The following is a 57,201-nucleotide window of genomic DNA, read 5'->3' on the forward strand; positions in this document are numbered from 1 at the left end:
CGCGGTCGGACTGTAGGGGTCGTCGGTGGCGTTCGACTCCCAGGTGCCCGGAATGGACAGCAGCAGCACATCCGGGCAGGCGGCCGGCTGCGAACTCGGACGGGTGGGTCCCGGCGGCTTGGGGCCGGGCAGCCGCAGCCGGCCAGCCAGCAGGTACCACAGCAGCAGCGCCACCACGACCACGATCACGATCGCGGCGATGGCGAGGAGCAGGCAACCTACGGGCCGGGTCCGGCGTCGTCCGTTTCGGCGTCGTGTCGTCACTTGTTGCAGTAGCTCTTCGTGGCGACGTCGTAGTAGGTCTTACCCGCCTGCTCGACCGACATCTTGGCCGGATCGAAGGCCGGGTCGGAGCCGGCGATGGCGGTCACGTACGTGATGATCTGGTCCTGTGGCGCGTTCTCCGCCTTGCCCTGGCAGACCAGATTCGCCGCGGTGATGGCGATGTCCGAGGAACCCGGGGTGATGCCGGCCTTCTTCAGCTCCTCGAGGAAGCCCTTCTCCTTGTCCGTCAGCGCCGGGGAACCGGGCGGTGTGGTCAGGAACTGGCTCGGGATCGGCTCCGGGCGCTGGGTCGTCCCGCCGTCGGGCGCGGCCGAGGGGGCCTGCTGATCGGCCGACGGCGTGGCGGCACCGGAGGCGGCGGCCGTGGTCTTGGTGGCGCTCAGCGTGGGAGTGCTCTTGGCGGTCGAGTCATTGCTACCGCACGCGGCGAGCAGGCCGGCGGCGGCGAGGGCGGCCACCACGCCGAATACCTTTCCACGGGTTCCGTGCATCTATTCGCTTCCTATTTCTGTCCAAGGGCAAAGGTCGCCCCCAGGCTAGCCGCAACCCGGACGTGGAGCCCGAACCACAACGGACCCTCATCCGTTTCTTAGGGCCGATTAGGGCCTGTTCGTCGGAAAAGTCTCAGTTGGGACGGACTTCAGGGCCCAGCGCGGGGATGGGTGCCGGGGACGGCGGTTCGGCCGGAGTGGGTTCCGGGGCCGGGACCGGAGCCGCCGCCGGAGCCGGGACCGCGGCCGGAGCCGGAGCGGCCGCCGGGGCCGGTACCGAGGCGGGAGCGGCCGCCGCCGGAGCGGGAGCGGGTGCCGCGGGGGCGGGAGCGGCTGCCGCCGGCACGGGAACCTCGGCCGGGGCCGGAGCCGGGGCGTTCGCGGGAGCCGGCGCCGGAGTGGCGGCCGGAGCCGCCGCCGGAGCCGGGTCGGGCTTGGGCGCCTCGCTGCCGGGGATGGCGATGGGCCGCCCGTCGAAGGTGGCCGCGACGGCGCGGCCGTCGTGGATGGTGATGGTGCCGCCCTGGAAGGTCTGCTGCAGGCCACCCGGGGTCTGGCCCTCGTCGGAGATCGGGAAGCCGAGCGGTCCGTTCTCGAATCCGGTCGCGCCCCAGGCGTCCATGATCTGACCGGTGCGCACACCCCAGGCGCCCGAGAGCGGGCTCCAGTAGATATTGCCGCCCTCGAAGGCGCTGTAGCGGCCGAAGTCGCGCAGCCCCTGCTCACCGCTGGTCGGGAAACCGTAAGGGCCGCTCTCGAATCCGAGCTGGGAGTACTTGCCCAGGATCAGGCCCTGCACCAGATGCGCGCCGGTCTTGGCGGTGAAGTACACCGGACCGTTCTCGAAACTCTGGATCACGCCGTCCTTCTGGGGCGTGCGCGCCTCCTGCCCGTTCGGGTAGCCCGCCGGGCCGTACTCGAAGCCCTGCCGGGCCCATTCGTCGAGGATCGCGCCGCGCACCGCCTGGGCTCCGGTCTGCGGGGTCCAGTAGATGGATCCGTTCTGGAAGTGCTGCACCCGGCCGCGGCCGTCGGGCAGTCCGCCCTCGCCGCCGGTCGGGAAGCCGAGAGCGCCGGTGGCGCCGCCCAGTCCGGCGTAACTGCCGCCGATCGCGCCCGCGACCGGCTGCGCGCCGGTGCCCTGCGAGAACATCACCCGGCCGCCGCGGAAGTCCTGGCCGACGCCGCCGGTCGTCGGGTATTCGCCGGTGAGGCAGTCGCCGAGCCAGTTGTTTCCCTGCACCACCGGGGCGATCGCGCCACCGGTCCTGCAGTTGGGCGGGGTGGAGTCCACGCCGAGCGCGGCCGCGGTCTGCGGCCAGGCCTGACGCATCTCGAAATCCCAGTACGGCCAGGTGTGGGTGCCGGAGGCGCGGTAGTTCACCGAGACCGGGATGTTCAGCTTGCTGAGTTTGGCCACGAAGTTCTGGGTGCTCAGCCGCGACAGCACTTCGAGCCCGAGGCCCGCGTAGTTGGTGCTGATACCGGGAATGTCGGACAGCGGGTCGGTGGCGCCCGCGACGCCGTTGCCACTGGAGACGTACAGCGCGGTGCCCTTGAGCTTCTCGGCCTGCTCGTAGGGGTCGTGTTCCTTCCAGGCGGCGCTGGTGGGCGGACCGAACATCTTCGACGAGTCGAAGCCGCCCGCGTCGTGCATGGCGAAGTTGACCGCCTGCGGCATGCCCAGCGAGGTCAGGGTGAGGAACCCGGAGTAGGAGGAGGCCGAGCGGACCCAGCCCGGATTGCGCGCGGCCAGCATCATGGCGGCGGTGCCGCCCATCGAGAGGCCCTCCACCGCACGCACATCGGTGGCCCGGAACTGGCTCTCCAGCAGCGGCGGGAGTTCCTTCACCAGGAAGGTCTCCCACTGGTAGTTGTGGCCGTTGTCGGGGGCCAGCCAGTCGGCGTAGAAGCTGGACTGGCCACCGACGGGCAGCACCACCAGGGCGTTCTTGTCGGCGTAGAAGCCGGCCGCGCCCGCGTCCTTGGTCCAGCCGTTCTCGTCGTCGGTCGCGCGCAGGCCGTCGAGCATGTAGACGACCGGGAATTTGGCGTCCGGCTTGGTGTTCCAGTCACGCGGCAGCAAAAGCTGAATCTGGAGGGGGGAACCGGTCGCGGGGGAGTTCACCCACACATCGACCCGGTGGTCGTTCACCCAGTTCATCTTCTGGACCGAGGCCGCCGGAGCCGGGGCCTCGGGGGCGGCGCTTGCCACCCCCGGCACCAAGAAAGTGCCCGCTATCAGCGGAAATACCGCCGCCATGGCGCATGCCATCCTGCGCATGCGCCCTGTTCTGATCCCACGGACAACTCCAGCCACATTAGTGTTGTACCTCCGGAACCTTGTGAGTTCCGGTAGGACACACGCAAATCTGCCGTTCCGCAGCAAACGCCCAGTTGCCGGTCCGTGCCGGGCGTCAAGCCCCCAGCGCGGCCAGGATGTCGGGCCGGGCTTCCGCCAACTGGTCCTGCCAGTAGCCCCAGGAGTGGGTGCCCTGGACCGGCAGGTTGTAGTGCGCGTCGATGCCCAGTTGCTCCATGCGGCCTATGAACGACATGGTGTTCACCATCGACAAGGACTCCAGCGCAACGGCATTCACGGTATTGAACGTTCCGGTCGCCGAGTCCGGATTGTCGTGCGGGCCGAGCACGCCCCAGGAGGCGGAGATGAACAGCGGCAGATTGCGCAGCTGCGGCGCGAATACGAACGGGTCCATGCGCAGCCACTGCGGACTCCACGGCCAGGCCATCGAATCCACATTGAAGCGGCCCGCGTCGAGCATGGCGATCCGGATCGCCTCCCGCATCCCGGGCGCGGAGATGTTCAGATAGCCCGAGAACGAGGACGCGTGTTTGAACTGGTCGCGGTGGTAGGCGGCCAGCGCCAGCGCCGCCGAGCCGCCCATGGACAGTCCTGCCACCGCGTTGTTGGTGCGGGAGACGCCGTAGCCCTCGAGGAACGCCGGCAGCTCCTCGGTCAGGAAGGTCTCCCACTTGTAGGTGAGCTTCTGACCGTTGGTCGAGGAGGGCGCGCGCCAGTCGGTGTAGAAGCTGGACTGGCCGCCGACCGGCATCACCAGGGTGACGTTGTCCTCGGCGAACTGTTTCAAGGCATCCGTCTCGAAAGTCCAGGCATTGAAGTCATTTCGGGCACGCAGCCCGTCGAGCAGGTACAGCGCGGCGTTGCCGCCGTGCCGCGCCCACTGCACCTGAACCTTGATCGGACCCATGCTCGAGGGGACGTACAGCTCCTCGAATCCGCCCTCGGGGGTGCGATGCACCGGGTGCGTGGGCATGGCGGCCGCGGGCCCGGCCAACGCCGGGACCGCGGCCACCGACAGGGCCGTGACCAGGGCGCGCCGCCAGAACCTTCGGACGCGAGCGCGCGTGGTGAGCCGAACCGAACCGTGCTGTGGGCATGACGAAGCGCCCTGTACTGCCATAGAGATCGATCTCCTGAACCGCAGGGGGGAACCACACCGACGTGACGGGAGTCACGGACAACGGTGCACTCTACAGACGGCTCGGAGGTAACCGGCGGGTATCCCGTTCAGCAGGCGCGTGTTTCGATCACCGCTCCACACCGAGCGCGGCCGCGGCCTGCGGCCAGGACTGTCGCATCTCGAAATCCCAGTACGGCCAGGCGTGCGTGCCGGCCGCCCGGTAGTTCACCGAGACCGGAATGCTCAATTTGTCGAGTTTCGCGGCGAATTGCCGGGATGACATGCGCGCCAGGATTTCCAGCGCCGTACCGGACCAGTCGGTACTCACTCCGGGGATCGTCGCACCACCCCGGACACCCCCGGACCCACTGCCGCTGGAGATGTAGAGGCTGACGCCCTTGAGCCGTTCGGCCAATTCGTAGGGATCATGCGCGGACCACTCCGCGGCGCCCGGCGGCCCCCACATGAAGTCGGCGTTGTTCTCCCCCGCCGCCCGCTGCGCGAGCTGGATCGCCTGCGGCATACCGATAGTCGTGGCCGTGAGCAGACCGGAGAACGAGGCCGCGAAACGCGCGAAGCCCTTGTTCCGCGCGGCCAGCGTCATGGCGGCCGCACCACCCATCGACAGTCCCGCGATGCCGCGCACATCGGTGGTGCGCCAGTCGCGTTCGAGCAGCGGCGGTAATTCCTTGGTGAGGAACGTTTCCCACCGATTTGTCTTACCCTCCGAAGCCTGTCTCCAGTCGGTGTAGTAGCTCGCCGCGCCACCGACGGGCAGGGCGACCACCACGTTCTTGTCAGCGTAGAACGACTGCGCCCCAGCCTCTTTCGTCCAGCCGCTCTCCTGATCGCTGGCCCGCGTCCCGTCCAGCAGGAACAGCACCGGGAACTTGGCGGCGGGCCGGGCGTCCCAATCGCGCGGCAGCAGCAGCTGCACCTGCACGCGGTCGCGCATGGCGGGCGAATCCACCCACAGCGCAACACGTCTCGCCCCCAGCGGGGTGACCTGACTGATGACGGGCGCCGCGGCGGGCGCGGGATCCGCCGCGGCCGGAGCGCCGGTGAGCACTATCGCGACGGCCGCCGCGATAGCGACCGTCCCCCTGATCCGGCACGAGCGCCGTCGTCGCGATACCACCTGTGCCACATTAGCTTTCGAACCCGTCCGGGAAACGGCGAATGCCGGCCACCCCAGGGGGTGACCGGCATTCGGGCTATCGGAAGATCAGATCGCGTGCAGCGCCTGCAGGATGCCGATGCGGGACTTCCACAGCTCGGCCTCCCAGTACTTCCAGGAGTGGGTGCCGGTGGCCGGGAAGTCGAAGTCCGCCGGGATGCCCAGCTGCGCCAGGCGGGCCTGGAACGAGCGGGTGTTGAGCAGGCAGACCGCCTCGATGCCCATACCGACGCCGGTGTCGAACACCGCGCCGACATTGGCCGGCCGGTCGAACTCACCGGGCAGCGCGCCACCGGCCGAGATACGCATCGGCAGGCCACGCAGCTGCGGGGCGAACACGAACGGGTCCATGCGCAGCCACTGCGGGCTCCACGGCGGCGCCATCGAGTCGATGTTGTAGGCGCCCCAGCGCAGGACGGCCACGCGCAGGGCCTCCCGCATACCGGGGGCGGAGACGTTCAGCGCGCCGGAGTACGAGCCGGCCCACTTGAACTGGTCGCGGTGGAAGGCGGCCAGCGCGAGCGCGGCGCCACCGCTCATCGACAGACCGACGACCGCGTTGTTGGTGCGGGAGACGCCGTAGCCCTCGAGGAAGGCGGGCAGCTCCTTGGTCAGGAAGGTCTCCCACTTGTAGGTGAACTTCTGGCCGTTGGTGTTACTCGGGGCCAGCCAGTCGGTGTAGAAGCTCGACTGACCACCGACCGGCATCACCAGGGTGATGTCGTCGTTCGAGAACTGCTGGTTGGCGTTGGTCTCGAAGCTCCACGCGTTGCGGTCGTCACGCGCGGCCATGCCGTCGAGCATGTAGAGCGCGCCGTTGCCGCCGTTGCGGGCCCACTGGACCTGGACCTTGATCGGGCCCATGCTCGAGGGAACCATCAGGTCCTCGGTGGCGCCCGGGTTCATCCGGTGGGTGATGCCATGAGCGGGCAGGGCCTGCGCCGGAGCGCCGCCCACCACCACCGGCAGTGCGAGAGCGGCGACCGATGCGACCAGCGTCCGCCTCATCCATGTACCCGCACCGCGTGTCGGACGCGCCGCAGTACTCCCCCCGTTCCTGCCGAACCTCATGAATCCTGCTTTCTTTTACTCCGGCTACTTCGCTGCTGACGGCCAACCCGCCCCATGAGTGCAGCCGACATCGGCCGCGACATCACCGGACAGCGAGATCCCCGACAACCTCATCAGATTGGTTCCGCGTGACAATATGTCACGGAGCCCACTCTCGGCAACAGGACCGAATGATCTTTCGGCACAATGAGAAACACGCCGACTCGCGAGTGTCGCGGCACTGACGGGAACCGCATCCGACGCGTACACGAACTCGCATTTCGCCTATGCACAAACAGCGATTCAACACCAGTGACTTGTGTCACTCACCCGTCTATTCGCCATTCCTATGACAACAGCTCAGCCGGTAATCGGCAGCCTCCAATCCAGCTGGCCGGCAATGTCTCCGATGCACGGGCAATGCCTCGCACACGCTCCGACCAGGCACAACAAAACAGCGGCATGAGACTCGGTCTCATGCCGCTGATCGAACATCGGGCGAACTCGTGTCGAACCGTGTTGCGGTGGCGCGGATTTCGGACGTCAGCCGATATTCGCCGACATGTCCGGAATCATCCGGTACGCGTCTTCCTGCCAGTTGGTCCAGGCGTGCAGCCCGGCGGGCGGGAAGTCGTAGACCACGTTGCCCGCGCCCAGGGTCATCATGCGGACCTGGAACGCGCGGGTATTGGCCAGCGCCAACGCCTCCAGCGGGGTGCCTCGAACGATGCGGTCTGCGGCCGCGCCGAACGGAATGTTCAGGTCCTGCTGCATCGGCAGGCCGCTGCCGGCCGAGACCCAGACGCGAGTGTTGTTCGCGATCAGGGTGGGCGCGAAGACGAACGGATCCATGCGCAACCACTGCGGGCCCCACGGCGGTGCCATGCAGTCGACGTTGTAACCGCCGGCGTCGATCATGGCCGCGCGAATGCCCTCGCGCATACCCGGCGCGGAAATGTTCAGATAACCGGAGAATGATCCGGCGAAACTGAATTGGTCGGGGTGGTACGCCGACAGCGTGAGCGCGGCACTGCCGCCCATCGACAATCCGAACACGCCATTGCGATTCGGATTGAAGCCCAGGCGATCCCGCAATCCCCAGCGCAGCTGATTGGTGAGCAGCGATTCCCAGGTGTAGCGGTAGCTCTTGCCCTCACCGCTGCCCAGCGCCTCGGTCATGCCGGATCCGGAATTCCGCGCGGACGAGCCGCTGCCGGGTGCGAGGCCGAAGAAGGAACTGGGCGAATCCCAGTCCGCGTAGAAGCTGGACTGGCCGCCGACCGGCATCACCACATTGATGTTCCAGCTCTGCAGGACCTCGGCGACATTGGTGTTGATCTCCCAGCCGTTCAGGTCGCCCTGGGCGCGTTCGCCGTCGAGCACGTAGACGACGCGGTTGGTATTCCCGTCGGCGGCTGGGAAGATCCGCGACTTGATCGGGCCCATCTCGGGAGAATCGACCCAGAAGTCGAATCCCGAGGGATTGAAACCGGCTGATGCGGGCGGGGAGACGACCACCCCGGCGCCTAGTGGCAGCAACATCGCCGTTGCGATACCCAGCACAGTTCGTTTGAAGCCACGCACCCGCATCGACCCAGCCTCTCATCGGAGCACAGACGATCCAGCAGAACGATCTTCTCTTCGGAACCGCTCAAGTATCGGACGTCCGCGTCGGCGTGTCGGGCGTGTCGACGCACGAGTCCCCCGGGCGAGTCCAGATCTTGACCTACGCCCGGGGGACTTGACGCGCTGAAGCGCGGTGTTCTAGCCGATGTTGTTGGAGAGGTCCGGGAGCATCCGGTAGACCTCGGCCTCCCAGTTCCGCCAGTTGTGCACACCGCTGGCCGGGAAGTCGTAGGTGACGTTCTGCGCGCCCAGGGTGGCCATCCGGACCTGGAAGGCCCGGGTGTTGGCGAGCGCGAGCGCCTCCAGCGGCATGCCCTGGATGACCGACATGACGCCGGAGACGTCACCGGCGGCCGGGATGGCGCTGGCGGCGGAGATCCACAGGCGGGTGTTGTTGGCGATCAGGCGCGGCGCGAACACGAACGGGTCCATGCGCAGCCACTGCTGACCCCACGGCGGGGCCATCGAGTCCACGTTGTAGCCGCCGGCGTCGATCATGGCGACGCGGATGGCCTCACGCATGCCCGGCGCGGAGACGTTCAGGTAGCCCGAGAACGAGCCCGCGTAGCTGAACTGGTCCGGGTGGTAGGCGGCCAGGGTCAGCGCGCCCGAACCACCCATGGACAGGCCGAACACGCCGTTGCGGTTGGGGTTGAAGCCCAGCCGGTCGCGCAGCGCGTTGCGGAGGTCCTGGGTGATGAAGGTTTCCCAGGTGTAGCGGTAGCTCTTGCCCGGGCCGCCGGCGAACAGGCCGAACGCGCCGGAACCCGACTGCGAGCCCGAGGCGGAGCCCGAGGAGGAACCGGCCGAGCCGCTGCCGCCGCCGATGCCGAGGATGGAGCTGGGCTCGGCCCAGTCGGCGTAGAAGCTGGACTCGCCGCCGACCGGCATGACCACGTTGATGTTCGCGGCGGTCAGCGCGCGGACGACGTCGGTGTCGTTCTCCCAGCCGTTGAGGATCTGGGTGGCACGCATACCGTCGAGGGCGTAGACGACGCGGGCAGTGTTGCCGTCAGCCGCGCGGAACACGCGGGTCTTGACCGGGCCCATGCTGGCCGAGTCGACCCAGAAGTCGAACCCGGAGGGGTTGAAGGCCGCGTGCGCGACCCCGCCGACCCCGGCCACCGTCGCACCCAGGGGAACCATGAGGGCCGCGGCGAGCCCGAGTGCCGATCGTTTCAACCATCCGCCGCCCATTGATGGACGTCTAACCCACTCGCCTCGCATGCCTTCGTCCGGCCTTTCGTGTCCTGTTCATATCCGTGCAATTCCCGCCGGTCCGTCATCTCCCGGCGGAAGGTCTCGGGGAGCCTATCGTGCGTTGGAGAGGTGTTCGTTATCGGTTCGTGACAGAAGTGACCGGCGCCACTATTCGACGGAAACGTGCCCTGAGCTGCTCATTGATACAGGACTCGAGACAAAGGGACGTATGTCAGCCGATATGAGAGGACAAATCCGGCAACTGCTTGATGAGTTGCGGCTCCCAGGTGTGCCAGTTGTGGATGCCGGTGGGCGGGAAGTCGTAGGCGACATTTCCGAGACCGACAACGGCCAAGCGGGCCTGGAACATCCGAGTGCTCGCCAGCGCCACCGCCTCGATGCCCATGCCTTCCTTGGTGGCCATCGCGGAGATGTCACCGCCGCCCGGAATGGCGCTCGCCGCGGAGATCCACAGCCGGGTGTTGTTGGCCTTCAACCGCGTTGCGAACACGGCCGGGTCGAGGTGCTGCCACTTGGACTCCGACGAAGCCAGGGCATCCACGTTGTAACCACCGCAGTCCAGCATCGCGGCGCGGATCGCCGCCCGCATGCCGGGCGTGCTCATATTCGGCACACCCGAATTCGAACTGGCGTAACTGAACTGGTCGGGATGGAAAGCCGCCAGCATGAGCGCGGCGCTGCCGCTCATGGACACGCCGACCACACCGTTGCGGTTCGGGCTGAAGCCCAGCCGATCCCGCAGCGCGTTGCGCAGGTCGCTGGTGACGAAGGTTTCCCACTTGTAGGTGTAGGACTTGCCCGGACCACCCGAGAACACCGACGAGGCGCCGGAACCGGTCACGTCGCCCGGCGCGGTCCCGGGCTTCATGCCCAGGAAGGTGCTGGGCTGGGTCCAGTCGGCGTAGAAGCTGGACGCGCCGCCGACCGGCATCACCACATTGATATTGGCGTCCATCAACGCCTGGGCGACATTGGTCTCGATCTCCCAGCCGTTCAGGTCCTCGCGGGCACGCATGCCGTCGAGCAGGTAGACCACGCGATTGGTATTGCCGTCATTGGCGCGGAAGACGCGCGACTTGATCGGGCCCATCGCGGAATCCACGTAGAAATCGAAACCGGCCGGATTCAGAGCCGCCTGCGCGGTGCCGCCGGTGCCGGCGACCGATGCCCCGAACGGCAGCATCAGCGCCATGGCCAGGCCGAATGTCGCCCTCGTGAACCACGCTCGCCGCGGTCGAGTTCCCCGTTTCCCACCCACAGTGGCAGCGCTAGGCATCGTGTTGTTCCGGCCCTTCCAAACTCATGACATCCGCTGTGACACATAGGAAGAGATCACCCGCAGCGGCCTGCCGAGTAGCGTATCGCGGAAACCCCCACCAGGCGTTACCTAATTGAGACAGAATTTCAAATTTCATCTTCAGTTCGTGACAAAACGCCCAAATCAATTGGAGTACTGCGCACAGCAGCCCCGTATCCGCGATGGATACGGGGCTGCTGTGCTGTCCGGTTACTTCGGCGGCTCGGTCGGATCGACCAATCCGCAGCGCTGAATCTCGTACTTCGGGACCCGATCGATCCGGTACTTGGCGAAATCGAGCGACTGCACCAGGTTGTGCCGCCAGCGGTCGAAGGTCAGCGGCGCGCGCACCGAGGCCAGCATGTCCTGGGTGGCCGGGCAGGACAACGCGGTCCGCGCCTGCGTGGTCCACTTCTCGTCCAGGAACCACGGCATCCACGGGTGCTTGTCCACCATGCCGGCGTCCACGACCACCCAGTCGGAGTAGAGGTTCTTGTCGTGGCCGATGCGGCCGTCGGTCAGTCGATCGGTGTGCGAGGCAAGCGGATACGCCAGGCCCATCTGATCGATGACGCGTACCTCCAGCGGGACGTTCATGCTGGTCATACCGAGATTCAGGAAGAACACCACGTGTTCCTGATTGCCCTCGGGGACCGGTGCGGGCACCAGGTACCAGTTCGTGAACGAGGGCGAGCTGAGCAGCAGCGCGCCGTCCTTCGAATTCTCGATGTCCCGGACCATGGCGCGGATGCGCGGATAGTCCAGGTAGTCCTCGGCGCGGATCGGGTGGTCGTGGCCGGTGTTGAGCACGTAGTAGATTCGCTCGTCCACGATGCCGTTGGCCCGGATCTTGGTGCCGGTGGTGATCGCCGTGGTGTCGGCCGCGAACAGCGCCCACCCCGTGGTTCCGGCGAACGCGGCCAGCACGACCACGAAAGCCCAGTCCAGTCGGCGCATTCCGGTCTCGCCCGCCGCCATCGTGCGCGGCAGCCGCAGCGGCAGCACCGCGACGGGCAGGATCAGGCAGAACACCTGCGGCAGCAGCATGCGACCGTGCATGAAGTCGCCGCCGACCCGGATCTCGTAGACGGTGAGCACGAATCCGCTGCCCAGCATGAGCGCGACCACCGCGGCGGGGGTCCGCAGCCAGTGGCTGAAACTGTCAATTCGCCCGCGCCATCCGGGTTTCCGGGATTCGCCCGCGTGATAGGAAACGGAGAGTTGGTCGCGGCGCTGCCGCCCGACCACCACACCGGCCACCAGCAGCACCAGCAGCGGCAACCACAGCCAGTACGGCCCGACCAGATCCCACAGATAGACCAGGCCCTGACCCCACTTCGCGCCGCCGGCGTCCTTGGCCACCGCGGTGTTCGGGTAGGGCAGGGCGTAGTAGCCCATCCGCCAGATCTGGTACGCCACGGGCAGCAGACCCGCGACCGCCACGATCAGCACCCGGAACTGCCACGGCCGCAAGCGGGTCTCGGGCGCCGGGGCGCAGAACAGCATGAGCAGCGCGAGCGCGCCGACCAGTGTCATCTCCGGGCGGATCAGCGGGGCCAATCCGGCGAAGAAGACGAGCGCGAGAAAGCCCGCGGGGCGTACCTTCTCGGCCTGACTCCAGCGCACCATTCCCCACCAGAGCACCGCCAGCCAGAAGATGACGAGGCAGGACTCCAGTCCGGAGGTGGCGTAGTCGCGAGCCGGGGGCAGGGCGATGTAGACCAGCACGCCCGCCGGAAGCAGCAGCGCGGAACCCGTTCCGCCCCACAGCCGGGCGGTGCCGAGCATCGCGAACACGATGGCCAGCACCGACAGCGTGAGCGCGATCCCGAGCACCACGTATTCCAGCCGGGCCTGGGTCAGCCAGCTGAAGAAGTAGACGATGTAGGTCCAGGCCGTGCTGGTATTGGCCTCTACGCGTTCGTCGACATTGAAGACCGGACCGTTGCCCGCCAGCAGGTTTCGCACCGTGCGGAGAACGATCAGGCCGTCGTCGGCGATCCAGCGCCGCTGCCACGCACCGGCCGCGAACAGTGTCGCGGTCAGTGCGATCCCACCGATGAACGTGGCTCGGGATAGTCGCGAGAAACCGCGCGCGGAGTCATCCGCACGCCGACGGGCGCGACCGACCGGCAATTGTGCCGTCGGCGCGCCCGTCTCTCGCTCTTCTCCCTCTACCACGTCAGGTGAGATAGACAGCGACACCCAGAGCTCCCGTCAAGACGACTGCGAGGAACTGGAGGACCCGGTCCCCCAGGACGATCTCTTCCGGCTCACCCGCTTCGCCGCCGTCGACGTCCACCGCGTACCGCATGATGGCGATGACGAACGGAATCATGGAGATGGCGAACCAGATGGTGTCCTTGGCGCGATCCTGCTCGAACGCCCACAGACCGTAGAACACGACCACCGCGGTGGCCGACAGGGTCCACACGAAACGCAGGTAGGTCGGTGTGTAGTACTCCAGCGACTTGCGGATCTTCGCGCCGGTGTCGAGCGCGTACTTCAGTTCGGCGTAGCGCTTTCCGGCCGCCATGAACAGCGAACCGAACGCCATGATCAGCAGGAACCACTGCGACAGACGGATATCCGAGGACACGCCACCGGCGACCGCGCGCAGCACGAAGCCCGACGACACGATGCAGATGTCCAGCACCGCCTGGTGCTTGAGGCCGAAGCAGTAGGCCAGCTGGATGCTGACGTAGACCGCCATCACCACGGCCAGATGCCAATTCGCGGCGAACGACAGCAGGATCGAGCCGACCAGCAACACCGCCGAGAGCGCGTAGGCCAGGTTCACCGGCACCACGCCGGCCGCGATGGGCCGGAAACGCTTGGTCGGGTGGGCGCGGTCGGCTTCCACGTCGAGCGCGTCGTTGACCAGGTAGATGCCCGACGCCGCCATGCAGAACACCACGAACGCCAGGGCCACGTGCCCGAGCACCGACACGTCGCTGATCACCAGATCGCCCGCGGCGGTCTTGCCGGCCGCCAGCGGCGCGGCCAGGACCAGCACGTTCTTGATCCACTGGCGCGGGCGCATGGCCTTGATCAAGCCGCCGCCCAACGTCTTCGGCGGTCCCTTGACGACCGCCTCTGCTAGGTCGGTGCTGGTCGGCTCTTCGCTCATGTCAACGATGGCTTCTTCCTGGGCGGTCACTTCGCGAGTCTCTTTTCGGCGGCGAGCACGGCGGCGGCTGATGCTGCGCCCAGCGCGGAACCCGCCAGCACGTCGGAGGGGTAATGCACACCGAGGACCACCCGCGAGAGCAGCATCGGCGGGACGAGCACCGCAGGCAAGGGTAGCCCGGTCAGTCGGCCGAGCAACACAGCCGCCGCCGTGGTCGAAGTGGCGTGCGAGGACGGGAAGCTGAGCTTCGACGGCGTCGACACGTTGACCTGCACGGACGGATGGTTCGGGCGGGGGCGCCGGACCACACGCTTGATCACGACCGACGCGGCGTGCGCGCCGAACGCGCCGACCGCGACCCCGGCCCACTGGCGACGGCGCGGCTTGTCGACCAGCGCGCCGACCGCGGCGATGCCGATCCAGCCCAGCGAGTGCTCACCGAAGTGGGACATGCCGCGGGCGGCCTTCATGACCGCCGGGTTCTGCCCGATGGTGCCCTGCACCAGGTTGAGAATCTTGACCTCGGCCGGGGACGCGGCCGGAGTCGCCGGCGCGTCCGGGACCGCGTGCAGTCCGCGGTCCACGCCGGAAGCTGGCTGTGCAGCCGTCATTTGGGCTCATTCCTCGTCTGGGCGGCGGAAGCGTCGATACCGAAGACGTTCTCCCACGCGGCCTGGCTGGTGAGATGCGCGTGCGCGCGACGATACTGCTCGCGCACCTCCGGGAAGCGCTCGGCCAGCTCCTTGCGCAGGCGCATGGCCTCGGTGAACAGCTCCTTGGCCTTGCGCGGATCCCGCTTACGGTAGACCACGCCGCGGCCGTCGGCGGTGGTGACGGTGACTCCGTCGACCTGCGAGAGCAGGAACCAGCGCGCGTCCAGGGTCGGCACGTTCAGCTGCGGGGTGTCGTGGTGCTTCGGGTTGGCCTTGCGGAAGTTGTGCAGCACACCCTTGCCGAGGCGCACCACCTTGGCGATGGGGTTGCCCGGCTCGCCGACCGCGCCGACCTCGGCGCGTGAGGCCAGGGGCAGTTCGGTGGAGGACGGCACCACGACCGCGTCCGGGTATTCCTTGCGCATGGCGTGCACCTTGCCCAGCGCGGTCGGCAGCAGCTCGAACAGCTTCTCCGGTCCGGCGAGGTAGTCGCGGATCGCCTCGTTCTGGATGGCGACCGTCGAATACTCCAGGCACAGCAGGTGTTTCAGCGTGGCCTTGACGGTGTTGACCACCATCGGGCGGCCGTCGTTGGGCAGGTGCAGCGACGCGACCACCAGGCGGTTGCGCAGGTGGAAGTAGGCCTGCCAGTCGATGGCGTCGTCCTTGTCGGACCAGGCCATGTGCCACACCGCGGCGCCCGGCAGGGTGACCGTCGGGTAGCCGTGTTCCCTTGCGCGCAAACCGTATTCGGCGTCGTCCCACTTGAGGAACAGCGGCAGCGGCTGCCCGATCTCCTCGGCGACCCGGCGCGGGATGACGCAGGTCCACCAGCCGTTGAAGTCGACGTCGATGCGCCGGTGCAGCAGCTTGGAGTTGTCGCGGTCGCGCAGCGGGTTCTTGGCGAAGTCGTGGTCGTACTCGACATTGGGGGCCGCGGTCCACATGAAGATGGAGCGGTCCACCACCTCGCCCATCACGTGCAGGTGCGAGCGCTCCTGCAGGTTGAGCATCTGGCCGCCGGTCAGGATGGGCGACTTGGCGAAACGCGAGAAGGCCAGCGCGCGCAGGATGCAGTCCGGCTCGATCTCGATGTCGTCGTCCATATAGACGATGTACTCGGCGTCGGTGGTCTTGAGCGCCTCGTACATGACGCGGCTGTAGCCGCCGGAACCGCCGAGGTTGGGCTGGTCGTGGATGGCGAGGCGACCGGCCAGGCGGGCCGCGGCCTCGCTGAAGCCGGGCTCGTCCACGACCTTCCTGGTGCCCTGGTCGGGGATGATGACGGCCTTGATCTTCTCCAGCACCAGCGGGTCGGAGCCCAGCGCGGTCAGCGTCTTGACCGCGTCGGTGGGGCGGTTGAAGGTCGGCATGCCGACGGCGATGCTGCCCTCACCCGGCGCCTCGATGGGCGCGTACCAGCCGCCGCTGCGCATTTCGACGTGGCTGTCGGTGGTGATGTCGAACCAGATCCAGCCGCCGTCCTCGAACGGGCCCAGATCCACCTCGAACTCGACGAAGTCCGCGGCGGCCGCGCCCTCGCCCGGCGTGCTGAACTCATTGCCCTGCACGTGGATTCGGGAGCCGTCGGCCTTGGAGCGGTAGACGTCGACGCGGCCGTGGCCGGACAGTTCCAGACGCAACACGACCGACTTCAGCACGCTCCAGCGCCGCCAGTAGCTGGCCGGAACCGCGTTGAAGTAGGTGCAGAACGACACCTCCGACTCCGCGCCGATGGCCAGCGCGGTGCGCGTGATGGCGTGCGCGCGACGGGAATTGGTGTCGGATTCCTCGAGGTACAGCTTGCGGACGTCCAGCGGTTCACCCGGCCGGGGCAGGATGATGCGCTGGAGCAGGGATACGGCGCGAGTCTCGGTGCTCATGTCTTCCCGCGTGAGTTGGGCGGTCATCAGGCCTCGTCCACCAGCGGCGCGCCGGATTCCAGGTGCGGGCGCAGCACGTTGTCGAACATGCTGAGCGCGGCGCCGATGGCCATGTGCATATCCAGGTACTGGTAGGTGCCCAGACGGCCGCCGAACAGCACCTTCGCCGACGCGGTCTCGGCCTTGGCGCGCTCGCGGTAGGCCAGCAGCTTGGCGCGGTCGTCGGGGGTGTTGATGGGGTAGTACGGTTCGTCGCCGGTCTGGGCGAAGCGCGAGAACTCGCGCATGATGACCGTCTTGTCGGCCGGGTAGTCGCGCTCGGGGTGGAAGTGGCGCGGCTCGATGATGCGGGTGAAGGGGACATCCGCGTCGTTGTAGTTCATCACCGAAGTGCCCTGGAAGTCACCGGTTTCGAGCACCTCGGTCTCGAAATCGATGGTGCGCCAGCCGAGTTCGCCTTCGGCGTAGTCGAAGTAGGCGTCCAGCGGGCCGGTGTAGACGACCGGGGCGTCCGGGTTCTGGGCGCGGATCTCGTCGCGCACGTCGAACCATTCGGTGTCGACACGGACCTCGATGAGGTCGTTCTCGGCCATCTTCGACAGCCACGCGGTGTAGCCGTTCTTCGGCAGGCCCTCGTAGTCGTCGTTGAAGTAGCGGTTGTCGAAGGTGTAGCGGACCGGCAGGCGGGTGATGTTCCCGGCCGGGAGCTCCTTCGGGTCGGTCTGCCACTGCTTGGCGGTGTAGTCACGGATGAATGCCTCGTAGAGCGGGCGGCCGATCAGGGAGATGGCCTTCTCTTCGAGGTTGGAGGCGTCCTTGGTCTCGATCTCCGCGGACTGCTCGGCGATCAGCGCGCGCGCCTCGTCGGGCGTGAAGTAGCGGCCGAAGAACTGCGAGAGCAGACCCAGGCCCATGGGGAACTGGTACGCCTGGCCCTTGTGCTTGGCGAAGACGCGGTGCTGGTACCCGGTGAACTCGGTGAACTGGTTCACGTAGTCCCACACCCGCTTGTTGGAGGTGTGGAAGAGGTGGGCGCCGTACTTGTGGATTTCGATGCCGGTTTCGGGATCCGCCTCCGAGTACGCGTTGCCACCCAAGTGGTAGCGGCGTTCAACCACCAGAACCCGCTTTCCGAGCAGGTTGGCGGTGCGTTCGGCGATGGTCAGCCCGAAGAAGCCGGAGCCGACAACGATCAGATCGAAGGGGGATGCGACGGTCACGGTCGCCCAGACTACCGGCACTGCCCGGGGACGCGCGTGGGCTCCGGCGGGGGCGGCGGGCAGGGGTGGCCCAGGCCATCCCGGCGAATGGGATTCGTCGCGTGGTTTTCGCTCAGCGTTCACGAAACGGCAGACAGTTGCGTCATGAAAGCTGTATTACATATCGACTCGATTTGTAACACCGACCAGTTTGTTGCCGTGTGATTGCGCGGCCCCTCGAAAGACCACGTACATGCGCCTCGCACGATTCGCCCCGCTCGTCGGGGCATTGTCCATCACCGCCATCCTGAGCACGGCCGCCCTCGTCCCGGGCGCGGCCCCGGCTCGCGCCGACGAGGGCGACACCCTCGCGGCAGCCGAGATCGCCGACGCCGGCGACGTCTGCGGCAAGCCCACCGCAACCTTCGATGACGTCATCACCGCGGCCGCCACGGCCGTTCGCACGGTGGTTCCGGCCGAGCAGCAATCCGCCTACGACCGCTCGGTCGAGGACTTCCGGCAGAACGTCGCCTCGATCCATGTGCACCGCAACGGGCTGCTGCCGCTGGGCCCCGACGAGGTCAACGACCGTACGCAGTTCCTCGACGACCCGATCGTCACCTATATCGTCAACAACCTGGACGCCGTCAAGACCGGCAACCTGCACAAGACCATCGCGCTCTCGCAGCTGAAGGTGCGCGACGTGGTCGAGGTGTTCATTCTCGCCACCCGCATCGTGAAGATCCCCGCCCAGTTCGCGGCCAGCCTGGTGCCGACCGTCGGCTTCGTGCTCAAGCCGGTGGTGGGCGCGCTGTTCAACGGCGTGAAGTCGCTGGCGCGGTCGGTGCAGTCGCAGCTGTCGCTGGGCTGCGATGCCAACGGCGCGTACCAGAAGCTGCGGCTGGAACTGCCCGACGAGCACGTGGACGTGCCGCAGCCGCTCATCGACCTGGCCAACCAGCTCACCAAGGCCGATGGCACCTGTACCACGCTGGCCGAACTGAAGACCGCCGACCTGGTCGAGCGCACCCGCACGTTCCTCACCACCGCGGCCGGACTGCCCGTCGACCCGGCGTCGGTGAACGCGAACGCCGCTGCGCTGCAGGGCTTCCTGCACGAGAACCGGGTCGCCGACATCATGATGCTGCGCCGCACCGAGCAGCTCGGCCCGATCGTGGACGCCATGGACTACGGGCCGCTGACCTTCCTGGCCAACCTGGGCTTCGACATCTACGAGGGCCGCGCCCTGAATACCGTCCCGCTGGCGGATGTGAAGGTGGAGAACGTCTTCTCGCTCATCACCTTCGCGCTCGACGCCACCAGCCTGCTGCTCACCGCGGGCACCACGATCGCGGGATTCACCGGGGTGGGCTCGGTCATCACGACCCCGTTGAGCATGGCGCAGACCATCGCCTTCGCGCCCACCACCTACGGCGCGCCGATCCTGCGCGGTGTCATGCAGTCGATGTGCGCGGCCTGACCGAGCACTGATCCGAAACCGATCGAGCACTGAAACAGCCGCCCGGCCGAAAGACCGGGCGGCTGTTCACTTCTCGGGCCACTCCCCCGCGGCCGGAATCACTGCCCGGGGACTACAGCCGGGCGGCGGAGTACACCCGCATCGCGTCACGGACATACGCGGCGGTGCCGTCGCCGTGCACGTCGTAGTTCTTCGCGAAACGCGGGTCGGCGACGTACATGTCGCCGAGACCGTTGAAGTACTGAGCGGTCACCGGCCCGCCGGACGGGGACGCCCCGATCCAGTCGTGGTGGCGCCGCACGATGGCCTGCACCTCGTCGCTGTCGACCGGGAGGCCCGCCGCGTGGGCGCGGCCGTAGTCGGCGGCGATGTCGAGGTGGCGCTGCTGGAACGCCTTCTTCTCGGCGTCGCTCATGGCGTTCCACCACTGGTTGCCGCTGTCCCAGGCCTGCTTGCCCCAGCGTTCGATGACCTCGTCCTTGTACCGGGCGTGGTCGAATCCGTCGAATACCTCGTCTGCCATCAGTTCTTCGCCTGCTTTCGTCTTGCGCAATGTTGTTTGCACCGAGGCGATCTGGCGCGCGATCCGGTCCTGCTCGTTTTTCAGCAATTCCAGATGTGTGCGCAGGGCGGCGGCGGTGTCCTTTTGCCCGGCGAGCACTTCGGCGATGGCCGGAAGGCCGAGACCGAGCTCGCGGAGTAAAAGGATGCGCTGCAACCGGACGAGGGATTCCTGGTCGTAATAGCGGTAACCGTTCGATCCGATCCGGCTCGGCGGCAATAACCCGAGCTCACCGTAATGCCGCAGGGTGCGGCTGGTGGTTCGGGCGACCGCTGCCAATTGCTGGATGGACCATTCGGTTGCCACGTTCCGGCCTTTCGTATCCTCTCGTTCTCCTCGACGAATTCAGGATGCAAGTTGACGCAGCGTCAAGGTCAAGCCCCGACCAGTATGCGCCGGTCGGGGCTTGTTCGAGGGGCTTACGCGCCGGCGGTGCACTCGCTGTAGCGCACGTGCACGGACTGCTTCGGCGGGGCCGAGCTGCCGAACATGGCCGGCGGGGACGGCATCCAGTTGGTCAGCCGGTCCATGGCGTCACGCTCGGCCTCGGCGCGGTTGCGGCCCGAACCGCCGTAGTAGTAGGAGTGGTCGGCGCTCTCGGCGATGGCGCCGCAGCCGTTGGCGAACTGCACCATCACCTTGCAGCCGCGGTGGGCGCACTTGTTCAGCGCGGCCGTGTCGGAGGCGCCCCAGCTCGGGTAGTTCCACGCGGCGCCGTAGAAGGTGCCGCCGTCGGTGCTCAGCGCGAGCGTGCCGTAGAGCGATCCATCCGGTCCCCGCTCGGCATTGGCGGTACCGGCCCCCAGCGACGTCACCAGCACGGCGGCCGCGGAAACGAACATGGTCAAGGCGAGCTTGCCCGAGAAAGCCATTCGAATTCTCCCCAATTTCGCAGCGGCCGCTGCGCATGGGCCGCTACTGCTCTCGGTGGTGCGATCACCACTGCCGGATTTCTATCACGGGCCACCGACACGGCCAAGTCAGTTTCCGCCGGAACCGGCTGCCGGGCATAGCTTTTCCGAATAGCTCCGGAAGTGGGGACTTGCCAACCACTTGCGGGCGTGACATGCTCCACGCGCGCGCCCCCGGACTCCCGAATTCGGCGCGCTGGAATCGATTTTTTCGTGGGATGGGGAAAACCTGATGAAGTTTGCGGGCCGCGCCCGAGTTCTGCACTGGGCGGCCGCGGCCGTCACTGCCGTGAGCTCCACCCTCCTGTTCGCCGGCTCCGCGGACGCCGCCCCGGTGGTGACGCTCGGCGGTGGCTCCGGCGTCTACGTCGAAGACCTCCAGGACGCCACCTCGGTCAGCGAGTGCACCATCACCGCGATGGGCTACGACAACAAGAACCAGCTGGTCGGACTGACCGCGGGCCACTGCGGTGAGGTCGGCGCGCGCATCGCCGCCGAGTACACCCGCTCCGGCGGTATCGGCGTCATCGCCGAGAAGGACGAGGAGATGGACTGGGCCATCATCGTCTTCAACGCCGACCGGGTGATCCCGACCCGTCAGGTCGCGCAGTCGGTCATCAACTCGGTGGGCGCGCCGCCGCAGATCGGCGAGAACGTCTGCAAGAACGGCCGCACCACCGGTTTCACCTGCGGTCCGGTGTGGGAGACCAAGTCCACCTACTTCCGTAGCCAGGTGTGTGCCAACCACGGTGACTCGGGCGCGCCCGTGCTGCGCGGCGACCAGCTGGTCGGCATGGTGGTGGCGGGCACCGACTTCCGGGCCGGGCCGATCACCATCGAACTGCCGCTGTGCACCGGTGGCGGCAACCTGATCCACGAGCCGGAGCTGGCCACCAACATCACCACGGTGCTGGCCAGCATCGACCATCACGGCGGGGCGGGCGCGGGTTTCCGCGTCGCGTAAGCATTTCGACGCCGGGTGAACCGGCGAACACCGCGGGGCGTGACCGGATATTCGGTCACGCCCCGCGGTGTTCTCGTTGTGCGGTAGCGGCTTTCAGTAGCCGACGGTGAATCGGACGCGGTGGTGGCGGGGATTCTCGATCTCGTCGAGCAGCGCGATCGCCATGTCCTCCATGGAGATCGAGGAATTGCCCTGGTCGTCGGCGATCATCTCGTCGAGGCCGAACCGGAACACGCCGGTCCGTTCACCGGGCTCGAACAGCGCGGGCGGGCTGACGTAGGTCCAGTTCACCGGGTGCGCGGTGGTCCGGAACACCTCGAGCTGACGGCGGCCGCCCTCCGCGATCGGGCCCAGTTCGGCCGGGAACTCCGGCTGCTCGGCCAGGGTCCGGCCGGTTCCGGCGACGGTCAGGGTGCCCGCGCCGCCGACCACCAGCAGCCGGATTCCGCTGTCCGCCAGCCCTTCCAGCAGGGCCGCGGCGACCTCGGCCAGCTCGTGCTCGCTGCCCGGGACCGGGCGGGTCGCGCTGACCACGACATCGCTACCGGCGCTGGCCTTCTCGACGGCGGCGGCATCGGCGGCATTGCCCGCCCACACCTCGACCTGCTCGGGCAGATGCCGCAGCCGCTCGGCGTCGCGGGCGACCGCGCGCACCCGGTGGCCCCGGCTCAGCGCCTCGGTCACGACCCGGCTGCCGGTGTCTCCGCTGGCTCCGAACACTGTGATCTGCATGATGTTTCGCTCCTTCGCAAGATTTCCGGATCAGGCCGCGGTGCGGGCCGGTGCGGGCGTGTCGGTGACGGGTTCGGGCGCCTTGGGCGCGGCGCCGGTCTGGCCGAGCAGGGTGCCGCCCAGCGCGATCGCCATGCCCAGGATCTGCAGCGGGGCCAGCGCCTGGCCGAGCGCGGCCCAGCCGATGACGGCCGCCGACAGCGGGCTGAGCAGGCCGAGGAACGAGACCGAGGTGGCCGGAGCCTTGGCGATGCCGCGGAACCACAGCGCGTAGGCGGCGGCGGTGCCGATCAGGCCGAGGTAGAGGTAGCCGCCGATATTGCGGGCGTCCAGCGCGGGCGGCGCACCCTCGACGATGGCGGCCAGCGGCAGCAGCATGAGGCCACCGGCGGTCAGCTGCCAGCCGGTCATGGCGAGCGGGCTGACGCCGTCGGGGCGTCCCCAGCGCTTGGTCATCACGGTGCCGCCCGCCATGGAGGCCGCGCCCAGCAGACCGGCGATCACGCCGACGGTGTCGAGAACCGCTGTGGCCCTGAGGACTACGAGGGCGACGCCGAAGAGTCCGATCACACCGGCCAGCACCTTGCGCACGGTGAGCCGCTCGTTGAGCGCCACGGTGGCGATGCCCAGCGCGAAAAGCGGTGCGGCCGCGCCGAGTACGGCGGCGACGCCGCCCGGCAGGCGGTAGGCGGCCAGGAACAGCAGCGGCATGAAGATGCCGATGTTCAGAGCGCCCAGCACCGCGGCGCGGCCGATCCACTGTCCGTGCGGCAGCTTGCGGGTGATCGCCAGCAGCAGCAGTCCGGCGGGCAGGGCGCGCATGAGCGCGGTGAACATGGGCCGGTCCGGCGGCAGGAACGTCGTCGTGATCGCGTAGGTCGACCCGAAAACCAACGGTGCGAGGGCAGTGACGGCGAGGGTTCCCGCGAGTCCTGCGGCGCCGGCGCGTGTGGTGGTCATCGATAGCTCCTCATTGATAATCTCAACGTTGAGATAACACCATCCCGGATACCTCAGCGTCAAGTATCTCAACGTTGAGATTATTTCGGGGACCGAAAGGAGCAGGTCACATGCCCGACGCAGTCGACCAGATCACCGCGGCCTGGCGTCAGCAGCGCCCCGACGTCGACAGCTCCCCCATGGAGATCTTCGGCCGCATCTCCCGACTGGCCCACATCATCGAGCGCGAACTCACCGACTTCTTCCGCGCGCAGGGCCTGGAGTTCTGGGAGTTCGACGTCCTCGCCACCCTCCGCCGCTCCGGCAACGACTCCGGCCTCACCGCCGGCGCCCTCAACAAGGCCGCCATGCGCACCTCCGGCGCCATCACCAACCGCATCGACCGCCTGGTCGCCAAGGACTTGGTCGAACGCGTCCCCGACCCCGTCGACCGCCGCGCCATCCGAGTCCGCCTCACCGACACCGGCCGCACCCTCGTCGACAACGTCCTCCCCTTGCACATGGACAACGAACAACGCCTCCTGGCCGACCTCACCCAAGCCGACCGAGAAGCCCTGATCCCCCTCCTCCGCAAGTTCTCCGAATCCCTCGGCGACCTCTCCCTGGACTGAAACACGAAAGAGGGCGGCACTCCATTTCAGGTGTGCCGCCCTTATGAGCTGAATTTTCAATCCATAGTTCACGTTTCATTCCCGTGTACCCAGCCGGACCTCTCGCGGCTGATGGAAAGCACACTGGACGGGCTATTCGGCGGGGTATGGGGTTGAGCTCGGAGTGGTCGGCTGCACCGAGGTGTAGGCCGGACGGGTGGGAGTGGGTTGAGGTGGGGTGGTTACGGTTCGGGGGGCCGGGGTGACCGCCAGGGGCTGTGGGGGTGTTTGGTCGGGGAGTCCGCGGGTGTCGGAGTGCAGGGAGTTCGGGTCGGCGCTGCCGGGACTCGGGAGGGGGACGACACCTCGGGTTCGGTTGCCCGGGTTGGGGCGAGCCGGGGTGTCCGGGGTGACATTGCCTGGGGTTGCGGGGTTTTCGGCGCCGGGGAGGGTCTGCGGGATGGAAGACGGATCTGTGTAGGTCGGAGTGCCGGCGCCGGGGGTGGTGGTCTCCGGGGTGGCACCGGTTTCCGGATCGAGTTCCGGTGGGGTGGTGTCTGTTTGGGGAGACTGCGGGGAAAGCAGGCTGGGGAGGAGGCCCTGGGATTGGACTGCGGGGAAGTCGGTGAGGGCGGGGCCTATTTCCATTGCCGAGGCGGGGGTCAGGGGGCCGCCGTCGGGGGCGGCGGAGTATTCGGCTCGGAGGATGTGGTTGTCGCGGACCAGGACTCGGCCGGAGGTGGAGTCGACGGCTTCGGTGGTGCGGGGGTCCTCTTTGTCGGTGCCGAGGTACATCTGGCAGTCGGTGGTGTCGCAGGTTTGGGCGTAGGTGTAGCGGTCTTCGGCTAGGGCGTAGGAGCGGGCGGCTATGGCTTGGGCCTTGAGGGCCTCGGTGCCGCCTTGGTCAGCCCAGCCGGGGATCATTTCGGCGGGGACCACGCCTTTGAGGTAGTCGTCGAGGTCTACTTCGTTGACGGTGCGGAAGGCGTCGCCTTCGAGGGCTACGCCGAGGACGCCGCGGAAGGCGTTGCCGCCGCAGATCTCCAGTTGTTCCTCGGCGGGGCGGGCGGTGCCCTCGGTGACGGGGTAGGCCCAGGGGTCGTCGGTGGCGCCTTCCCACAGGGTGTTGCCGTCGCAGCCCTGGGTGATGGTGACGTCCGCGCCGGAGGCGGTGGGGGTGAGGTGCGCGGCCTGGCCGGGGATGACACGGCGGCCGGCGACGTAGAAGACGGAGTCGGAGACGACGTCGAGGGTTTTGTCGTCCTGCTCCATGATGCGCACTCGGACGGAGGTCGCGCCGATGTCCGCGAGGTCGGCTCCGGAGTAGTAGTTCGCGAGGATGCGGTCGGCGGTCCAGCCTTGGGCGGCCTTCTCGAACGCACCGTTCTGGCTCAAGCCGCGGCCGTGACCGGCGCCCACCGTCAAGTGGAGGGCGTTCTCGGGCCAGGCCCACACGAGGAGGGCGGTGCCGCCGGTGGTGGCGGCGACAGCGAGGGACAGGGTGAGCAGGCCGCGCCGTCTACGGCGCTCGGCTAGGTACCCGTTCGGCATGTCATACCCGTTCTCTCGAGGGCTGAAGCTACATTCGAGTTACCCAAAGCTAAGCCTCAACCAAACGTTCAGGGAATGTGACAGTAGGGACTAGTGTGATCGTTGATGCGCCAAGTAGCAAGCTTGTGCTCGGGGCGCGGTTAGACCGATTTACCTGAATGGGAGATGCTTGTGCCGTATCGCAGACCGAAACATGCCTACACGCTCCCGGTAGTCACCGCCCTCGCGCTGACCGTGTCCGTCGGTGTCCTCGCCCTGAGTGACATCCGGGATGTCCGGAATGCGGATGAAAGCAATTTGGCAGCTATACCAGCACAAATGGCCGAAGTCGCCCTCGCCTCCGCGCCCGATATCGTGCTGCCGCTGCGTGAGCTGACCGGGCTGGATCTGCCCGACCTGCGACTGTCCGATCTGCGGATGTTGCCGCTGCCCAGCGCGATTCAGATCCCCGAGAACCTGATCCCTGGCGTGCCACTGCCGACCGAGATCCCGCTGCCCAAGCTCGACAAATCCCAGCCACAGCCCGTCGGGCCCGCCCCGGCTCCCGCGCCGCACGCAGTCCGGCCCACTCTGCCGGGCTCCCTCCCCAACGCCACACCGGTGGTCCCCGGCTCCGCGAAACCGAACACCCCTGCGGGGGTACCCGGATTCATCGCCGAACCGGGTCCGCTCCCGGCCGCGGACAACCCGGCGGCCCCGGGCCCGCATCCGGTCCCCGGTCTCGCGGGCGACCTGCGCACCCCGGCCCTCTCCCCCGGAGCGGTCCCCACCGACCTGGTCGACAAGGTCGGCGCGCAGGTCAAGGAACTCTCCCGGGACACCCCGTTCAGCATGGTCGCGCTCACCGCGGCCGATGTTCTCAACGCCACCACCAAGATTCGCGCCCAGCGCCCCGACGGCACCTGGGGACCGTGGTACGACGCCGAGTCCGAATCCGGCAGCGACAAGTCCCAGCCGGGTAAGCGCAAGGGCACCGAGCCCATCTACGTCGGCAACACCAAGACCGTGCAGATGCTGGTGACGCCGAAGGCGAAAGCCGTCGCCACGCCCGCCGAACCGACTCCGCTGGACGACAGCAAAGCCGATCCCGCGCAGATCAATCTGGAGAAACTGGCCGCGGTGCTGATCGATCCGGGCCGCGGCAGCATCGACGAGAACCTCACCTCGGTGGCCGCCCCGCTGCCCGGCGGCGGTCCGAAGGTGATCTCCCGGGCGCAGTGGGGCGCGGACGAGTCGCTGCGCTGCGAGGAACCCACCTACGACGACGGCGTCTCCGCGATCACCGTGCACCACACCGCGGGCCGCAACGACTACACCAAGGCCGAGTCCGCGGGCATCGTGCGCGCCATCTACTCGTATCACGCGAAGACGCTGGGCTGGTGCGACATCGGGTACAACGCCCTGGTCGACAAGTACGGGCAGATCTTCGAAGGACGCTACGGCGGCCTGGACCGCCCGGTCGAGGGCGCGCACGCGGGCGGCTTCAATATCGACACCGCGGGCGTCGCGCTGATGGGCGACTACGAGGAGGACGATCCGACCGACGTCTCCATCCAGGCGCTCGGCAAGTTCATCGGCTGGCGGGCCAAGCTGGCGGGCTTCGACCCACTGGGCTCCAGCACCATGTACTCCGAGGGCAGCGACTACACGAAATACGCGCTCGGACAGGCGGTCAAGCTGCCGAACATCTTCGCCCACCGCGACGTCGGCAACACCACCTGCCCCGGTGACGCCGCCTACGCCCTGATGGACAAGATCCGGCAGATCGCCGCCGACGCCGCGGGCGGCACCAGCGCGGTCGAGCCGACCAGCCCGAACCGGACCCGGCCCGGCCAGAACGCGGGCGCGAACCCGCAGGTCCAGGCCGCCCCGGCGCCGCCGGCGCCCAGTTCCAGTGAAGCGGACCTGGCCGCCCTCGCCGACCTCACGCAGCGGATCCTCGGCATGCTCGACCGCAGTGCCGTCGCCCGCTACTGGAACGAGCAGGGCGGCGCGGAAGGCCCACTGGGACAACCGAAAGCGGAACCGGTCGCCTTGGCGGACGGCGGGCAGTACGGGCAATTCGCGAATGGATTCGTATACGCGAATTCCGCCGGTCGGATCGTTTCGGTGGTCGGGAAGATTCTGGAACGCTTCCTGCAAATGGGCGCGGACACAGGCATTCTCGGCCTGCCGACCTCGAACGAATATCCGGTCTCGAATGGTGTCCGCACCGACTTCCAGAACGGCGCACTGATTTTCGACCGGATGACCGGGATCGTCACCACCGTGCTGAAGACCTACGGCGCGGTCCAGGACCCCATCAAACCCATTCCCGCGGTGGCGCCCAACTAGGTCAGGACCACCAGCGTTCCAGGGTGCGGGCCACGCCGTCGTCGACATTCGAGGGAGCCACCTCGTCGGCGGCGGCGATGGCCTCCGGGTGGGCGTTCGCCATGGCGACGCCGTGACCCGCCATGAGCAGCATCGGCACATCGTTCGGCATGTCACCGAAGGCGATCACCGAGGAATGCTGGACACCCAGCCGCTGCGCCACCGCGGCCAGACCCGTCGCCTTGGTGACGCCCGGCGCGGACAACTCGATCAGGCCGTTGTCGGTCGAATAGGTCAGATCCGCGCGGCCCTCCAGATGCGGTTCCAGGGTGCTGCGCATGATGGCGCTGGAGGTTCCGGGCAGCCGGATCAGCATCTTGATGGCGGGGGAAGCGATGACTTCGGCGCGGGAGACCTGGGTGTCGTCCGGGTTCAGCCAGGCGTGCTCGTACTCGGGGGAGCTGACGAACTGTGGAGTAGCGGCGTCATGGGCGGTGGCACCGACTCGTTCGGCGGCCAGACCGCAGCCGGGGAGCAGATTCTCGGCCAGATCGGCGAGCCAGGTGAGGGTTTCGATATCGAGGGTCCGGCTGTCCAGCACCCGATCCGAGGCGCTGTCATAGATGACCGCACCGTTGCCGCACACACACAGCGGCGCGTACCCGAGCCCCTCGACCACCGGATCGATCCAGCGCGGCGGCCGTCCGGTCGCCAGCACGAACGGCACCCCGTCCGCGATGAGGGCGTCGACAGCGGCCTTGGTCCGGGCGCTCACCTGCTCACGGTGGTCGATGAGCGTGCCGTCCACGTCGGAGGCGACCATCTTGGGTTTGGGCAGGTGAAAGAGCGTCACCTACTCCATCCTGCCTCGAGCCGCGACCCGTGCGCCCGTGGATTACGGACGCCGCCGTACAAACGAGACCTTTCCGGCACCACCCGGGCCGCGCCGGGGTAACACACGGATTGCCGGGGCGTCCGCGGTCCGTACCCCGCGTTTCCCCACTCCACTCCCTATGATCTGGTGCAGAACTCGACCCCGAAAGGGAATGATGGCCGGTTTTCTGCTGCGACGTGCGCTGAACTATGTCGTGCTGTTGGTACTGGCGTCGTTCCTGGCGTTCGGGCTCGCCTCCCTCACGTTTCGCCCGCTCGACAGCCTCGAGCATCGCAACCCACGGCCCCCGCAGTCGGTGATCGACGCCAAGCGCGAGGAACTGAAGCTGGATGTGCCGATCCCGCAGCGCTACGCGGAGTGGGTCGGCGGGATCGTCACGCACGGAGACTTCGGCAAGACGCTGGCGGGACAGCCGGTGAGCGAGGAACTGCCGCGGCGGATCGGGATCAGCTTGCGGCTCGTCCTGGTCGGCTCGATCATCGGATCGATCCTCGGCGTGCTCATCGGCGCTGCCGGCGCGATCCGGCAGTACAAGTTCAGTGACTATCTGTCGACGGTGATCTCGCTGCTGATCATCAGCACGCCGGTGTTCCTGCTCGCGACATTGTTGAAATACGGTGCGTACGGGATCAATACGGCCACCGGACAGCAGATCTTCTACTACACCGGCGAAACCTCGGCGAACGCGGTGCACGGCACCTGGAATCAGCTCGTGGACCGCCTGCAGCACATGATCGTTCCCACGACGGCCCTGATCCTCACCGCCGCCGCCGGATACAGCCGCTATCAGCGCGCCGCCATGCTCGACGTCCTCCAGAACGACTTCATCCGCACGGCACGAGCGAAGGGCCTCACCCGTTCCCAGGCGCTGTACAAACACGGCCTGCGCACCGCGCTCATCCCGATGGCGACGCTGTTCGCGTACAGCTTCGGCGGGCTCATCACCGGTGCGGCGTTCGTGGAGAAGATCTTCGGCTGGCACGGCGTCGGTGAATGGCTGGTCGACTCGATCAACGCCCAGGACCTGTACCCCGTGGTGACGGTCACCGGGTTCGTCGCACTGGTGATCCTGTTGTCGGGATTGTTGTCCGACATCGTCACAGCCATTCTCGATCCCAGGGTGCGTGCGTGATGTCCGAAACCGAACTCATCGTCCAAGGCGCTCCCGAGCCGATGGCCGCGGGCCGGCGCAAGCTGGTCGTCCGGCGCTTCCTGCGCAACAAGCCGGCCGTCATCGGGCTGGCGATTCTGATCCTCATGGTGGTGCTCGCCTTCGCCTTGCCGCCTTTCCTGAAGTACGACTACCAGCAGCTCGATTACACGGCGCTGCTCAAGCCGCCCAGTTCCCGGCATCCCTTCGGCACCAACCAGATCGGTCAGGACGTCCTCGCGCAGACCCTGCGCGGGCTGCAGAAGTCCTTGCTCATCGGCTTCGCGGTGGCTTTCATGGCCGCTCTGATCGCGGCGTTCACCGGATCGGTGGCCGGATTGCTCGGCGGCTGGACCGATCTCGCGATCATGTGGCTGGTGGACCTGCTGCTGGTCATCCCCAGTTTCATCATCGTCGCGTTGTTCGCGCCGCGGGCGAAGGGCAGCGGCAGCATCGTGCTGCTCATCCTGCTGCTCGGTGGTTTCGGCTGGATGATCAGCGCCCGCATCGTGCGCGGACTCACCTTGAGCCTGCGTGAGCGTGAATTCGTCCGGGCCGCACGGTATATGGGCGCGTCGACCTGGACCGTCATCACCACCCACATCATCCCGAATGTCGCGTCCTTCCTGATCATCGACACCGCGCTCGCGGTGGGCGCGGCGATCATGGGCGAAACCGGTCTGAGCTACCTGGGATTCGGTGTCCAGCCGCCGGATGTCTCACTGGGCACGCTCATCGCCGCGGGCACCAAGTCGGCGCTCACCTACCCGTGGCTGTTCCTGTTCGCGGGTGGATTCCTGATCCTGACCGTGTTGTGCACGAACCTGGTCGGCGACGGATTACGCGACGCTTTCGACCCCAGCTCGCAGCGTGCGCGCTCACGCCGCAAGGACCGGACGGCGGCTCCCGCAGGAAAGGCCGCGGCATGACCGACAACACGACCATGTCCGACAATGGAATCCGCCCCACGACCGCGCCGCTGCTCGAGGTGTCCGATCTGCGGGTGAGCTTCCCGAGCGAGGAGGGCCGCGTCGAGGCGGTGCGCGGTGTGAACTACACCGTGCAGGACGGCGAGGTCCTGGCCATCGTCGGTGAATCCGGCTCCGGGAAATCGGTGTCCTCGCTGGCGATCATGGGACTGCTCCCCGATCAGGCCCGGGTGCAGGGATCCATCCGGCTCCGCGGCCAGGAACTGCTCGGTATGGGTGACCGGCAGCTGTCCACGCTGCGCGGCAGCAAGATCTCCATGGTCTTCCAGGACCCGCTCTCGGCCTTGACACCGGTGTACCGGGTCGGCGACCAGATCGCCGAAGCACTACTGGCACACGGCAAGATGAGCAAGCAGGAGGCCGCCGACAAGGCGGTGGAACTGCTGGATCTGGTCGGCATTCCGGATGCCGCCCTGCGCGCCAAGGCGTTCCCGCACGAGTTCTCCGGCGGTATGCGCCAGCGCGTGGTGATCGCCATCGCCATCGCCAATGATCCCGAGCTCATCATCTGCGACGAGCCGACCACCGCGCTCGACGTGACTGTGCAGAAACAGATCCTGAACCTGCTGCGCAAGGCCCGTGACATCACCGGCGCGGGCGTCGTCTTCATCACCCACGACATGGGGATCGCGGCCACGCTGGCTGATCGGGTGGCGGTCATGTACGCGGGCCGGATCATCGAAACCGCACGCACCGTCGACCTTTTCAACGCACCGCGGATGCCGTACACGGTGGGCCTGCTGGGTTCCATTCCGCGGCTGGACGGTCCGGCGCGCATGCCGCTGGTGCCCATCGTCGGCGCACCGCCGGCCATGCACGCACTGCCTCCGGGCTGCCCGTTCGCACCGCGCTGCCCGGTGGCGGTGGAGGACTGCCGAGCGGCGGAACCTCCCCTGCAGGACACCGAGCCCGGGCATCGGGCCGCCTGCATCCGCGTCGCCGAAGTCGGGACCGCGGACCTTTTCGCGGCCTACCGCCGCGAGGTCCCGCCGGCCGAAGCGCCGATACCCACCGATGAGCAAGTGGTGCTGCGGGTTTCGGACCTGAAGAAGACCTTCCCGCTCACCTCCGGAGTGGTCTTCAAACGCCGGACCGGCGAGGTGAAGGCGGTCGACGGCGTCAGCTTCGAGATCAAGTCGGGCCGCACGCTGGCGCTGGTCGGGGAATCCGGTTCCGGGAAATCGACGACGCTGACCCAGATCATGGACCTCATCGCGCCGGAGGGCGGCAGCATCGAGGTATTGGGCAGCGATGTCGCCACCCTCACCAAGGCCCGGCGGCGGGAGATCCGGCGCAAGATGCAGATCGTGTTCCAGGATCCCGCCTCCTCGCTCGACCCGCGCCTTCCGATCTCCGATGCGCTCGGCGAGCCGCTGCGCATCAACGGCCGCCCGAAGGACGAAATCCAACGCCGGGTCAAGGAATTGCTGGAGCTCGTGGGCCTTCGTCCCGAGCATGCTGACCGGTATCCGGCCGACTTCTCCGGCGGCCAGAAGCAGCGCATCAATATCGCGCGGGCGCTCGCCTTGGATCCGGAGATCCTGGTCCTCGACGAGCCGGTGTCCTCGCTGGATGTGTCGATCCAGGCCGGAGTGCTGAATCTGCTGCGCGACTTGCAGGCCGAACGCGGGCTGTCGTACCTGTTCGTCTCCCATGACCTGTCGGTGGTACGCAATCTTGCCCACGACATTGCCGTCATGTACCGCGGTCAGATCGTCGAATATGGTGCGGCCGAACAGGTCTTCAACGATCCGCGGCACGAGTACACCCGCGCCCTCATCGACGCCGTTCCCGTCCCGGTCGTTTCGGGATAGGAGCGGAGAGTGTTCCAGCAGAACTCCAACGGAAGGAGCAACCGGTGAGGATTCGCTCGATCGGAACGAAGCTCGCGGTCCCACTGGTCGCCGTGACAATGGTGGCGACCGGATGCGGCGGCGACGACGGCACCGCGCCGCAGGGCAAAGCCGAGCTCGGCACCACCAGTGATATCAATCCGCACGATGTCGCCGATCTGAAGGACGGCGGCAATCTGCGGCTGGCCATATCGGCGTATCCGGCGAACTGGAACACGCTGAACATCGACGGCAATGACTACGAGATCATGAGCGTCGAACGATCCATGATGCCGCGCGCCTTCAGATCCGACGCGTCGGGCAATCTCTCGATCGACACGAACTACTTCACCGATGTCCAGCTGACGAATACGAATCCGCAGCAGGTCACCTACACGATCAACCCCAAGGCCGTGTGGTCCGATGGATCGCCGATCACCTGGGAAGACATCGCCGCCCAGGGCAATGCGCTCAGCGGGCGCAACAAGGACTTCCTGCTCTCCAATAACCAGGGTTGGGACCGGGTCGAGAAGATCGAGCGCGGGACCGACGACCGGCAGGCCGTCCTCACCTTCAACAAGCATTTCTCGGAGTGGAGGGGCCAGTTCGCCGGCAATTCCTTCCTTTACCCGAAGTCCGTGACCAGCACCCCGGAGTCCTTCAACAAGGGATACGTGGACGCCATCGGGCTGACCTCGGGACCGTTCATGGTCCAGTCCACCGATCGCGGGCAAGGCCGGATCGTGCTGGGGCACAACCCGAAGTGGTGGGGTGACACCCCGAAGCTCGACACCATCACCTTCAGCGTGCTCAACGACCAGGCGACCATGCCGGCCCTGCAGAACAACGAGATCGACGTGGTCGGCATCGGCTCACGCGACGATCGCAAGACCGCCGAGAACACTCCGGGCGTGGTCATTCGCCACGCACCCGGTAACTCGTGGTCGCACATCACCTTCAACGGCGCGCCCGGATCGATCTTCGCCGACCCCAAGCTGCGCGTGGCCATCGGCAAGGCCATCGATCGGCAGGGTATCGCCACCGCCATCCAGACCGGCCTGGTCGTCGATCCCAAGCCGCTCAACAACCACATCTACATGGCGGGACAGAAGGGCTATCAGGACAACGCTCCGACCTTCGACCCGAACGAGGCCGCCAAGGAACTCGACGACCTCGGCTGGAAGGTGCCCGCCGGTGGCGGCATCCGCGAGAAGGACGGGAAGAAGCTCGAGTTCCGCGATGTGATGTACAACGCCGACACCTGGGTGCAGATGGCACAGGTCATGCAGCAGAATCTGGCGTCGATCGGCGTGAAGCTCAATATCGTGACGAAGCCCGGCCAGGACTACTTCACCAAGGTGATCCAGCCCGGCGACTTCGACATGGCGCACTGGAGTTGGGTCGGCGACCTGTTCCCGCTCGGCAGCATCGATCAGATCTGGGGCTACCACCCCGAAACCAATGACCTGCAGGGCAACTACGGCCGCATCGGCTCGCCCGAACTCAACGATCTGATCGAGAAGACCGTCTCCGAGCTCGACCCCGACAAGGCCATCGAACTGGCCAACCAGGTCGACAAGCAGATCTTCGCCGAAGGCCACTCCCTGCCGCTCATGCAGTCGGCCGGCAATGTGGCCGTTCGCGGCAACCTCGCCAACTACGGCGCGGCCGGTCTGGCCAGCCTCGACTACACCAAAATCGGCTTCCTGAAGTGAATTCCCGGATGGGCCATCCCCTGGCCTATCCGGCGCTCGTGACGATCGGGACCCTGGCGATCACCCTCGCCTGGGTCCCGTTCGCTGATCCGGAGCAGGTTGCGATGTTGATCGCCGTGGCGGCGGTCATTCTGGGGTACACCGGGTTTCGGTTCGCGGTCGCGGTCGGATATCTGCCCGCGGGGGTGCGGGAGCCGGCGGAAGTCGCTGTGCGGCGGGTTCGGCAGCAGCATCGGCTGGAAAGCCGGTCGTGGCTGGAATTCAGCGTCGACGGCCGGAATCGGTGGCTGCCCGTGTATTTCGAACCGGGGCTGGTGACGCTGACGCCGCGGACGGCTCAGGTCGACGGGCGCACGATGTCCATTGACGGGCGGCGGGTGTATCCGTCCGGGCGGGTGCGGGATTCGGAGCCGGTGGGGCGACTCGTCGACAATCCCGAGCGGGCGGATCCCGAGGCGATCGGGCGGACCGGGGCCTGGCGCCGGGTGTTGCTGGACGCGCAGTCCGCGGTGGCCGGGCCGTTCGCGGGGTTGTTGTGGGTGTATGTGGCGGGGGGCGGGGTGGTGGCGTTCGTGGCCGCCACCGTGGTGGGGGCGGCCACGGCCACGTGGTTGTCTGCCGTCCGGGGGTCGGATCCGAGTTAGTCGGCGGATCGCTCGGCTCGGCGGGCGGCCTTCTCCTCGGCTTCGAGGCGGTCCATCTCGTTGGCCTCGTCGAGGGTCGGGGCGCCGCCGCCCAGGCGGGACGGGACCCAGTAGGCGCCGGGCTCGTGGGCGTAGTCCCGCTGCAGGTCCAGGAGCATGTCGTGCATGGTGCTCTTGAGCTGCTCGGTCAGGGCCGAGGCGGGTTCGAAGGGCTGGATCGGCTTGCCCACCGCGATGGAGACCGGGGTGTTCGTGCGGCCCAGACGCTTCGGGTGGCCCTTCGTCCAGACGCGCTGCGCGCCCCAGATGACGATCGGGATGATCGGGACGCCGGCCTCGATGGCCATGCGCGCCGCGCCGGACTTGAAGTCCTTCAGCTCGAAGCTGCGGCTGATGGTCGCCTCGGGGTAGACGCCGACCAGTTCGCCGGCCTTCAGGCGGGCGACGGCCTCGTGATAGGAATCCGTGCCGGCCGACCGGTCCACCGGAATGTGCTTCAGCGCACGCATGATCGGGCCGGTGATGGCGTTGTCGAAGACTTCCTTCTTCGCCATGAAGCGGATGTAGCGCTTCGTGGTGCGGGCGGGCAGGCCCGCGTAGGTGAAGTCCATGTACCCGGTGTGGTTGATCGCGATCACCGCACCACCGGTCGACGGAATATTGTCGTCGCCCTTGATGGCGAACTTCAGGCCCTGCAGCGCGAAAACGGTGCGGGCCACCCCGATGATCGGGTAATAGACGGGTTCCACAGTTCCGCTAGCGTAGTCGCTGCCCGCGCGGCATCCAGTGACCCAGGTAACAGCGGGACATTTTGGTGTGACGCGGCGACACTGAAACAGGTCCGATGCGGGTAGTAAGACGAAACAGATATACATCTCGAAGTCGGGCACCGAGGGGTTACTGCATCGGTGACGTCTCCGGCCAGCCAGTAGTCTGGGTGGCTGGTAACGGTCAGGGAGGAATGAAGCTCGTGCAGATCACCAGCGTCGGACACGCCGGATTCCACATCCGAACCGCGGCCGGAACGATCCTCTGCGATCCATGGGTCAATCCGGCCTATTTCGGGTCATGGTTCCCGTTCCCCGACAACACCCAGCTGGACTGGGACGAGCTCGGCAACTGCGACTTCCTCTACGTGTCGCACCTGCACCGCGATCACTGGGACGCCAAGCTGCTCGCGGACAAGATCAACAAGGACACCACCGTCCTGCTCCCCGACTACCCGGTGCCGGACCTCGAGCGGGAGCTTCGGGCGCTCGGGTTCACCAAGTTCGTGGAGACCGAGGATTCCGTCAAGACCACTGTCACCGGGCCCGGCGGCGACCTCGACATCATGATCATCGCGCTGCGCGCGCCCGCCGACGGGCCGATCGGTGACTCCGCGCTCGTCGTCGCCGACGGGGAAACCGTCTGCTTCAACATGAACGACGCGCGACCCGTCGACATGGACGTGCTGCACGACGCGTTCGGGCACGTCGACATCCACCTGCTGCAGTACTCGGGCGCCATCTGGTACCCGATGGTCTACGACATTCCGACCAAGACCAAGACCAACTTCGGCAAGCAGAAGCGGCAGCGCGGCATGGACCGCGCCCGCTCCTACATCGAGCAGGTCGGGGCCACCTGGGTGGTGCCGTCCGCCGGTCCGCCGGTGTTCCTCGACGACGAGCTGCGCTACCTCAACGACGACCGCGGCGACGAAGGCAATATCTTCCCCGACCAGATCACCTTCCTGGATCAGATGCAGATCCACGGGAACGAGGGCGGGCTGCTGCTGATCCCCGGCTCCACCGCGGATCTGCGTGGCAAGGAACTGCTTTCGCTCACTCACCCCGTCGACCCCGACACCATCTACGGCGACAAGGCCGCCTACATCGAGGACATGGCCCAGCGCATGGCTCCCGTGCTGGCCGCCGAGAAGGCCACCTGGGCGCCCGCCGAGGGCGAACCGCTGCTGCCCGCGCTGAAGGCCAAGTTCGAGCCGATCATGAAGCAGAGCGACCTCATCTGCGACGGCATCGGCTACCCCGTCGGCCTGGTGATGGGCGACGAGACCGTGGTGCTGGACTTCCCCAAGCGCGAAGTGCGCGAACCCGTCGAGGGAGAAGGCAAGTACCGCTACGGATTCCGCATCGCGCCGCAGCTGGTCCGCACCGTGCTGCGCGACGACGAACCCGACTGGGTCAACACCATCTTCCTGTCCACGCGCTTCACCACCTGGCGCATCGGCGGATACAACGAATTCCTCTACACCTTCTTCAAATGCCTCACCGACGAGCGCATCGCCTACGCCGACGGCTGGTTCTCCGAGGCGCACGACGACACCGCCTCCACCGAACTCGACGGCTGGGAAGTGCAGCGCCGCTGCCCGCACCTCAAGGCCGACCTGTCGAAATTCGGTGTGGTGGAAGGCAATACGCTGACCTGCAACCTGCACGGCTGGCAGTGGGATCTGGAATCGGGGCGTTGCAAGACGTCCAAGGGTCACGAGCTGCGGTCGAAGAAACTGGTCTGATTCGTAGCATCGCGGCCGGTACCGGGTGCCGGCCGCGATCCTCGAACAACCGTGTCACGCACGAGATCTGGCGGCGATCGCCACCGCCACGAAGGTCAGCGCACAACCCGCCACAGCCAGGGCCGAGATGCCCAAGCCGGTCGGCGCGACCACATCCAGCACCACCGATGCGAGCAGCTGCCCCGCCACCGAGCTGAGCCCCAGGAGCAGCACTCCGATCCAACGCACCACGGCCACGGCCAGCGCGACGAACGAAATCCCGATCAGGCCACCCAGATACAACCACGGCTCGGTCGGCGGAGTGTGGAAGCCACCGCGCCGGAACAGCATCACCGTTTCGACGACTACCAAGGCCGCCGTGCCGGTCGCGAAATTGGCCAGCGTCGCCGACAGTGGCCCACCGACCGCGCCCACCCGGCCGTTCACCGCCTGCTGCCACGCCACCAGCACACCCGCGACCAGCGGTAACACCACCAGCAACACCGATGCCCCCGAACGGGTTCCTGTGTCCGTGCCGCTCCTGCCGACCACAGCCAGCAGTACCGCGACCAGCCCGAGCACCGCCGCAGCGACCCGCAAGGCCGTCACAGGTGTGGACCCACCCGGGCCCCAACCCAGCCGATCCACCACCAAGCTGCTCGCCAGCTGCCCGGCCACCGTGGCCACCGTGAACGCCGTGACCCCGATCGTCGCCACCGTAAGCCCCTGGCATGCAACGAAATACGCACCCGACAAACCACCCAGCAACTGCCACCACCGCAGCTCGCCGCTGTCCAGCGCCGCACGCACCCGCCCGACACCGACCCGCAAACGCCCGCTGACCGCGAACACCCCCACCAGAATCAGCAGCCCACTACCGAAACTGATGGTCGCCGCCGCGATCCCATCCCCGAGCCGCTCCCCCAGCTCACCATTGATCCGCGCCTGAACAGCCACGGCCGCGCCGATGGAACCCCCGAACCCCAACCCAACCCACCGCCGCATCGCCACCGCCCGATTCTCCCCTCACCGGCGGCGTCCACGACCGACCGGCCGGATCGTGAGCGCGGCGGCCCTGCTCTCCGCCCGATTCTCGGCCTCGATCCGCGCCTGTATAGCCGCGACCGAATACCGATCCCGCCCATGCCTGGCCGCCGACACCGGCACCTCAGGCGTCATGCGCACCGCGGCCAGCACGCACAGGATCAGCGTCGCCGCCGCGAAAGCCAGTTCAACCAACATCGGAGTGCCTCTCGCTCGGTTCCACCGTCCGGCCACGCAGATACGCGGCCGCACTCGCCTTCCGCGCACATGCCGAATCGCACTCGGCATGAATGGCGAGAATCCCCTCCGCCCGCTCCCGGGAAACAGGGACGATCCGCCCATTCGCGCAGTGATCCGCGGCCCGCGCTCCCGACCGGCCCGCGGTCATTTGCGCTCTCCCTCGAAATGCTCTGCCGCACTGACGAATCCCTCCAGCACGGCCCGCGCCCGCCGCCGCACCCGACATACATCCCGATCGCAATACCGGTGCACCTGCCACGCCAGCCGAGCATCGACCCTCGTCAACAGGCCCGGATCCGATTCGCAAGCAAGCTGATTCATCGCAAACCTCTCAATCGGTGCGAATAGACGCGCCCGGTGAGGATGTCGGAGTGGAGTGCACCCTCAACCGGACGCAATCCCAGGACATCAGCGATCAATCACTGCGACAATGCTTGTGGTGAATATTCACCGGAAACCCAGCAGCGTTCTTGCTGTGAATCGTGATCGTTCTTGCTGTGAATACTCAACGGATTCACCATGAATACGTACTCGACCCAAACTGGGAGGTACCGTGAGCGCGACATCCGATCCAGCCCTTCCACGGCGTCAACTCGGCCGCTACATGCGAGAGCTGAGAACCGAAGCGAATCTGACGATCGCCGACGCCTCCCGGATCATCCAGTGGAGTCCGTCGATGTTGCAGCGGATGGAGACCGGACGGCTCGAGAACCCGCGTGAAGTCGACATCCGGGCTCTGTGCAAGGTCTACGACGCGAACCTCGAAACCACCGATGCCATGGTCGATCTCGGCCAGCAGGCGAACGAAAAGTCCTGGTGGCATGACTTCGGAAATGTCATGCGGCGCGGCTTCCACGTCTATGTCGGCCTCGAGGCCGTCGCTCGATCACTCCAGATCTACCAGCCGGAACTGATTCCCGGCCTGCTCCAAACCGGCGACTACGCACGGGAGCTCATCGCCGCGGGCCGATTCGGGTCGACCGAAACGGACCAAGGGGTTCGGCTGCGGCTCCGCCGACAGAAGGCGATCCTGCGCACACACAGACCGATGCGGGTGGACGCGGTGATCGGCGAGGCCGCGCTGCGGCGGGTCATGGGCAGTCACCGCATCATGGCCATCCAGCTGCGGCGTATCGACGAGCTGATGAACAGGGACAACATCAGCATCGGAATACTGCCGTTCTCAGCGGGTTACCCAACCCGAGAACCGCTGGGCCAGTTCGTAATCGTGAACTTCGGCGACGACGGCCGAGCGGGAGACGGCGAGCCACCGATCGTCTACCAGGAGGGGCTCACCGGTGAGCTGTACCAGGAACGAGATACGGCGGTTCGGCTGTACAAGGAAGCGTTCGACGCACTCCAGAACTCGATGTTGAATATCAGCCAGAGCCGAAACCTGATCCGAGAACTAATGAGAGAGCACGAGCGCGCACAATGAACGTGGTTCTACCCCAGGGGCTGAAGTGGTTCAAGAGCAGCCGGAGCGGCTCCGAGGGCGAATGCGTCGAGGTCGCCTTCGTTGAAGGCGGCCGCGTCGCGGTCCGGGACAGCAAGGACCGCAGCGGGCCAGCCTTCATCTTCGCCCCCAGCGAATGGGACGCGTTCACCGCTGGCGTCCGCAATGGTGAATTCGACTGTCCCTAGCGGTAATCCACAACCAAGTGCTCGAGCGACCCGGATGAGCCGCCTCATGAGGTGCCAGGAGGCGGCCACGGACAGTGCCGACGGGCCCGCGAAACGCCTGTCCCACCGACGTTCCCACGGGACTAGCCCACGTCGTTCGTCTCCCGGCTGAAGCAGTCGGGGATCATGATCGCGCACACGATGGTGCCGGCGATATTGAGGGCCGCGTCCAACCCCGCCGAACCGGTCGTGATCGGGAAGGCCGAGCCTGTGGCCGACCCGGACTGCGCGACCGGGGAGGCCGGAGCGTCGACGAGCGGGAGCGGCGCGGCCCCCGCCTGACCGGCTCCGACAGTCAGTGCCGTAGCAATGCCAACCGACGCAATGAGAGTGCGCATGCGTGAACCCCTTCGATCGAGCGTGCGGCCGGGCGTCTCGACCACCGCCCAGAAAGTTAATCGCTTCCGTTTCAATACGACCCTGGAATCCGCGCCCTCGCGGGCCCCGAATTTCAGGGGCTAGTCATGCTCGGCTGCACGAGATCCGTTGTGGGACTGGGTTGGGAGCCAGGTCGGGGTCAGGGCAGCGGCCAGGAGGAGAGGGATACCCAGCGCGGCGACCATGAGCGGCAAGGGGAGCCAGGTGGTGGCGATGGCGGCGAAAACGAAGACCAGTAGGGCGATTACCTCGGTGGTGAAGCCTGCTACCGATGTCACCGTGGCTCGGGCTGGGCCGGTGATGGCGTCTTGGAGACGGGCTGAGGCCAGGACGTCGGCGTTGTAGTCGATGCCGTACGCGACGCCTATTGCCGAAAAACCCAGCAGGGTCAGGGAGTACAGAGCTGTCGGGTGGTGGGCGGCGGCGCCTGCGAGGAGGGCGCCGGCGATGAAGAGGAGGCCTGCGGCGGCCAGGGCGAGAGACATGGTTCGGGTGGAGACGGACTCGGTGCGGCCTGCCAGCGAGGAGCCGATCAGGGAGCCGGCGATGGTCAGGGCTACGAGGACGGACGCGAATGATGGTCCGGCACCGGCGTGACCTGCCAGTAGGGAGAAGTACTCGTCGAAGGCGGTTACTCCGTTGAGGAGAGCTACGAGGATTACGCCTCGGCGGATCATTCTGACGCGCAAGGCCTCTCGCATACCGGCGCGGAGCATCGCGATGTAGCCGGGCGCGGGTGACGGGTGGAAGTCGCCGGGGTCGGCTGGGGCGTCCTCGGCGTCGCCATCTGCATCGCCGCCATCTTCTTCGCCGTCCTCGGCATCGTCGATCTCCGTGGCGGAGATGGACTTCGGAGCCGTAGGGAGGAGAAGGGCGGTGCCCGTGTGCAGTACCGCCAACGCGACGCTGGACCAGGCTACGAGCGCGTAGCCGCCCCAGGCGTACAAGGGGGCGGCGGCGAGAATGCCGAGGAGGGCGGCGGATTCGGTGGCGGTTCGGACGTAGCCCATGGTGCGGGCGTAGGCGGTGGTGGCGGAGCGGGCGTGTAGTTCGTCGTAGAGAAGGGCCTCGAAGGTGCCGGAGCGGAGGGCGCCCGAAGTGCCCCACAGGACGAAGCCGGCGGCGAAGCCCAGGTAGGTGGGGTACAGGGTCCAGACCGTGAAGCCCGCGGCGAGGAGGGCGCCGGAGAGGATCAGGAGGGCTCGGCGAGAGACGGTGTCAGCCCAGGCGCCGGAGGGGATCTCCAGGAGGAAGGCGGTCGCGGACCAGATGGCGAACAGGGAGGAGATCTGCGCGGGGTTCAGGCCGTGGTCGGCGAACAACAGGGCGTAGATCGCGTACAGGGGAATCAGGTCCGCGGTGAAGGCGAACAGGATTGCCCGGAAGGTGAGCGCCCGGGTCGTGGACGGGCGGACGCCGGTGCGGCGTAAGGATCAACAGGCGTAGATCAACATGCGCATGGGATCAACTCTGCGCGCCGGGGGTACCACCGTCAAGCGGATTATCGATGGGGATCCAGCCGTTGCTGGACGGCTCGCCCTCCGACACCGACGCGCCGACCAGGCCGGGACGGTCGTTGAGGTCGTTGATCAGCTCGGTGACCGGGTGCGAGTCGCTGTAGTGGTAGCCCTGGGCGAGAGCGAAACCGAGCTCGGTCAGGACCGCGGCCTGGTATTCGGTCTCCACACCCTCGGCGATCACCTGCAGGTCCAGGGACTTGCTCAAGGCCGCGATCACGCCCAGCAGCGGCGGGGCGGGGGAATCGGAGCGGATCGACGCCACGAAGGACTGATCCACCTTGAGGATGTCCGACGGCAGGGTGGCCAGACGGCTCAGCGAGGAGTAGCCGGTGCCGAAATCGTCGATGGCGATACGGACGCCGAACTCGCGCAGCTTGTGCAGGTTCGCGATCGCGGTCTCGGACTCGGCGGCCAGTTCGCTCTCGGTCACCTCGAGCACCAGTTGCTCGGCGGGCCAGCCGGTTTCCTCGAGAATGCCGGAAACCCGGGCGGCGTACTCGGACTCGGCCAGCTCCAGGCCGCTCACATTGACGTTCAGGGTCAGGTCCAGCTGTGCGAACGTCTCCTGCAGGCGGGCGGCGTCGGCGCAGGCGCGGCGCAACACCAGCTCGTCCAGATCGGAGATGAGGTCGTATTCCTCGGCGACCCGGATCAGGCCCTCCGTGGTGACCTCCGGCTGCGCGTGAGAAGACCAGCGCAGCAAGGCTTCCACGCCGACCGCGCGGGTATCGCCGTCGGTGAGACTCACGATCGGCTGGTACTGCACGTCCAAGGTGCCGCGGTCGATCGCCTCGCGCAGCTCCACCGCCAGCGGCAGCTGCCGCGACGACTCCAGCACCGTGCGATTACGGCCCGCCTGCTTGGCCCGGTACAGGCCCACATCCGCGCGCGACACCAGCAGCGAACCGGATTCCCCCGGCTGCCACGACGTCACACCCGCCGAACAACCGGTGGTGACGGCGGCCCGCAGCTCCTCGGTCAACAGGATCGCGGCCTGCTCGGTGGTGCCGGGCAGCAGCAGCGCGAACGCGTCACCGCCGTAGCGGGCCAGGCGCTGATCCGGCGCAAGCAGTTTCGACCAGGTGTCGGCCACCCGCTGCAGCACGGCGTCGCCGGCCCGGTGACCCAGATGGTCGTTGATCTTCTGGAAGCGGTCCAGGTCCACCAGCACCAGGGCCAGACCCTGACCGGTGCGGGTGGCGTGCGCGATGGCATTGCTCAAGGCACGATCGAAACCGCGGCGGTTCAGCAGACCGGTCAGCACGTCGATGTCGGCGTCGGACGCCATGCGGGTCAAAATGCCGACCACGATGCCGATTCCGAAGGTGATACCCGCCGGAATGATGCCCGACCACCACGGCAGCCCGCGCGACGGCACCACCCACAGGCAGCAGGCTATGGCGAACGCCAGATGCCCGCCCAGCCAGCGCCAGGAGAAGAAGATCGCGGCGTCACAGGCCACGAACACATAGAACGCGGCCAGGCTGATCGCGCCGACCGTATTCGGAAACCAATGCACCGCAACGGTCACCAGCACTGTCGCCGTCGCCACATAGGCGTGATGCACCGAATGCGGCAGCCTCGGACCCCAGATGAGCAGACTGATACCCAGCAGCAGCGCCACGAACGCCGCCACGCCCACCAGCGGCCGATTACCCTCATCACCCGGAGCGACGGCGGTCAGGGCAAGACCCAGCAAGCCACCCATGACGTAGAACGCCCCGGTGGTCCGAGCCATGACCATTGCCGTCGCCAGCGCCGATGCCGCCCGGACCCGGGTTCGGGCATCGCCGCGAGACCCGATTCCTCGCACGCTGCTCAGCCTAGCCACAAGCCCAGCCAGCGGTAGACACATCCGGCGGAATAAGCCACGCCGAGTAGCGAATACTCAGCGCGGCTCCAAAACCTCGGAGCCGACGAAAGGCACCAGCGCAGCGGGCACGCGCACCGAACCGTCCGCTTGCTGGTGGTTTTCCAGCAGCGCGACAATCCAGCGCGTTGTCGCCAATGTGCCATTCAGGGTGGCGGCGGTCTGCGGCTTGCCGTTCTCGTCGCGGTACCGGACATTCAGGCGACGGGCCTGGAACGTGGTGCAGTTCGAGGTCGAGGTGAGTTCGCGGTAGGTCTGCTGGGTGGGAACCCAAGCCTCGCAATCGAATTTGCGGGCGGCCGAGCTGCCCAGGTCGCCCGCCGCCACATCGATCACCCGGTAGGGCACCTCGATGGCGGCCAGCATCTCCCGCTCCCAGGCCAGCAGGCGCCGGTGTTCCTCGTCGGCCTGCTCCGGGGTGGTGTAGACGAACATCTCCACCTTGTCGAACTGGTGCACGCGGATGATGCCGCGGGTGTCCTTGCCGTAGCTGCCCGCCTCGCGACGGAAGCACGACGACCAGCCGGCGTAGCGCTTGGGACCGGCGCTCAGATCCAGGATCTCGCCCGAGTGATAACCCGCCAGCGGCACCTCCGAGGTGCCGACCAGGTACAGGTCGTCGTCCTCGAGGTGGTAGACCTCGGCCGAATGCTGGCCCAGGAAGCCGGTGCCCTGCATGATCTCCGGGCGCACCAGCACCGGCGGGATCATCATGGTGAAACCGTTCGCCGTCGCCTTCTGCGCGGCCAGCTGCAACAGGCCGAGCTGCAGCAGCGCGCCGTTGCCGGTCAGGAAGTAGAACCGCGAACCCGACACCTTCGCGCCGCGCTCCATGTCGATCAGGCCCAGCGACTCACCCAGATCCAGGTGGTCCTTCGGCTCGAAATCGAACTCGCGCGGCGTGCCGACCGTCTCGAGCACGATGTAGTCGTCCTCGCCGCCGGCGGGCGCGCCCTCCTGCACCACGTTCGACAGCGCGCGCTGGGCGGCGTCGAGGTCGGCGTCCGCGGCGTTCTCCGCCGCCTCCGCCTCCTTCACCTTCGCCGACAGCTCTTGGCCCACCTGGAGCAGCGCCGGGCGCTCCTCCTTGGAAGCCTTGCCGACCTTCTTGCCCAGGGCCTTCTGCTCGGCGCGCAGATTGTCGGCCGTCGCGACCGCCGCGCGACGGGCGGCATCCGCCTCGAGCAGGGCATCCACCAGGGACGGGTCCTCACCGCGAGCACGCTGCGAAGCACGGACCACGTCGGGGTTTTCCCGCAGGAATCGAAGGTCGATCATGGGTATTCAGCCTAGTGGGAAGGCGCCACCGGTTTTCGTGTAGGTCCGATCAATTCATCCACCCCACAACCAGGTGATTTCCGCCATAGGGTTAGCCCGATGGGACGGCAGGAGCCCGGGAGGGGCTCCGCCGTGGTCTTTCCGAGGAGTCACCATGCCCCAATACACCCCGCACACCGCCGATTTCGTCGTAGTCGGTGCCGGATCGGCGGGGGCCGCACTGGCCGCGAAACTGAGTGAGCGACCCGGCGTCAGCGTCGTGGTCCTGGAGGCCGGCGGCGAGGACACCGACAAGTTCGCGCACATTCCCGCCGCGTTCAACCAGCTGTTCCAGGGCGACAACGACTGGAACTACCGGACCGAGACCCAGCCCGAACTCAGCAACCGGCGCGTCTACTGGCCGCGCGGCAAGATGCTCGGCGGATCCTCCTCCATGAACGCCATGATGTGGGTGCGCGGCTTCGCCGCCGACTACGACGAATGGGCCCGCTACGCCGGACCCGAATGGTCCTTCGAGAACGTGCTGCCCTACTTCCAGCGGATCGAATCCGTGGAAGAGGCCAGCGAGGCCGGCGAAGGCCGCAAGGGACCGCTGCACATCTCCCGCCAGCGCAGCCCCCGCGCCCTCACCCACACCTACCTGCAGGCCGCCGCCGAAGCCGGATACCCGGTCGAACGCGCCAACGGCGATCGGCCGCAAGGGTTCTCGCAGACCATGGTGACCCAGAAGCGCGGCGCCCGGTGGAGCACCGCCGACGCCTACCTGCGGCCCGCCCGCCAGCAGGGCCGCAACCTCACCGTCGTCACCGACGCGCACGCCACCCGGGTGCTGTTCGAGGGCACCCGCGCCATCGGCGTGGAATTCCGGATCGGGGGCGAGACCAAGCAGATCAGCGCCAAACGCGAGGTCATCCTGTCCGGCGGCGCGATCAACAGCCCCCAGCTGCTCGAACTGTCCGGCATCGGCGACGGCGACCGGCTGCAGGAACTCGGCATCCCCGTGGTCCGGCACCTGCCCGAGGTCGGGCGCGGCCTGCGCGACCATCTGGCCGCCCCCATCGTCTACCGCACCACCGGCGGCAGCCTCTACGGCGCGGACAAGAACCTGCTCGAACTCGCCAACTACCTGGTGCTGCGGCGCGGGCAGCTCACCTCCAACATCGGTGAGGCGTACGGGTTCACCCGCAGCCGCGAGGACCTCGACCTGCCCGACCTGGAGCTGATCTTCGCGCCCGCCCCCTACATCGCCGAGGGCCTGGGCGAACCCGACGGGCACGCGCTCACCTTCGCCGCGGTGCTGCTCAAGCCGGAATCCATCGGCAGCGTCTCCATCACATCGCCGGATCCGTTCGTCGCGCCCCGCATCAATCCGCGCTACTGCGCCGAACCCGCCGACCGCGCCGCCCTGCTGGCCGGCCTGCGCACCTGCGTCGAGATCGCCAGTCAGCCCTCGCTGAAGGAGCACATCGGCGAGCTCATGCAGCCCGCCGTCCCGTCCGACACCGCGCTGGACGAGGTGCTGCGCCGCTGCCTCGAGGACCACTCGCACACGCTGTACCACCCGGTCGGCACCTGCGCGATGAGCCGCGACGAATCCAGCGTGGTGGACCCGGAGCTGCGGGTGCGCGGCATCGAGGGCCTGCGCGTCGCCGACACCTCGGTGATGCCGATGATCACCCGCGGCCACACCCACGCCCCGGCCGTCATGATCGGTGAGAAGGCCGCGGACTTGATCTTGTCCTGAGACGGCACGGGGGTGCGAAGCCGGTGGTTCGTGGCAGCGGCAGGGTGGCGCTGCAATGATGGACCGCGATGCCTGAGCAAAAGACGCCTTCGCAGTGGTCCGCGCCGTCCTCGCAGCGCCCCGGGTCGCCGTCCCGTCGCAAGCCGACGGCGACGGATCGACTGCTGACGCCCTTCCGCGCGGTGGAAGCCCAGCTGGACAAGAACGGTCCGCTCTCGGCGTCCACCGTGCGGTGGGGGTTGCTGGCCATGGCGGTCGGCGTCACGCTCGCCGTGCTCATCACCATGTTCGTCTCGCACGGCTTCGACTCCAACCGGGTGAAGGCGCACGCGCCGGGGGCCGCGCAGCCCACCGGCGCGGTCGCGGGCGCGGCCTTCGGCACCGCCAAGGAGGGCGACTGCCTGACCTGGACCAAGTCCAATGCCAGCGACCTGTCCAAGGTGGAGTGCGGCGGCAAGCACCTGTTCGAGGTGACCGCCGACATCGACCTGAGCAAGTACCCGGGCAAGGAGTTCGGGCCCGGCTCCCGCTTCCCGGACTCGCTGCGCTTCTCCGAACTGCGCGACGAGCACTGCGTGTCCGCCGCCCAGGAGTACCTCGGCGGGCGGCTCGACCCGCGCGGCAAATTCGTTGTCGGCCTGATCAATCCGGGTGAGGCGGGCTGGAAGGCGGGCGAGCGGACGCTGCGCTGCGGCCTGCAGGTCTCCGGCAGCCAGGGCCTGGCCACCAAGCCCATCACCGGCAGCGTGCGCGACATCAACCAGTCCAAGGTCTACGACGTGGGCACCTGCATCGGCATCAAGTCGAACCTGCCCACCGACCCGGTCGACTGCACCCAGCCGCACGCCTTCGAGATCGTCTCCACCGTGGACCTGGCCACCCACTTCAACGGCGGCCCGCCGTCGAAGGACGAGCAGGACAAGTACATGGAAGACCAGTGCGCCAAGGACGCCACCGACTACCTCGGCTCGCCCGACGCGCTGCGCAACAAGACCCTCACCCTGTTCTGGGACGCGCTCGACACCCGCAGCTGGGTGGCCGGCAGCCGCAGCCTCAACTGCCTGGTCGGCAAGGGTGCTGATCAGGAGGGCTTCGCGGCCATCACCGGATCGGCCAAGGGCGACATCCAGATCGACGGTCAGGCCCCGGTGCCGCCGCCCAACAACGGCCGCTACACACCGCCGCCGCTGCCCGGCGCGGTGCCGCCGGTCATCCCCCAGCCCCGCTAGTTCCGGGGGCAACGCAGTCATGTCCGTCTCCATGTCCGACGACCGCTTCGAGGAGCTGGTCGGCGACGCGCTCGACCTGATTCCGCCGGAGCTGGCCCGGGCGATCGACAATGTGGTGGTCCTCATCGAAGCGCGTAGCGACGAGGACCCCCACCTGCTCGGGCTCTACCACGGCATCGCCCTCACCGATCGGGACTTCAGCCACTACGGGGGCGCGCTGCCCGACACCATCACCATCTATCGCGACGCCATCCTCGAGATGTGCGGCAGCGAAGACGAGGTGGTCGAAGAGGTGGCGATCACGGTGATTCACGAGATAGCGCACTATTTCGGGATCGACGACGAACGGCTCCATCAGCTCGGCTGGGGCTGATCCGCGGAAGCCGGGAACCGGTCGGCAGACCTCTGCGTCCAATCTCCATAACCGGAGGAAGAACGTAGAGAGGGAGCCCGATCATGGTTGGCCACGTCCTCGTGCAGCCCGAGGTGATCCTCGCGGCCGCGCTCGAACTCGACCTGCTCGCCGAACGCCTGACGGCCGCCGCCGGCGCGACCGCACCGGCGACCCACGTGCTCCCCTCCGGCACCGAAGAGGTGTCCTTCCTGGCCGCCGCGCACTTCAACACCGCCGCGCTGACCCACGACCGGTCCGTCGCCCAGGGCATTCTCGAACTGCACCACGCCGCCGCCACCCTGCGCAGCCAGCTGGCCCAGTACCTGGCCCTGGACGCAGAGCGGGCGGCCGGTATCGCGGCGATCCAGGTGTAGAGGGGGAGACACGCATGACCTTGGGGGTCACGGGGGTCTTCTGGCTGCCTCGCATGGCCGAGATCAACTCCATCTCGCTCAATGCCGGGGCGCATGCGATTCCCATCGCGGCCGCGGGCAGCGCCTGGGGCGGGCTCACCGCCGCCTGGATGGACGCCACCGCCACGGTGGCGCGGGTGATGGCCGAGATCGGGATCGGACTCGAGGGCGTCAACGGTCTGAACGTGCTGGCCCGGCTCGGCGGGTTCACCGTCTGGGCCGAACAGCAGGCCGTCATGGCGGGCGTGATGTCGGGCAAGGCCAACACCCATGCGACCGCGTACACCGTGGCCTCCATCGCCATGCCGAGCCTGCCGGAGATCGCGCTGGTCGAGACCGCGCGGGTGGCCGCGTACTCGTCCGGCGGGGCGCTCAACGGCAGCGCGGAGGCGGCCGAGGCCGCGAAGCTGGCGCTCGACATCCGCGCCGCGCTGGTGATGGAAACCTATGAGGCGGCAACGAGTTCGATGGTCGCCACGCCGGGACAGTTCCTGATGCCGCCGCCCATCGCGCTGGGCGCGGGCTCGGCGAATGCGGGCGGGGACGCGTTCACCCTCAGTGGTGATCCGGTGCAGGCGGCCCTGGGCGCGGCGGCCGCGCTGGCGCAGAATCCGGCGGTCACGAGCGCGCTGTCCCAGGTCGCCCAAGCGGCCGGGACAGTCGCCACCAGTGGCGTCAGCAGCGTGGGAAACGTTGCGAGCACCGCGATTACGGCCATCGCCAACGCGACGACGTCGACTCCGGGATTCGAGACGCCGATTCTGCCCGGCACCGCGGCGGTCGCGACCGCCGGCGGGGCGGCACTCACCACGCAGACCGTGTCCTACTCCGGCAGTGGAGGATCGGTGAATATCGGCAATGGCGCGGGCATGCTGCGACTGCCCGAGGGCTGGGGCGTGGGCCTCGGACGCCCCAGCGGTGCACCGGTTCCCGTCGCACCGGTCGTCGAAACCATGGGCACGCCCGCCACGACTACGGCTGCGACCGCGATGCGGTCGACCGGCACCGGTCCGCTGCTCGGTACACAGGGCAGCGACGAGGAGGAGACGCGCCGCCACGACTACGGCCGATCGGTGGAGGTGTTCGCCGACGGCCGGGTGATCGCGCCCGCGGTCATCGGGGGCGACGTCCTGGCCGACCGGTGAACGTCCTCGGCGAGGGCCGCGGGCCGTCACTGCTCGGCTCGGTCACGTTGTCCCTCGACGAAATGCAGTATCTCCAGGAGATATTGGGGATCGATGAGCTGCCGGTGGTGCTGAATGCCTTGGGGCGCTACGACAATGCCGCTGACCACGCTGCCGCTATGGCCACTGCGGCCGCCACACTGGCCGAACGCGAACTGCTCGACGACGATCCGGGCGCCCCGGGTCACGACCGCGACGGGTCCTCCGGCGCTACCCCGACCAGCCCTTACCCGAGCCAGGTCCATCCGGAGCTTTCCGAACGGCTGCTCGCGCTCTACCGGCCGCACTGGGTGCTGGCGATGCGCTGGTACGTCGAGGATCAGGTCAATCGGCTCTGTATCGCCAAGGGCGATGACATGGATGTGGTCGCGCTGCGCGGCCTCGGGTCCTATGTCATCGACGAGGCGAGCCACGATCTCCCCGGCACCGTGCTGGCCGCGCTCGGCTCGGCCGATCCGCTGGAACTGTCCGGAATGCACGCGCCCACCGAGGATCTGGCGCCGATCTTCGACGACGCGGGCGACGCCGCCACCACGGAGGCCCGCCTGAGCACGGTGTGCGATCCGGCGCGGGACGCGCAGGTCATCGCATCGGCGCTGGTGCAGGTGTATTCGCACGCGGAGATCGTCGGCGTCCGCTACGGCGACGGCGTACGTGAGGTCGCCGAGAATCACCTCGCCGTGTACAACACCCGCCACGGCCGGTTCGTCGCCATCACCACCACCGCCGAGGACGGGACCAGGTGGACGTCCTTCGCGAGCGGCACCCCCGCCCGGCTGCGCACGGCGTTGCGGGATCTCGCCGAATCCCTCCCGCTGCGTGCCGAATTCGGGTCCTAACCCATCGGGTCGTCGCCGGTGCCGGCGAAGGCGCCGGTGAACGGCGCGGGAAAGCGGCCCCAGCGGGTGCACTCCCAGCGGTCGTCCTCGAACGGCTGCAGCTCGATGGTCTCGGTGTTGTCGAGGTGGTTGTTGGCGGCGAAAAGCCGTGGCACCCCGGTGAGTTCACGCGACACCAGGCGCATGGCCGCACCGTGGCTGACCACGATGATATCGCCGGCGCCGGGCTGGGTCAGGTAGTCGTCGCGTAGTCGGCGCAGGGCGGGCAGGTAGCGGGCGAGCACGTCCTCGCCGGATTCGCCGCCCGGGATCCGCACGCTCAGATCACCGAAATGCCAAGCGTGATAGACCTTCTGGAATGCCAGGTGCGCGTCCCGGCTGGTCTGGCCCTCCAGGTCGCCGAGCTGCACTTCCTGCAGGTCGTCGAGCACGTTGAGCGCGACGCCGGTCGCGGACTCGATGTAGCCGCCGGTCTGGCGGGCCCGCAGCGCCTGCGACGAGAACAGCTGTTGCGGCGGCGCGATCAGGTTCGCGCCGAAGTTCTTGGCCTGGGTCACACCGCGTTCGGTGAGCGGCAGGCCGGGCAGCCGGGTGTCGAGGATCTTGCCCACATTGCCCTCGGTCTCGCCGTGGCGGACCAGGATGAGTTTGCCGCTCACAGGTCGGCCACCCCCTTCTTCAGATCGGCCAGCCAGGCCGCGGCGGGCGCGTCCGGTGGCGGCGGGGTGCCGGTGGCCGCGGTGGCGGGCCAGGACCCGAGGAACCGGATCCGGGCGGCGGTGCGGTGCAATGCCTTCAGGGCCTCGGCGACAGCGGTGTCGTCGATGTGTCCGACACAGTCCAGGTAGAAGCGATAGGTCCCCATGCCGGTGCGCGTCGGCCGGGACTCGATGCGGGTGAGATCGATTCCGCGGGTGGCGAACTCGGCGAACGCCCGCATCAGCGAACCCGGTTCGTTGGCCAGCTCCAGCACGATCGAGGTGCGATCCGTACCCGTCCGCGCCGGGGCCGGTTGCGGCGGCGCGACCAATACGAAGCGGGTGACGGCGCGCTCCACGTCGGCGACGCCGTCGGCGAGGGTGGTCAGTCCCAGGCGCTCACCCGCCAGTGTGGTGGAGACCGCGGCCTCGGCGTGCCCGGCCACCACATCCTCGGCGGCGGCGGCATTCGATGCCGAGGTGTACATCTCGGCCAGCGGCATGTTCACGGCCAGCCACATGCGCACCTGCGCGGCCGCGACCGGATAGGCGGCGATGCGGCGCACCTGGTCGAGCGCGATGCCGGGGCGGCCCACGATCGTGAACGCCACATCCAGATCGGTCTCCGCGACGATCTGTAATCGCGGGCCGACGGCCAGCGCGTCCAGTGTGGGCGCGATCGAACCCTCCACCGAGCTCTCGATCGGCACCACCGCGCCCGCCGCCTTACCGGCGCGGACCAGTTCGACGGCGGCACCCTGACTCGGGGCGGGGACACGCTCGACCGGTCCATCGAAGGCTCCGGTGGACTCGAGTTTGGCGAGGGCCATCTCGGTGAAGGTTCCCGACGGCCCGAAGTAGGCGATACGCGGCACGGTTACGACAGTACTTGCGTGCGCGCGGTCACCCCCCGCTTTGTCCGACTCCCGGGTAACTTTCGGCGAAATCCACGGTGTCGCCATAAAAACCGCAGGCCCGGACGCCGGGAGGGCGGACCGGAGACCAGTTGCGGGGCGGATTCAGCCGCCCAGAACCGCCAATCCGGTTCGCACGGCAACCTCATCCGAGGTCTCGATGGCGAGCAGGACATCGCGGAAAGCCTCGACCGCGGGCGGCTGCAGGCCGGTCAGGAACGCGGTGTCGGGGGTGGTCAGTGCGGTGCGGATGTCCTCGCCGCAGAGGGCGGCCACGGTCGCGGCGACAGCGGCCAGGGCGCGCTCGCCGGAGTCGGTGCGGGCCACGAAACCGGTGTCGCCGTGCACGATTCGCACCAGGAACTCCGAGACCGCCTCGTCGTCGAGGCTGAGGTCCAGGATCTCGACGGCCGGGTCGGCGGTGATCGGGCGGACCAGGTCCTCGGTGAGCCCGCGGGCCGGGCGCGGCGGGACGGACAGGCTCAGCGCGACCGGTTCGGGCGCGTGCGATGAATCGTGCGGCACGCCCCCACGGTAATGGCCCCGGCAGGCCGCCTGACCTCGACCCCGAGGGTGCGCGCGGGGGCGGCGCGGTCCCGGCGGGCGGGGGAACGTCTTGCGCGAGCGACCTGCGTCACTTAGCTTAGGTTTACCTAATTCACCCCCGGAGGTGTCCATGACGCACGCGGCCCAGGTCGTCGCGCCCACAACCGCCGAACGCGTGCACAGCGCCTGCGCGCACGCCGAACACGCGGTCCTGGCCCTACCCGGCCTCGACCCCGTGCCCACCTCCGTGCACCTGCTGCGGCAGTGCGGCGACATGGTGATGGCGGTGCCGATGAACTCCACCGCCGCGGGACTCGTGCACGGCTGCGGCGTGAACGGCTCCCCCGCGGTGCTCGAACTCACCGACCAGGCGCCACTGGCCCTGCGCGAACGCGTCCGCGCCCTGGTCTGGCTGCGCGGCTGGGCACACGCGGTGCCCGCGCACTCACAGCGCGCCCTCGCCGGGGCGATCGCCACCGACCACCCGCACCCCGACCTGCTCGATATCGGGCACACCGCCACCCTGCTGCGGCTGGTCATCGACTCCGCCGTGGTGGCCGACACCTCCGGGGCCGCCTCGGTCGACCGCGAACAACTCCGCGACGCCCGGCCCGACCCGTTCTGCGCGCTGGAAGCCGGTTGGCTGCAACACCTTCAGGCCGACCACCCCGACGTGGTCGACCGGCTGGCCCGCCGCCTCCCGCACGCCCTGCGCCGCGGCGCGCTCATCCACCCGCTGGCCATCGACCGGTACGGCGTCACCCTGCGCGTCGAGGCCATCGAGGCCGACCACGACGTCCGCATCCCCTTCGAGGCCCCCGCCGACGACATCGAATCGCTCAGCCGCGCGGTACACGCCTTGGCGGGCAACCCCTTCCACGGCGGGATGCACCGGATCTGACGCCGCCGCGCCTAGATTGGCGGCATGGTTTCGGCTGATCCCGCGCCCGTCTGGCCCGCTCCCGAGTCGTCCGAACAGGGGCGCCGGGCGATCACCCTCGAGATCGCGGTGGTGCTGGTCGTCACCTTCGGGCTGAGCGGGGCCAACGCGGCACTGTCACTGCTGGAGAGCGCCCTCTCCCCCGGCGGGGTCGGCGGGCAGACCGTGGCGCTCAATCCCTCGCGCGCCACCCAATCGGCCATCGACCTGCTGTTCCAGCTGTTGAGCGTGGCGCGGCTGCTCGGATGGGCGGCGCTGGGGATATATCTGTTGTGGCGCAGCGGGATCGCGCCGCGGGCCATCGGGCTGGCACGGTCACTGCGGTGGCGCGCGGACGTGCTGCCCGGACTGCTGCTCACCGCGGTGATCGGAATTCCCGGACTCGGGTTGTATCTGGCGGCGCACGCCCTCGGCGTGAGTGTGACCATCGTCCCCAGTTCGCTCGAACACTGGTGGCGACTCCCCATGCTGGTGCTGGCCGCCTGGGCCAACTCCGCGGCCGAGGAAGTGCTCGTTGTGGCCTATCTCATCACCCGGCTGCGGGCGCTCGGCTGGACCGAGAACCGGTCCCTGCTGGCGTCGGCGCTACTGCGCGGCAGCTACCACCTGTACCAGGGTCTCGGCGGCGGGCTCGGAAACCTGGTGATGGGGTTGATCTTCGGGCGCTACTGGCAACGCACCAACCGGCTGTGGCCGCTGCTGCTCGCACACGCCCTCATCGATACCATCGCCTACCTCGGGTACGCCTTACTGCGCGGACATGTCTCCTGGCTGCCGTGAATCCGCTCGGAAAGCGGCGCGGCGCGGGCGCGGTCGGTACTGTTTCCAGTAATGAACGGCGACGACCCCCAGCACTTTGCACGGATGCGCCGGGAGCCGCCGCCGGGACACCCGGGTGAGCGCCCGGCCCACCCGCAGCGCCCGATGGCGAATCCCGGGCAACCACAGCGGCCTTCGGCTCCACGGCAGCCCATGCCCGATCGAGCGCGGAACTACGACCCGCCCGTTAACGACGGCGGCCCGCGGGTAGAACCAAACCAGGTGATCCGACGCGATGAATCCGGTCAGGCCCTGGCGTATTCACAGGTGCCACCGCACCGGAACCCCGACCCGCGACAGCGGCCGCCCGGGAACCGGATGCCGCCGCCGGGCAATCGCATGCCACCCCCCGGGAATCGGGTTCCGCCCCAGGGTGATCGGATGCCCGCCCGGACCGCCACGCCCATGGGACACGCGCCCACCCAGCAGCCGGTCCCCTTCCACGAGGACCCGCCCCGCACTCCCCCGCCACCGCTGCCGGGCCAACGCCGCGGCGGCGACGGCCGCCCCCCGCGCGACGCCCGGCCGCGCCGCAAACGGCACTGGTTCCGCTGGATCCTGTCGCTGCTGGTGGTGCTGCTCGTGCTGCCCATCGCGGCGGCCATCTATGTCGACACCCATCTGACGCGGATCGACGTGCTCGCGGACTACTCCGGACGGGTCGGCGACACGCCCGGGACGAATTGGCTTCTGGTCGGATCCGACAGCCGCGCGGGGCTCTCGCAGGCGCAGGAAGACGAGTTGTCGACCGGGTCCGATGTGGAGGGCGAACGCACCGACACCGTGATCCTGGTCCACATCCCCAAATCCGGGCGGCCCACGCTGGTCAGCCTCCCGCGCGACTCCTATGTGAACATCCCGGGCGTCGGCAAGGACAAGCTCAACGCTGCATTCTCGGTGGGCGGCGCGAAATTGCTGGCCCGCACCGTGGAAGGCGCGACCGGCGTGCACATCGACCACTACGTGCAGATCGGATTCGGCGGCTTCGCCAATATCGTGGACGCGGTCGGCGGCATCGATATGTGCCTGGACCAGCCGATGAAAGACCCCTTGGCGGGTATCGATCTGCCGGCGGGCTGCCAGACCCTGAGCGGCCCGAACGCACTGGGTTTCGTGCGTTCCCGCGCCACGCCGCGCGCCGATCTGGATCGCATGCTGAATCAGCGCAAATTCCTCAGCGCACTGTTGAAGAAGGCGTCGAGCCCGGGCACGCTGGCCAATCCGTTCCGATCCTGGCCGCTGGTACGGGATCTCACCTCGGCGTTGAAAGTCGATGACGGTGCGCACGTGTGGAATCTGGCGGGCCTGGGCAATGCGCTGAGCAGTGATCCGATCACCACGACGGTGCCGGTCGGCGGCTTCGAGAATGTCTCCGGCAGCGGCAATGTGCTGCTCTGGGACAAGACCAAGGCGAGTGCGTTCTTCGACGCGCTGGCCAAGGATCAACAGATCCCGGCGGACCTGATCACCACGGTCGGAAGTTAGTTCGAATTAGGCAATACTTGCCTCAATAAGGCTGTGCTCAATAAGGCTGCACTTGGATGACACGCGGTTTTACCAGGATTAATGTCTTCCGCATGTCCACCCGAACCCAGACCAAGCGCAGCAAGTTCCAGGCCCTGCTGCAGGATCAGATCCGCAACGAATTCAATGCCGAGCACCAGTACATCGCGGTGGCATTGTGGTTCGACAATGCCGATCTTCCGGTCCTGGCCAAGTATTTCTACAAGCAGGCCGTGGAAGAGCGCAATCACGCGATGATGATCGCGCAGTACCTGATCGACCAGGACATCAGTGTCGAGATGCCCGGGGTCGATTCCGCCACTTCGCATTTCGCGAACGCCAAGGAGCCGATCGCGCTCGCCGTCGCGCAGGAGCAGTCGGTCACCGACCAGATCGTCCAGCTCGCCAAGACCGCCCGCGAAGAGGGCGACTACCAGGGCGAGCAGTTCATGCAGTGGTTCCTCAAGGAGCAGGTCGAGGAAGTCGCCACCATGAAGACCCTGCTCACCGTCGCCGAGCGGGCCAGCGCGAATCTGTTCGACCTGGAGAATTTCGTGCAGCGGGAAATGAGCAGCCCGAAGGACGCGTCCGGCGCGCCGCACGCCGCGGGTGGCTCGCTGTAACAGGCGAATCACGGCAATAACCCGTGGGGCCGAAGACGATTCGGCTCCGTCCGGTGGATAGACGACACAGGCCCGGTCCGAAACTTCGGACCGGGCCTGTTGCCG

At 67.6% G+C, this 57,201-nt stretch carries 51 protein-coding genes and 1 pseudogene (1 of these 52 only partly in view); 22 read left to right on the plus strand and 30 right to left on the minus strand.

From position 1 onward, the window contains the following. From ACWEOI_RS04760 to glf, 14 genes and pseudogenes are all read right to left on the minus strand, one after another. Window positions 1-264 carry the 5' end (the start) of a cutinase family protein gene (locus tag ACWEOI_RS04760; protein WP_433592406.1) on the minus strand. It extends 720 nt beyond the left edge of the window, so only the first 264 of its 984 coding nucleotides appear in the window; its start codon is at window positions 262-264; its stop codon lies off the left edge, out of view. Continuing rightward, window positions 261-776 carry a DUF732 domain-containing protein gene (locus ACWEOI_RS04765; protein WP_433669727.1) on the minus strand — a complete coding sequence of 172 codons (516 nt, stop codon included), beginning with the start codon at window positions 774-776 and terminating at the stop codon, window positions 261-263. The genes ACWEOI_RS04760 and ACWEOI_RS04765 overlap by 4 nt, the downstream gene beginning before the upstream one ends. 490 nt (window positions 777-1,266) lie before the next feature. After that, window positions 1,267-3,051 (minus strand): annotated as a pseudogene (locus ACWEOI_RS04770) (alpha/beta hydrolase-fold protein); the annotation flags it as partial. A gap of 142 nt (window positions 3,052-3,193) precedes the next feature. Further along, complete coding sequence (locus tag ACWEOI_RS04775) at window positions 3,194-4,219, minus strand: alpha/beta hydrolase-fold protein (RefSeq protein ID WP_433669726.1); 1,026 nt, start codon at window positions 4,217-4,219, stop codon at window positions 3,194-3,196. A 127-nt stretch (window positions 4,220-4,346) separates the two neighbouring features. Further along, on the minus strand, window positions 4,347-5,357 hold the full coding sequence (locus ACWEOI_RS04780; RefSeq protein WP_452358956.1) for an alpha/beta hydrolase: 1,011 nt from the start codon (window positions 5,355-5,357) through the stop codon (window positions 4,347-4,349). A gap of 87 nt (window positions 5,358-5,444) precedes the next feature. Further along, a complete protein-coding gene (locus ACWEOI_RS04785; protein WP_357275140.1) occupies window positions 5,445-6,404 on the minus strand; it encodes an alpha/beta hydrolase in 960 nt (319 codons plus the stop codon). Between the two features lie 585 nt (window positions 6,405-6,989). Further along, window positions 6,990-8,036 (minus strand): alpha/beta hydrolase-fold protein, encoded by a 1,047-nt coding sequence (locus ACWEOI_RS04790; RefSeq protein WP_433669723.1) that lies wholly within the window; start codon window positions 8,034-8,036, stop codon window positions 6,990-6,992. A gap of 174 nt (window positions 8,037-8,210) precedes the next feature. After that, window positions 8,211-9,299: an alpha/beta hydrolase gene (locus ACWEOI_RS04795; RefSeq protein WP_452358957.1), complete on the minus strand. Its 1,089-nt coding sequence runs from the start codon at window positions 9,297-9,299 to the stop codon at window positions 8,211-8,213. A gap of 205 nt (window positions 9,300-9,504) precedes the next feature. Next, window positions 9,505-10,569: an alpha/beta hydrolase gene (locus ACWEOI_RS04800; RefSeq protein ID WP_452358958.1), complete on the minus strand. Its 1,065-nt coding sequence runs from the start codon at window positions 10,567-10,569 to the stop codon at window positions 9,505-9,507. A gap of 231 nt (window positions 10,570-10,800) precedes the next feature. After that, window positions 10,801-12,726, minus strand: coding sequence for a flagellar motor control protein ZomB (gene zomB / locus ACWEOI_RS04805; protein ID WP_452359193.1), 1,926 nt, complete (start codon window positions 12,724-12,726; stop codon window positions 10,801-10,803). Window positions 12,727-12,772: 46 nt separating this feature from the next. Further along, entirely contained in the window at window positions 12,773-13,720 is a 948-nt protein-coding gene (locus tag ACWEOI_RS04810) for a decaprenyl-phosphate phosphoribosyltransferase (RefSeq protein ID WP_433669718.1), read from the minus strand. 26 nt (window positions 13,721-13,746) lie between these two features. Beyond that, a complete protein-coding gene (locus ACWEOI_RS04815; protein ID WP_452359194.1) occupies window positions 13,747-14,190 on the minus strand; it encodes a phosphatase PAP2 family protein in 444 nt (147 codons plus the stop codon). A gap of 137 nt (window positions 14,191-14,327) precedes the next feature. Continuing rightward, entirely contained in the window at window positions 14,328-16,283 is a 1,956-nt protein-coding gene (locus ACWEOI_RS04820; RefSeq protein ID WP_433669716.1) for a glycosyltransferase, read from the minus strand. Continuing rightward, entirely contained in the window at window positions 16,283-17,476 is a 1,194-nt protein-coding gene (glf, locus tag ACWEOI_RS04825) for a UDP-galactopyranose mutase (protein ID WP_433669714.1), read from the minus strand. The genes ACWEOI_RS04820 and glf overlap by 1 nt, the downstream gene beginning before the upstream one ends. A gap of 232 nt (window positions 17,477-17,708) precedes the next feature. Here glf and ACWEOI_RS04830 point away from each other — a divergent pair, with 232 nt between their 5' ends. After that, on the plus strand, window positions 17,709-18,935 hold the full coding sequence (locus ACWEOI_RS04830) for a hypothetical protein (protein ID WP_452358959.1): 1,227 nt from the start codon (window positions 17,709-17,711) through the stop codon (window positions 18,933-18,935). 112 nt (window positions 18,936-19,047) lie between these two features. Here ACWEOI_RS04830 and ACWEOI_RS04835 read toward each other — a convergent pair whose 3' ends face one another. Both ACWEOI_RS04835 and ACWEOI_RS04840 read right to left on the minus strand, forming a co-directional pair. Next, entirely contained in the window at window positions 19,048-19,803 is a 756-nt protein-coding gene (locus ACWEOI_RS04835; protein WP_452358960.1) for a MerR family transcriptional regulator, read from the minus strand. Between the two features lie 113 nt (window positions 19,804-19,916). Next, a complete protein-coding gene (locus ACWEOI_RS04840; protein WP_433669709.1) occupies window positions 19,917-20,369 on the minus strand; it encodes a DUF4189 domain-containing protein in 453 nt (150 codons plus the stop codon). 271 nt (window positions 20,370-20,640) lie between these two features. Here ACWEOI_RS04840 and ACWEOI_RS04845 point away from each other — a divergent pair, with 271 nt between their 5' ends. Then, window positions 20,641-21,372, plus strand: a complete 732-nt coding sequence (locus ACWEOI_RS04845) for a S1 family peptidase (RefSeq protein ID WP_433669708.1) — start codon at window positions 20,641-20,643, stop codon at window positions 21,370-21,372. Between the two features lie 93 nt (window positions 21,373-21,465). Here ACWEOI_RS04845 and ACWEOI_RS04850 read toward each other — a convergent pair whose 3' ends face one another. Further along, a complete protein-coding gene (locus tag ACWEOI_RS04850) occupies window positions 21,466-22,104 on the minus strand; it encodes an NAD(P)-dependent oxidoreductase (RefSeq protein ID WP_452358961.1) in 639 nt (212 codons plus the stop codon). Between the two features lie 30 nt (window positions 22,105-22,134). Beyond that, window positions 22,135-23,064 carry an EamA family transporter gene (locus ACWEOI_RS04855; RefSeq protein WP_452358962.1) on the minus strand — a complete coding sequence of 310 codons (930 nt, stop codon included), beginning with the start codon at window positions 23,062-23,064 and terminating at the stop codon, window positions 22,135-22,137. Between the two features lie 110 nt (window positions 23,065-23,174). Here ACWEOI_RS04855 and ACWEOI_RS04860 point away from each other — a divergent pair, with 110 nt between their 5' ends. Continuing rightward, window positions 23,175-23,675 (plus strand): MarR family winged helix-turn-helix transcriptional regulator, encoded by a 501-nt coding sequence (locus tag ACWEOI_RS04860; RefSeq protein WP_452358963.1) that lies wholly within the window; start codon window positions 23,175-23,177, stop codon window positions 23,673-23,675. Between the two features lie 132 nt (window positions 23,676-23,807). Here ACWEOI_RS04860 and ACWEOI_RS04865 read toward each other — a convergent pair whose 3' ends face one another. After that, complete coding sequence (locus ACWEOI_RS04865) at window positions 23,808-25,205, minus strand: SpoIID/LytB domain-containing protein (protein ID WP_452358964.1); 1,398 nt, start codon at window positions 25,203-25,205, stop codon at window positions 23,808-23,810. A gap of 318 nt (window positions 25,206-25,523) precedes the next feature. Between ACWEOI_RS04865 and ACWEOI_RS04870 the strand changes: the two genes are divergently transcribed. After that, window positions 25,524-27,539: an N-acetylmuramoyl-L-alanine amidase gene (locus ACWEOI_RS04870; RefSeq protein WP_452358965.1), complete on the plus strand. Its 2,016-nt coding sequence runs from the start codon at window positions 25,524-25,526 to the stop codon at window positions 27,537-27,539. Window position 27,540: 1 nt separating this feature from the next. Here the strand turns inward: ACWEOI_RS04870 and ACWEOI_RS04875 are convergent, their stop codons facing one another. Beyond that, window positions 27,541-28,341 carry a Cof-type HAD-IIB family hydrolase gene (locus tag ACWEOI_RS04875; RefSeq protein WP_433673537.1) on the minus strand — a complete coding sequence of 267 codons (801 nt, stop codon included), beginning with the start codon at window positions 28,339-28,341 and terminating at the stop codon, window positions 27,541-27,543. Between the two features lie 226 nt (window positions 28,342-28,567). On the opposite strand from ACWEOI_RS04875, the gene ACWEOI_RS04880 reads away from it, so the two are divergent. From ACWEOI_RS04880 to ACWEOI_RS04900, 5 genes are read left to right on the plus strand one after another with little or no spacing between them, the layout of a single operon-like run. Next, the gene (locus tag ACWEOI_RS04880) at window positions 28,568-29,545 is read left to right on the plus strand and encodes an ABC transporter permease (RefSeq protein ID WP_452358966.1); all 978 of its coding nucleotides are present in this window, start codon (window positions 28,568-28,570) and stop codon (window positions 29,543-29,545) included. After that, window positions 29,545-30,492 carry an ABC transporter permease subunit gene (locus ACWEOI_RS04885; RefSeq protein WP_433669663.1) on the plus strand — a complete coding sequence of 316 codons (948 nt, stop codon included), beginning with the start codon at window positions 29,545-29,547 and terminating at the stop codon, window positions 30,490-30,492. Before ACWEOI_RS04880 ends, ACWEOI_RS04885 begins: the two co-directional genes overlap by 1 nt. After that, window positions 30,489-32,366: an ABC transporter ATP-binding protein gene (locus ACWEOI_RS04890; protein WP_452358967.1), complete on the plus strand. Its 1,878-nt coding sequence runs from the start codon at window positions 30,489-30,491 to the stop codon at window positions 32,364-32,366. Before ACWEOI_RS04885 ends, ACWEOI_RS04890 begins: the two co-directional genes overlap by 4 nt. A 44-nt stretch (window positions 32,367-32,410) precedes the next feature. Further along, window positions 32,411-34,099 (plus strand): ABC transporter family substrate-binding protein, encoded by a 1,689-nt coding sequence (locus tag ACWEOI_RS04895; protein WP_452358968.1) that lies wholly within the window; start codon window positions 32,411-32,413, stop codon window positions 34,097-34,099. Between the two features lie 38 nt (window positions 34,100-34,137). Continuing rightward, the gene (locus ACWEOI_RS04900) at window positions 34,138-34,743 is read left to right on the plus strand and encodes a hypothetical protein (protein WP_452358969.1); all 606 of its coding nucleotides are present in this window, start codon (window positions 34,138-34,140) and stop codon (window positions 34,741-34,743) included. Here ACWEOI_RS04900 and ACWEOI_RS04905 read toward each other — a convergent pair. Continuing rightward, window positions 34,740-35,492 (minus strand): lysophospholipid acyltransferase family protein, encoded by a 753-nt coding sequence (locus ACWEOI_RS04905; protein WP_452358970.1) that lies wholly within the window; start codon window positions 35,490-35,492, stop codon window positions 34,740-34,742. The two genes, ACWEOI_RS04900 and ACWEOI_RS04905, sit on opposite strands and share 4 nt — an antisense overlap. A 221-nt stretch (window positions 35,493-35,713) precedes the next feature. Between ACWEOI_RS04905 and ACWEOI_RS04910 the strand changes: the two genes are divergently transcribed. Next, window positions 35,714-37,258, plus strand: coding sequence for a Rieske 2Fe-2S domain-containing protein (locus ACWEOI_RS04910; protein ID WP_452359195.1), 1,545 nt, complete (start codon window positions 35,714-35,716; stop codon window positions 37,256-37,258). 54 nt (window positions 37,259-37,312) lie between these two features. On the opposite strand, the gene ACWEOI_RS04915 is transcribed toward ACWEOI_RS04910, so the two are convergent. Beyond that, window positions 37,313-38,242 carry a DMT family transporter gene (locus ACWEOI_RS04915; RefSeq protein WP_452359196.1) on the minus strand — a complete coding sequence of 310 codons (930 nt, stop codon included), beginning with the start codon at window positions 38,240-38,242 and terminating at the stop codon, window positions 37,313-37,315. Window positions 38,243-38,263: 21 nt separating this feature from the next. After that, complete coding sequence (locus ACWEOI_RS04920; protein ID WP_452358971.1) at window positions 38,264-38,479, minus strand: hypothetical protein; 216 nt, start codon at window positions 38,477-38,479, stop codon at window positions 38,264-38,266. A 595-nt stretch (window positions 38,480-39,074) separates the two neighbouring features. On the opposite strand from ACWEOI_RS04920, the gene ACWEOI_RS04925 reads away from it, so the two are divergent. Both ACWEOI_RS04925 and ACWEOI_RS04930 read left to right on the plus strand, forming a co-directional pair. Next, window positions 39,075-39,959 carry a helix-turn-helix domain-containing protein gene (locus tag ACWEOI_RS04925; RefSeq protein WP_452358972.1) on the plus strand — a complete coding sequence of 295 codons (885 nt, stop codon included), beginning with the start codon at window positions 39,075-39,077 and terminating at the stop codon, window positions 39,957-39,959. Further along, a complete protein-coding gene (locus tag ACWEOI_RS04930; RefSeq protein WP_452358973.1) occupies window positions 39,956-40,165 on the plus strand; it encodes a DUF397 domain-containing protein in 210 nt (69 codons plus the stop codon). The genes ACWEOI_RS04925 and ACWEOI_RS04930 overlap by 4 nt, the downstream gene beginning before the upstream one ends. Before the next feature lie 122 nt (window positions 40,166-40,287). Here ACWEOI_RS04930 and ACWEOI_RS04935 read toward each other — a convergent pair whose 3' ends face one another. The 4 genes from ACWEOI_RS04935 to serS all read right to left on the minus strand — a co-directional run bounded on the left by ACWEOI_RS04935 (window position 40,288) and on the right by serS (window position 45,250). Further along, window positions 40,288-40,542 (minus strand): hypothetical protein, encoded by a 255-nt coding sequence (locus tag ACWEOI_RS04935; protein ID WP_433669647.1) that lies wholly within the window; start codon window positions 40,540-40,542, stop codon window positions 40,288-40,290. A 120-nt stretch (window positions 40,543-40,662) separates the two neighbouring features. After that, complete coding sequence (locus ACWEOI_RS04940) at window positions 40,663-41,958, minus strand: MFS transporter (RefSeq protein WP_452359197.1); 1,296 nt, start codon at window positions 41,956-41,958, stop codon at window positions 40,663-40,665. Window positions 41,959-42,046: 88 nt separating this feature from the next. Beyond that, a complete protein-coding gene (locus tag ACWEOI_RS04945; protein ID WP_452358974.1) occupies window positions 42,047-43,840 on the minus strand; it encodes a putative bifunctional diguanylate cyclase/phosphodiesterase in 1,794 nt (597 codons plus the stop codon). 150 nt (window positions 43,841-43,990) lie between these two features. Further along, a complete protein-coding gene (serS, locus tag ACWEOI_RS04950) occupies window positions 43,991-45,250 on the minus strand; it encodes a serine--tRNA ligase (protein ID WP_433669644.1) in 1,260 nt (419 codons plus the stop codon). Window positions 45,251-45,404: 154 nt separating this feature from the next. Here serS and ACWEOI_RS04955 point away from each other — a divergent pair, with 154 nt between their 5' ends. From ACWEOI_RS04955 to ACWEOI_RS04980, 6 genes are all read left to right on the plus strand, one after another. Next, window positions 45,405-46,994: a GMC family oxidoreductase N-terminal domain-containing protein gene (locus ACWEOI_RS04955; protein WP_433669642.1), complete on the plus strand. Its 1,590-nt coding sequence runs from the start codon at window positions 45,405-45,407 to the stop codon at window positions 46,992-46,994. A 68-nt stretch (window positions 46,995-47,062) separates the two neighbouring features. Next, the gene (locus ACWEOI_RS04960) at window positions 47,063-48,223 is read left to right on the plus strand and encodes a septum formation family protein (protein ID WP_452358975.1); all 1,161 of its coding nucleotides are present in this window, start codon (window positions 47,063-47,065) and stop codon (window positions 48,221-48,223) included. Window positions 48,224-48,242: 19 nt separating this feature from the next. Beyond that, on the plus strand, window positions 48,243-48,596 hold the full coding sequence (locus tag ACWEOI_RS04965) for a metallopeptidase family protein (protein ID WP_433669638.1): 354 nt from the start codon (window positions 48,243-48,245) through the stop codon (window positions 48,594-48,596). Between the two features lie 83 nt (window positions 48,597-48,679). Continuing rightward, window positions 48,680-48,991 carry a PE domain-containing protein gene (locus tag ACWEOI_RS04970; protein ID WP_452358976.1) on the plus strand — a complete coding sequence of 104 codons (312 nt, stop codon included), beginning with the start codon at window positions 48,680-48,682 and terminating at the stop codon, window positions 48,989-48,991. A gap of 14 nt (window positions 48,992-49,005) precedes the next feature. After that, the gene (locus tag ACWEOI_RS04975; protein WP_452358977.1) at window positions 49,006-50,175 is read left to right on the plus strand and encodes a PPE domain-containing protein; all 1,170 of its coding nucleotides are present in this window, start codon (window positions 49,006-49,008) and stop codon (window positions 50,173-50,175) included. After that, on the plus strand, window positions 50,172-51,053 hold the full coding sequence (locus ACWEOI_RS04980; RefSeq protein ID WP_452358978.1) for an ESX secretion-associated protein EspG: 882 nt from the start codon (window positions 50,172-50,174) through the stop codon (window positions 51,051-51,053). The genes ACWEOI_RS04975 and ACWEOI_RS04980 overlap by 4 nt, the downstream gene beginning before the upstream one ends. Here the strand turns inward: ACWEOI_RS04980 and ACWEOI_RS04985 are convergent. The 3 genes from ACWEOI_RS04985 to ACWEOI_RS04995 all read right to left on the minus strand — a co-directional run bounded on the left by ACWEOI_RS04985 (window position 51,050) and on the right by ACWEOI_RS04995 (window position 53,190). Continuing rightward, window positions 51,050-51,712, minus strand: coding sequence for a histidine phosphatase family protein (locus ACWEOI_RS04985; RefSeq protein ID WP_452358979.1), 663 nt, complete (start codon window positions 51,710-51,712; stop codon window positions 51,050-51,052). The two genes, ACWEOI_RS04980 and ACWEOI_RS04985, sit on opposite strands and share 4 nt — an antisense overlap. After that, window positions 51,709-52,626 (minus strand): prephenate dehydratase, encoded by a 918-nt coding sequence (gene pheA / locus ACWEOI_RS04990; RefSeq protein WP_433669630.1) that lies wholly within the window; start codon window positions 52,624-52,626, stop codon window positions 51,709-51,711. Before pheA ends, ACWEOI_RS04985 begins: the two co-directional genes overlap by 4 nt. 144 nt (window positions 52,627-52,770) lie before the next feature. Then, window positions 52,771-53,190: a hypothetical protein gene (locus ACWEOI_RS04995; protein ID WP_452358980.1), complete on the minus strand. Its 420-nt coding sequence runs from the start codon at window positions 53,188-53,190 to the stop codon at window positions 52,771-52,773. Between the two features lie 151 nt (window positions 53,191-53,341). Here ACWEOI_RS04995 and ACWEOI_RS05000 point away from each other — a divergent pair, with 151 nt between their 5' ends. The 4 genes from ACWEOI_RS05000 to ACWEOI_RS05015 all read left to right on the plus strand — a co-directional run bounded on the left by ACWEOI_RS05000 (window position 53,342) and on the right by ACWEOI_RS05015 (window position 57,096). Further along, a complete protein-coding gene (locus tag ACWEOI_RS05000; protein ID WP_379103123.1) occupies window positions 53,342-54,112 on the plus strand; it encodes a DUF2470 domain-containing protein in 771 nt (256 codons plus the stop codon). 24 nt (window positions 54,113-54,136) lie between these two features. Then, window positions 54,137-54,931 carry a CPBP family glutamic-type intramembrane protease gene (locus ACWEOI_RS05005; protein ID WP_433669627.1) on the plus strand — a complete coding sequence of 265 codons (795 nt, stop codon included), beginning with the start codon at window positions 54,137-54,139 and terminating at the stop codon, window positions 54,929-54,931. Between the two features lie 51 nt (window positions 54,932-54,982). Further along, on the plus strand, window positions 54,983-56,455 hold the full coding sequence (locus tag ACWEOI_RS05010) for an LCP family glycopolymer transferase (RefSeq protein WP_452358981.1): 1,473 nt from the start codon (window positions 54,983-54,985) through the stop codon (window positions 56,453-56,455). Window positions 56,456-56,547: 92 nt separating this feature from the next. Then, window positions 56,548-57,096, plus strand: a complete 549-nt coding sequence (locus ACWEOI_RS05015) for a ferritin (protein ID WP_357088354.1) — start codon at window positions 56,548-56,550, stop codon at window positions 57,094-57,096. The last annotated feature ends 105 nt before the right edge of the window (window positions 57,097-57,201 follow it).

The organism is Nocardia sp. NPDC004340 (assembly GCF_053602575.1).

Excerpts from the sequence above, each read along its gene's own strand:
- ACWEOI_RS04765 (WP_433669727.1), bottom strand. The coding sequence starts at position 776 with ATGCACGGAACCCGTGGAAAGGTATTCGGCGTGGTGGCCGCCCTCGCC.
- ACWEOI_RS04775 (WP_433669726.1), bottom strand. The coding sequence starts at position 4,219 with ATGGCAGTACAGGGCGCTTCGTCATGCCCACAGCACGGTTCGGTTCGG.
- ACWEOI_RS04785 (WP_357275140.1), bottom strand. The coding sequence starts at position 6,404 with ATGAGGCGGACGCTGGTCGCATCGGTCGCCGCTCTCGCACTGCCGGTG.
- ACWEOI_RS04790 (WP_433669723.1), bottom strand. The coding sequence starts at position 8,036 with ATGCGGGTGCGTGGCTTCAAACGAACTGTGCTGGGTATCGCAACGGCG.
- ACWEOI_RS04795 (WP_452358957.1), bottom strand. The coding sequence starts at position 9,299 with ATGCGAGGCGAGTGGGTTAGACGTCCATCAATGGGCGGCGGATGGTTG.
- ACWEOI_RS04800 (WP_452358958.1), bottom strand. The coding sequence starts at position 10,569 with ATGCCTAGCGCTGCCACTGTGGGTGGGAAACGGGGAACTCGACCGCGG.
- ACWEOI_RS04810 (WP_433669718.1), bottom strand. The coding sequence starts at position 13,720 with ATGAGCGAAGAGCCGACCAGCACCGACCTAGCAGAGGCGGTCGTCAAG.
- ACWEOI_RS04815 (WP_452359194.1), bottom strand. The coding sequence starts at position 14,190 with ATGAAGGCCGCCCGCGGCATGTCCCACTTCGGTGAGCACTCGCTGGGC.
- ACWEOI_RS04820 (WP_433669716.1), bottom strand. The coding sequence starts at position 16,283 with ATGACCGCCCAACTCACGCGGGAAGACATGAGCACCGAGACTCGCGCC.
- ACWEOI_RS04830 (WP_452358959.1), top strand. The coding sequence starts at position 17,709 with ATGCGCCTCGCACGATTCGCCCCGCTCGTCGGGGCATTGTCCATCACC.
- ACWEOI_RS04840 (WP_433669709.1), bottom strand. The coding sequence starts at position 20,369 with ATGGCTTTCTCGGGCAAGCTCGCCTTGACCATGTTCGTTTCCGCGGCC.
- ACWEOI_RS04845 (WP_433669708.1), top strand. The coding sequence starts at position 20,641 with ATGAAGTTTGCGGGCCGCGCCCGAGTTCTGCACTGGGCGGCCGCGGCC.
- ACWEOI_RS04850 (WP_452358961.1), bottom strand. The coding sequence starts at position 22,104 with ATGCAGATCACAGTGTTCGGAGCCAGCGGAGACACCGGCAGCCGGGTC.
- ACWEOI_RS04855 (WP_452358962.1), bottom strand. The coding sequence starts at position 23,064 with ATGACCACCACACGCGCCGGCGCCGCAGGACTCGCGGGAACCCTCGCC.
- ACWEOI_RS04860 (WP_452358963.1), top strand. The coding sequence starts at position 23,175 with ATGCCCGACGCAGTCGACCAGATCACCGCGGCCTGGCGTCAGCAGCGC.
- ACWEOI_RS04865 (WP_452358964.1), bottom strand. The coding sequence starts at position 25,205 with ATGCCGAACGGGTACCTAGCCGAGCGCCGTAGACGGCGCGGCCTGCTC.
- ACWEOI_RS04870 (WP_452358965.1), top strand. The coding sequence starts at position 25,524 with ATGGCCGAAGTCGCCCTCGCCTCCGCGCCCGATATCGTGCTGCCGCTG.
- ACWEOI_RS04875 (WP_433673537.1), bottom strand. The coding sequence starts at position 28,341 with ATGGTCGCCTCCGACGTGGACGGCACGCTCATCGACCACCGTGAGCAG.
- ACWEOI_RS04880 (WP_452358966.1), top strand. The coding sequence starts at position 28,568 with ATGGCCGGTTTTCTGCTGCGACGTGCGCTGAACTATGTCGTGCTGTTG.
- ACWEOI_RS04885 (WP_433669663.1), top strand. The coding sequence starts at position 29,545 with ATGTCCGAAACCGAACTCATCGTCCAAGGCGCTCCCGAGCCGATGGCC.
- ACWEOI_RS04890 (WP_452358967.1), top strand. The coding sequence starts at position 30,489 with ATGACCGACAACACGACCATGTCCGACAATGGAATCCGCCCCACGACC.
- ACWEOI_RS04915 (WP_452359196.1), bottom strand. The coding sequence starts at position 38,242 with ATGCGGCGGTGGGTTGGGTTGGGGTTCGGGGGTTCCATCGGCGCGGCC.
- ACWEOI_RS04920 (WP_452358971.1), bottom strand. The coding sequence starts at position 38,479 with ATGTTGGTTGAACTGGCTTTCGCGGCGGCGACGCTGATCCTGTGCGTG.
- ACWEOI_RS04930 (WP_452358973.1), top strand. The coding sequence starts at position 39,956 with ATGAACGTGGTTCTACCCCAGGGGCTGAAGTGGTTCAAGAGCAGCCGG.
- ACWEOI_RS04935 (WP_433669647.1), bottom strand. The coding sequence starts at position 40,542 with ATGCGCACTCTCATTGCGTCGGTTGGCATTGCTACGGCACTGACTGTC.
- ACWEOI_RS04945 (WP_452358974.1), bottom strand. The coding sequence starts at position 43,840 with ATGGCTCGGACCACCGGGGCGTTCTACGTCATGGGTGGCTTGCTGGGT.
- serS (WP_433669644.1), bottom strand. The coding sequence starts at position 45,250 with ATGATCGACCTTCGATTCCTGCGGGAAAACCCCGACGTGGTCCGTGCT.
- ACWEOI_RS04955 (WP_433669642.1), top strand. The coding sequence starts at position 45,405 with ATGCCCCAATACACCCCGCACACCGCCGATTTCGTCGTAGTCGGTGCC.
- ACWEOI_RS04960 (WP_452358975.1), top strand. The coding sequence starts at position 47,063 with ATGCCTGAGCAAAAGACGCCTTCGCAGTGGTCCGCGCCGTCCTCGCAG.
- ACWEOI_RS04965 (WP_433669638.1), top strand. The coding sequence starts at position 48,243 with ATGTCCGTCTCCATGTCCGACGACCGCTTCGAGGAGCTGGTCGGCGAC.
- ACWEOI_RS04970 (WP_452358976.1), top strand. The coding sequence starts at position 48,680 with ATGGTTGGCCACGTCCTCGTGCAGCCCGAGGTGATCCTCGCGGCCGCG.
- ACWEOI_RS04975 (WP_452358977.1), top strand. The coding sequence starts at position 49,006 with ATGACCTTGGGGGTCACGGGGGTCTTCTGGCTGCCTCGCATGGCCGAG.
- ACWEOI_RS05000 (WP_379103123.1), top strand. The coding sequence starts at position 53,342 with ATGACGCACGCGGCCCAGGTCGTCGCGCCCACAACCGCCGAACGCGTG.
- ACWEOI_RS05005 (WP_433669627.1), top strand. The coding sequence starts at position 54,137 with ATGGTTTCGGCTGATCCCGCGCCCGTCTGGCCCGCTCCCGAGTCGTCC.
- ACWEOI_RS05010 (WP_452358981.1), top strand. The coding sequence starts at position 54,983 with ATGAACGGCGACGACCCCCAGCACTTTGCACGGATGCGCCGGGAGCCG.
- ACWEOI_RS05015 (WP_357088354.1), top strand. The coding sequence starts at position 56,548 with ATGTCCACCCGAACCCAGACCAAGCGCAGCAAGTTCCAGGCCCTGCTG.